This is a genomic window from Spirosoma lituiforme (assembly GCF_054776635.1).
Window position 1 is genome coordinate 1 of sequence record NZ_BAAHBO010000009.1, and the last position, 57,671, is coordinate 57,671.

At 47.6% G+C, this 57,671-nt stretch carries 47 protein-coding genes (1 of these 47 running past the window's edge); 20 read left to right on the forward strand and 27 right to left on the reverse strand.

Annotated features, from left to right (window positions below):
• The 6 genes from ACYU87_RS23430 to ACYU87_RS23455 form a co-directional block, all read right to left on the reverse strand.
• Positions 1 to 1,425, reverse strand: a 1,425-nt coding sequence (locus ACYU87_RS23430; protein WP_461136543.1) for a type IA DNA topoisomerase, incomplete at its 3' end; no start/stop codon positions are given.
• Between the two features lie 322 nt (positions 1,426 to 1,747).
• Entirely contained in the window at positions 1,748 to 2,158 is a 411-nt protein-coding gene (locus ACYU87_RS23435) for a hypothetical protein (protein WP_297369770.1), read from the reverse strand.
• Positions 2,159 to 2,552: 394 nt separating this feature from the next.
• Entirely contained in the window at positions 2,553 to 5,696 is a 3,144-nt protein-coding gene (locus ACYU87_RS23440; RefSeq protein WP_461136544.1) for a lantibiotic dehydratase, read from the reverse strand.
• Between the two features lie 65 nt (positions 5,697 to 5,761).
• Positions 5,762 to 5,896 (reverse strand): hypothetical protein, encoded by a 135-nt coding sequence (locus ACYU87_RS23445; protein ID WP_297369764.1) that lies wholly within the window; start codon positions 5,894 to 5,896, stop codon positions 5,762 to 5,764.
• Between the two features lie 327 nt (positions 5,897 to 6,223).
• On the reverse strand, positions 6,224 to 6,967 hold the full coding sequence (locus ACYU87_RS23450; protein WP_297369761.1) for a LytR/AlgR family response regulator transcription factor: 744 nt from the start codon (positions 6,965 to 6,967) through the stop codon (positions 6,224 to 6,226).
• Positions 6,948 to 8,201 carry a sensor histidine kinase gene (locus ACYU87_RS23455; RefSeq protein ID WP_297369757.1) on the reverse strand — a complete coding sequence of 418 codons (1,254 nt, stop codon included), beginning with the start codon at positions 8,199 to 8,201 and terminating at the stop codon, positions 6,948 to 6,950. Before ACYU87_RS23455 ends, ACYU87_RS23450 begins: the two co-directional genes overlap by 20 nt.
• Before the next feature lie 101 nt (positions 8,202 to 8,302).
• Between ACYU87_RS23455 and ACYU87_RS23460 the strand changes: the two genes are divergently transcribed.
• Together ACYU87_RS23460 and ACYU87_RS23465 are read left to right on the forward strand one after the other, a co-directional pair.
• The gene (locus ACYU87_RS23460) at positions 8,303 to 10,699 is read left to right on the forward strand and encodes an outer membrane beta-barrel protein (protein WP_461136545.1); all 2,397 of its coding nucleotides are present in this window, start codon (positions 8,303 to 8,305) and stop codon (positions 10,697 to 10,699) included.
• A gap of 10 nt (positions 10,700 to 10,709) precedes the next feature.
• Positions 10,710 to 12,302, forward strand: a complete 1,593-nt coding sequence (locus tag ACYU87_RS23465) for a serine hydrolase domain-containing protein (RefSeq protein ID WP_297369752.1) — start codon at positions 10,710 to 10,712, stop codon at positions 12,300 to 12,302.
• Between the two features lie 75 nt (positions 12,303 to 12,377).
• Here ACYU87_RS23465 and ACYU87_RS23470 read toward each other — a convergent pair whose 3' ends face one another.
• The 5 genes from ACYU87_RS23470 to ACYU87_RS23490 all read right to left on the reverse strand — a co-directional run bounded on the left by ACYU87_RS23470 (position 12,378) and on the right by ACYU87_RS23490 (position 20,428).
• A complete protein-coding gene (locus ACYU87_RS23470; RefSeq protein ID WP_297369749.1) occupies positions 12,378 to 12,797 on the reverse strand; it encodes a hypothetical protein in 420 nt (139 codons plus the stop codon).
• 139 nt (positions 12,798 to 12,936) lie between these two features.
• Positions 12,937 to 14,646, reverse strand: coding sequence for a toprim domain-containing protein (locus tag ACYU87_RS23475; protein WP_461116914.1), 1,710 nt, complete (start codon positions 14,644 to 14,646; stop codon positions 12,937 to 12,939).
• A 44-nt stretch (positions 14,647 to 14,690) separates the two neighbouring features.
• Positions 14,691 to 15,875: a DUF3945 domain-containing protein gene (locus ACYU87_RS23480; RefSeq protein WP_297369745.1), complete on the reverse strand. Its 1,185-nt coding sequence runs from the start codon at positions 15,873 to 15,875 to the stop codon at positions 14,691 to 14,693.
• 133 nt (positions 15,876 to 16,008) lie between these two features.
• Positions 16,009 to 17,211 (reverse strand): DUF3945 domain-containing protein, encoded by a 1,203-nt coding sequence (locus ACYU87_RS23485; RefSeq protein ID WP_297369743.1) that lies wholly within the window; start codon positions 17,209 to 17,211, stop codon positions 16,009 to 16,011.
• 22 nt (positions 17,212 to 17,233) lie between these two features.
• Positions 17,234 to 20,428 carry a DUF3945 domain-containing protein gene (locus ACYU87_RS23490; protein WP_461073742.1) on the reverse strand — a complete coding sequence of 1,065 codons (3,195 nt, stop codon included), beginning with the start codon at positions 20,426 to 20,428 and terminating at the stop codon, positions 17,234 to 17,236.
• Between the two features lie 255 nt (positions 20,429 to 20,683).
• Here ACYU87_RS23490 and ACYU87_RS23495 point away from each other — a divergent pair, with 255 nt between their 5' ends.
• On the forward strand, positions 20,684 to 21,616 hold the full coding sequence (locus ACYU87_RS23495; RefSeq protein ID WP_461116915.1) for a M23 family metallopeptidase: 933 nt from the start codon (positions 20,684 to 20,686) through the stop codon (positions 21,614 to 21,616).
• A gap of 168 nt (positions 21,617 to 21,784) precedes the next feature.
• On the opposite strand, the gene ACYU87_RS23500 is transcribed toward ACYU87_RS23495, so the two are convergent.
• The 4 genes from ACYU87_RS23500 to ACYU87_RS23515 all read right to left on the reverse strand — a co-directional run bounded on the left by ACYU87_RS23500 (position 21,785) and on the right by ACYU87_RS23515 (position 29,939).
• Positions 21,785 to 23,977 (reverse strand): YWFCY domain-containing protein, encoded by a 2,193-nt coding sequence (locus tag ACYU87_RS23500; protein WP_461116916.1) that lies wholly within the window; start codon positions 23,975 to 23,977, stop codon positions 21,785 to 21,787.
• 74 nt (positions 23,978 to 24,051) lie between these two features.
• Positions 24,052 to 25,647, reverse strand: coding sequence for a type IV secretion system DNA-binding domain-containing protein (locus ACYU87_RS23505; protein WP_461073743.1), 1,596 nt, complete (start codon positions 25,645 to 25,647; stop codon positions 24,052 to 24,054).
• A 386-nt stretch (positions 25,648 to 26,033) separates the two neighbouring features.
• Positions 26,034 to 29,417, reverse strand: a complete 3,384-nt coding sequence (locus ACYU87_RS23510; RefSeq protein ID WP_297369722.1) for a relaxase/mobilization nuclease domain-containing protein — start codon at positions 29,415 to 29,417, stop codon at positions 26,034 to 26,036.
• A gap of 3 nt (positions 29,418 to 29,420) precedes the next feature.
• Positions 29,421 to 29,939 (reverse strand): plasmid mobilization protein, encoded by a 519-nt coding sequence (locus ACYU87_RS23515; protein WP_461116917.1) that lies wholly within the window; start codon positions 29,937 to 29,939, stop codon positions 29,421 to 29,423.
• An 863-nt stretch (positions 29,940 to 30,802) separates the two neighbouring features.
• Between ACYU87_RS23515 and ACYU87_RS23520 the strand changes: the two genes are divergently transcribed.
• The 16 genes from ACYU87_RS23520 (at position 30,803) to ACYU87_RS23595 (ending at position 45,588) form a co-directional block, all read left to right on the forward strand.
• The gene (locus ACYU87_RS23520) at positions 30,803 to 31,513 is read left to right on the forward strand and encodes a ParA family protein (protein WP_297369716.1); all 711 of its coding nucleotides are present in this window, start codon (positions 30,803 to 30,805) and stop codon (positions 31,511 to 31,513) included.
• Between the two features lie 5 nt (positions 31,514 to 31,518).
• Positions 31,519 to 32,274 carry a hypothetical protein gene (locus ACYU87_RS23525; RefSeq protein ID WP_461073746.1) on the forward strand — a complete coding sequence of 252 codons (756 nt, stop codon included), beginning with the start codon at positions 31,519 to 31,521 and terminating at the stop codon, positions 32,272 to 32,274.
• 127 nt (positions 32,275 to 32,401) lie between these two features.
• Positions 32,402 to 33,604, forward strand: coding sequence for a hypothetical protein (locus ACYU87_RS23530; RefSeq protein WP_461136546.1), 1,203 nt, complete (start codon positions 32,402 to 32,404; stop codon positions 33,602 to 33,604).
• A gap of 142 nt (positions 33,605 to 33,746) precedes the next feature.
• Positions 33,747 to 34,082 carry a DUF4134 family protein gene (locus ACYU87_RS23535; protein WP_297369708.1) on the forward strand — a complete coding sequence of 112 codons (336 nt, stop codon included), beginning with the start codon at positions 33,747 to 33,749 and terminating at the stop codon, positions 34,080 to 34,082.
• A 146-nt stretch (positions 34,083 to 34,228) separates the two neighbouring features.
• A complete protein-coding gene (locus ACYU87_RS23540) occupies positions 34,229 to 34,504 on the forward strand; it encodes a DUF4134 family protein (RefSeq protein ID WP_297369706.1) in 276 nt (91 codons plus the stop codon).
• 8 nt (positions 34,505 to 34,512) lie between these two features.
• Positions 34,513 to 34,875: a DUF4133 domain-containing protein gene (locus ACYU87_RS23545; RefSeq protein ID WP_297369703.1), complete on the forward strand. Its 363-nt coding sequence runs from the start codon at positions 34,513 to 34,515 to the stop codon at positions 34,873 to 34,875.
• A gap of 3 nt (positions 34,876 to 34,878) precedes the next feature.
• Positions 34,879 to 37,386, forward strand: coding sequence for a TraG family conjugative transposon ATPase (locus ACYU87_RS23550; RefSeq protein WP_461136547.1), 2,508 nt, complete (start codon positions 34,879 to 34,881; stop codon positions 37,384 to 37,386).
• A gap of 52 nt (positions 37,387 to 37,438) precedes the next feature.
• Positions 37,439 to 38,437: a hypothetical protein gene (locus ACYU87_RS23555; protein WP_297369697.1), complete on the forward strand. Its 999-nt coding sequence runs from the start codon at positions 37,439 to 37,441 to the stop codon at positions 38,435 to 38,437.
• A 30-nt stretch (positions 38,438 to 38,467) separates the two neighbouring features.
• The gene (locus tag ACYU87_RS23560) at positions 38,468 to 39,484 is read left to right on the forward strand and encodes a hypothetical protein (RefSeq protein ID WP_461116919.1); all 1,017 of its coding nucleotides are present in this window, start codon (positions 38,468 to 38,470) and stop codon (positions 39,482 to 39,484) included.
• A 49-nt stretch (positions 39,485 to 39,533) separates the two neighbouring features.
• Entirely contained in the window at positions 39,534 to 40,580 is a 1,047-nt protein-coding gene (locus tag ACYU87_RS23565; protein ID WP_461116920.1) for a hypothetical protein, read from the forward strand.
• 28 nt (positions 40,581 to 40,608) lie between these two features.
• Entirely contained in the window at positions 40,609 to 41,253 is a 645-nt protein-coding gene (traK, locus tag ACYU87_RS23570) for a conjugative transposon protein TraK (protein ID WP_100990270.1), read from the forward strand.
• Entirely contained in the window at positions 41,250 to 41,702 is a 453-nt protein-coding gene (locus tag ACYU87_RS23575; RefSeq protein ID WP_297369684.1) for a hypothetical protein, read from the forward strand. The genes traK and ACYU87_RS23575 overlap by 4 nt, the downstream gene beginning before the upstream one ends.
• A gap of 19 nt (positions 41,703 to 41,721) precedes the next feature.
• Positions 41,722 to 43,140, forward strand: a complete 1,419-nt coding sequence (traM, locus tag ACYU87_RS23580) for a conjugative transposon protein TraM (RefSeq protein ID WP_461136548.1) — start codon at positions 41,722 to 41,724, stop codon at positions 43,138 to 43,140.
• 62 nt (positions 43,141 to 43,202) lie between these two features.
• Complete coding sequence (traN, locus tag ACYU87_RS23585) at positions 43,203 to 44,555, forward strand: conjugative transposon protein TraN (protein ID WP_461073583.1); 1,353 nt, start codon at positions 43,203 to 43,205, stop codon at positions 44,553 to 44,555.
• 5 nt (positions 44,556 to 44,560) lie between these two features.
• On the forward strand, positions 44,561 to 45,160 hold the full coding sequence (locus tag ACYU87_RS23590) for a conjugal transfer protein TraO (RefSeq protein WP_297369675.1): 600 nt from the start codon (positions 44,561 to 44,563) through the stop codon (positions 45,158 to 45,160).
• An 11-nt stretch (positions 45,161 to 45,171) separates the two neighbouring features.
• Positions 45,172 to 45,588, forward strand: a complete 417-nt coding sequence (locus ACYU87_RS23595; protein ID WP_297369672.1) for a TraQ conjugal transfer family protein — start codon at positions 45,172 to 45,174, stop codon at positions 45,586 to 45,588.
• 59 nt (positions 45,589 to 45,647) lie between these two features.
• On the opposite strand, the gene ACYU87_RS23600 is transcribed toward ACYU87_RS23595, so the two are convergent.
• From ACYU87_RS23600 to ACYU87_RS23635, 8 genes are all read right to left on the reverse strand, one after another.
• Positions 45,648 to 46,121 carry a hypothetical protein gene (locus ACYU87_RS23600; protein WP_461136549.1) on the reverse strand — a complete coding sequence of 158 codons (474 nt, stop codon included), beginning with the start codon at positions 46,119 to 46,121 and terminating at the stop codon, positions 45,648 to 45,650.
• A 118-nt stretch (positions 46,122 to 46,239) separates the two neighbouring features.
• Positions 46,240 to 46,524, reverse strand: a complete 285-nt coding sequence (locus ACYU87_RS23605) for a hypothetical protein (RefSeq protein WP_461116922.1) — start codon at positions 46,522 to 46,524, stop codon at positions 46,240 to 46,242.
• A gap of 229 nt (positions 46,525 to 46,753) precedes the next feature.
• Positions 46,754 to 47,113: a hypothetical protein gene (locus ACYU87_RS23610; RefSeq protein WP_461073588.1), complete on the reverse strand. Its 360-nt coding sequence runs from the start codon at positions 47,111 to 47,113 to the stop codon at positions 46,754 to 46,756.
• A 56-nt stretch (positions 47,114 to 47,169) separates the two neighbouring features.
• Positions 47,170 to 47,589: a hypothetical protein gene (locus ACYU87_RS23615; protein ID WP_297369662.1), complete on the reverse strand. Its 420-nt coding sequence runs from the start codon at positions 47,587 to 47,589 to the stop codon at positions 47,170 to 47,172.
• Positions 47,590 to 47,872: 283 nt separating this feature from the next.
• A complete protein-coding gene (locus ACYU87_RS23620; protein ID WP_461136550.1) occupies positions 47,873 to 48,934 on the reverse strand; it encodes a hypothetical protein in 1,062 nt (353 codons plus the stop codon).
• 305 nt (positions 48,935 to 49,239) lie between these two features.
• The gene (locus ACYU87_RS23625) at positions 49,240 to 49,737 is read right to left on the reverse strand and encodes a hypothetical protein (RefSeq protein WP_461073592.1); all 498 of its coding nucleotides are present in this window, start codon (positions 49,735 to 49,737) and stop codon (positions 49,240 to 49,242) included.
• A gap of 306 nt (positions 49,738 to 50,043) precedes the next feature.
• On the reverse strand, positions 50,044 to 50,745 hold the full coding sequence (locus tag ACYU87_RS23630) for a hypothetical protein (protein ID WP_461073594.1): 702 nt from the start codon (positions 50,743 to 50,745) through the stop codon (positions 50,044 to 50,046).
• Positions 50,746 to 51,089: 344 nt separating this feature from the next.
• Positions 51,090 to 51,467: a single-stranded DNA-binding protein gene (locus ACYU87_RS23635; protein WP_297369651.1), complete on the reverse strand. Its 378-nt coding sequence runs from the start codon at positions 51,465 to 51,467 to the stop codon at positions 51,090 to 51,092.
• A gap of 383 nt (positions 51,468 to 51,850) precedes the next feature.
• On the opposite strand from ACYU87_RS23635, the gene ACYU87_RS23640 reads away from it, so the two are divergent.
• Positions 51,851 to 52,843 carry a pentapeptide repeat-containing protein gene (locus ACYU87_RS23640; protein ID WP_461073596.1) on the forward strand — a complete coding sequence of 331 codons (993 nt, stop codon included), beginning with the start codon at positions 51,851 to 51,853 and terminating at the stop codon, positions 52,841 to 52,843.
• A 663-nt stretch (positions 52,844 to 53,506) separates the two neighbouring features.
• On the opposite strand, the gene ACYU87_RS23645 is transcribed toward ACYU87_RS23640, so the two are convergent.
• The 4 genes from ACYU87_RS23645 to ACYU87_RS23660 form a co-directional block, all read right to left on the reverse strand.
• On the reverse strand, positions 53,507 to 54,007 hold the full coding sequence (locus tag ACYU87_RS23645) for a hypothetical protein (RefSeq protein WP_297369641.1): 501 nt from the start codon (positions 54,005 to 54,007) through the stop codon (positions 53,507 to 53,509).
• Between the two features lie 193 nt (positions 54,008 to 54,200).
• Positions 54,201 to 55,088, reverse strand: a complete 888-nt coding sequence (locus ACYU87_RS23650) for a hypothetical protein (protein ID WP_461116927.1) — start codon at positions 55,086 to 55,088, stop codon at positions 54,201 to 54,203.
• Between the two features lie 205 nt (positions 55,089 to 55,293).
• Positions 55,294 to 56,328: an ArdC family protein gene (locus tag ACYU87_RS23655; RefSeq protein WP_461116928.1), complete on the reverse strand. Its 1,035-nt coding sequence runs from the start codon at positions 56,326 to 56,328 to the stop codon at positions 55,294 to 55,296.
• Positions 56,329 to 56,581: 253 nt separating this feature from the next.
• Positions 56,582 to 57,671: the 3' portion of a hypothetical protein gene (locus ACYU87_RS23660; RefSeq protein ID WP_461116929.1), read on the reverse strand. It continues 197 nt past the right edge of the window; only the last 1,090 of its 1,287 coding nucleotides appear in the window; its start codon lies off the right edge, out of view; the stop codon is at positions 56,582 to 56,584.

The window sequence follows — 57,671 nt, forward strand, 5'->3', positions numbered from 1 at the left end:
GATCCCTTTCTGTTCCATATTTTTAATCAGGGTTGCTTCATCAAATCGCTTTGGGGGCTGTCGGTAGGTTTGTTTACCCTGCATTTGATCGACGCGCAGCGTTGTACCAACCGCTACGGGCGAAATAACGGACGCTGCGTCACTTACCTCCTCCTCATCGGCCTCTGTATAGATAGCGCGGTAACCCTCAAAAATTAAGGTACTGGCTTTTGCCTGAAACGTATCAATGGGTTGCCCGGTGCCGATCGTTAGCATGGTCTCCTCGTACTGGGCTGGTTTCATTTGTGAGGCCATGGCCCGCGTATAGATGAGCCGGTATAAGGATTGTTCATCCACGTTATTTCCCGCCGTTTTAACATCCATATGAGTCGGTCGGATCGCTTCATGGGCTTCCTGCGCATCGGCTTTGACGGGAAAGCGCCGGGGCTGAAAATAGGATTCACCGAATTGGCTAATAACCTGCTGTTGAATGGCCTCAACCGCTTCAAGCGAGAGGTTGGGTGAGTCAGTACGCATATACGTAATATGACCCGCTGCGAATAACGCCTGAGCAACCTCCATAACCCGTTTTGCGCCCCATCGGTCATTTCCTTTGGATAGCTTGCGAATGGCTTCCTGTTGCAGTAAGGAGGTAGTGAAAGCCGGACCAGGCTGCCGCAGTACGGGCTTGCTTTGTTTATCCAGCAAGCGCCACAACTTGCCGGTGGCGGTATTTAGATAAGCCTGTAAAACAGGCAATGCGTTCATTTTTTGGATGTCCGCTTCCCCCGACCCTACGTAATTGGCTTTGATTAACTCATGTTTAGGGCTCGTAAAGACAGCCGTGAGCTTGAAGGTGAACTGATCTGTAAACGAAGAGATCGTTTTTTCCCGTTCTACGATTAGCTTTAAAGCAACACTCTGCACGCGGCCTGCTGTTAGATTTTTACCTGTTTTGCGCCGGGCGATATCCGATACTTCATAGCCGGCGATCCTGTCGATGGCACGCCGGGCTTCCTGGGCTTTGACCAGGCTCATGTTGATTGGCCGCCGGCTGTCCAGCGCTGATTTGATAGCTGCTTTAGTAATCTCCTGAAAGGTGGCCCGTTGTGCCTTGTCTGGTGATAGGTTGAGCAATCGGCTCAAATGCCAGGAAATGGCTTCGCCCTCCCGATCAGGATCAGTGGCTAAAATTACATGATCAGCACCCACCTCCCGAACCAGATTCTTTAGGCCACTAACGACTTTTTCCTTATCCCGGCTTACCTGATAGGACATGCTGTAGTTGCGCTCCCGGTTGATGCCTAACTCCTTTTCCGGCAGATCCTGAACGTGACCTACACTGGCGGCTACGTGCCACTGGCCGCTACCATATAATTCATCAAGGTATTGACCTATTTTTTGTTTTTTATTTGGTGACTCAACAATGAGTAGATGCTTAGCCATGAATTAAGAAAAGTAACGGGTTAGAAAATTAGATAGGTAAGCTGTCAACCCGACAAAAAGTACACGGCCATAAAACCCCCATTCATAGGGCCTACCCTGACCATTGGTACCCACGCAAAAGCGAACCGCTATCCAGCTTAGGCCGGTTGCCCAGAGCACACATTGTATCAACCGCCACAACCGTTCGAAAGACCCACCGGCTGTTCTGGTTGCCAGCACGGAGCTGCTCAGGCGTCCAAACCAAAAATGAATGACTAACCCCAGGACTACCAGTAGCAGGAGCTGACTCCATAACGGCCAGTTTCCTATTTCTTGAGTAAACTTATTCATCCTTATGCATCAGTTGATGAGCGGCTTGAAAACAAGGCAGAAACAAGCCTTCTTGTTGATCTGCAATCAGCGTTTGACAGCTTGAAAATTCATAGTCGAATGGGACAATTCCCAAGCTTATAAAGCTGTTGTGGACGGCTAAGGCGTCAATCAAATTCAAATCATCACCGGATTCCATTAGAATGCCAACGTAAGGCATGTCAGGATCTTCGGTATCAATGACATATACGACGCCAACGCTGCCACAGGGATTATGAGGCCCATAATGCGGTTCAGCAAGGGTTACCAGCTGTCCGACTTGCCAAAGCTCAGGCAGCGCATCGGCTTTTTGAGATAAATTAGGAAATTGATCCATCAGTGAGGCAAGAGGTTGAGCAAGGGAGAAACCTTCAAAATGTTTCATAAAGGTATATATTTAAATACTTTTTGACCAAATTTTACGGTCTCTTTTTTATGAAATTTTTGATCAGATTTAGAGCAGTAAACACAAAGGCCAACCCATCTTGATGCCCTTTTAAGAAAGTTGACTTATCTAATTTGCTTTATTAAGCGGTATGCTTCGGCAGAAATGTGGCGAACTGACTGAACAAGTAGGTAAGAGGGGCGAATGATTAAGTTAAGTAGTACTATCTGAACAGATACTTAAATGATCAGCAGGGATCTGCTTTATTCAAGCATAAATACCGGTATACGGTGATGCGTTCGCTCAATGGCTTAATGAGCCGTTTTACAAGGAAGAATGACCTGAGCTGTCCGGGTAAACGGCCCTTGTTATGTCTACAACTAACTAGGCATGATCAATGGGGGGACGCGGTATCTGTTTTCAGCCTAGCCAGGAGCGACTCATATCGACGCACTAAGAAGTGATAAATAACCAGCTCATGCCGCCGTTGTTCCGTGGGGAATAGACGGTTGATGTGCATGTGAATAAGGCTGGTTAGCAGCTCATCTTTAACGACCGTCTGGGGCTTTTGCTGATAGAATAAATTGATTTGATCAAGTGCCGCTTGAAACGCCTGCGAGCGGTGCAGGAAGTCGTCAGTAAGTTGTTGCGCCTGATCGAAGATTGAATCGGCATACTGACGAAATAAAGAATTTAAGCCTTTTTTGACAGATTTCAAACTGCCCTCCTCATGCCAGTAACTGGTTTGATTTCGTTGACAGAATGCAATTTTAGCTTCCAGTGAATAGCGAAAATCGTCTACTAAGTTACTGACCTGTCCTATGGCAAAAGCATAACGCTCGATATCAGATTTGGACGAGTTCTCCTGGGAGGACAAGTAAGTCAAAATCATCAGACTATCCTGGCTGAATACAGTCTCGCAGGCCGCCATCAATTCTGGCGTGTACCGTTCTATCTCACGCTGGTAGGTCTCGATTGAAAAGCGATAAACAAGTGAATCAGGTGTTGAGGGCGTGAAAAATGAATTACAGGCCTCAATAAGTTTACTAATAACACTTGTATCGGATTGAAAACGTATACGAATATGGAAGTCGGGATCGGCAAAGCGAATAAAGAAGAATTGTTGACATAACCCACTTGACAGGAGTTGATTAGTGAAGTCGAACAAGCAGTGCGTCAGAAAATAATCCGCCGCTAATTCACTGAGATAGATTTTGTAATATAACCATGGCCCACCTGGATACACGGTGCGGGCTTCCTGAGTAGTCTGATCGAAGACAACACGCTGCGTAGGATTGCCGGGCGTAGTCGAAAGCCCTTTCAGCGGTATGATCAGTTCAGACACAAAATATCTGTCTTTCTCGACAAGCCAGGGCTGGTAAGAAGCAGGTAACCATTCTGTCAATCGAATGAGCTCGTTTTTATTTAGTTCATCAAGGAGAATCGTTTGACAAGGTGCTGCATCCAGATCCAGAAACAGGGTAAGATCCCGCTCTATGAGCTGCAGGTACTTTGGTAGATTGTATAACCGGCGTATGTGTTGCAGGGTGACTGGGCCGTTCTGTTGAACAGTGGAACGGCGGATTGTCCAGCGTGCGGGTTGAAGAATTAAATTTTTGTAGGTTATTCGGGGCAGTACTGGCTGATCTTTGAAATAGCCCCATCGAACCCCATAGCGATTCGTTTCCAGCTGCTCGATGTATCCCAGGAATTGATAGATATCATCGCCTAACGTAAATTTATGCGCTGTACTAAGCCTAGGCCGTATTCGCTGGCCAGTTGATTTGTTGATGAGGTAGATTTGTTCCGTATGCGTAACGTAAACGCCTAAGTCGTTGAGGCTAATAACTCGATCAGCGGCGACCCCTGCCGGTGTCAGATAAGGTATTTCGTACGATCGTAAGACAGGCCTGGAAACTACATTTCGAGCCCGATTAGGGCTTGGCGGAGCATGTACAACTTCAGCCAGTATTTCATTTGGATACTGGGACTGCTCCCAAGCACACATCTCCTGAACCTGCCGGGTTAACAGGGGATCATTAAGACAAAACCTGCCGAGTAAAAAAGTGGGCGATGAGGTGGTTCCCGCATTAATCGAGAAATGCCAATGACTGGTCGGTAGAGGGTTGACCAAATCCTCTACGCTTTCTTTTGCTACGGGTGGTTGCTGATACAACTCGCCAAACAAATAAAAACTTGGCGGTAATGGCCGCTTGGGCTGATCTTCTAAAAGCGGGATGATATCCTCTTCGGTTAACGAAATTTCCATGTGCCCCGTTAACGAAAAGCGCTCGTAGATCAATTTAACAAGGTTTGAGGGGGTTTCGGAGGCTTCGTTGGCCGGTGATGCAAACGGAATTTGTTTTAACAGACTCGTACTTGCTTCCGACTGGACATGAAAGCCTAAACCGTATTCGGGATCGAGGGCCGTGAGCAAATCGACCGTTGCATCCTGATAACGTTCCCTAAATTTGCGAATAAAGTTGGCTATTGGAAACTCCCTCTTATTTTGAATTAATGGGAGAATCAGGGAAAACTGCTCGGCCAGCTGATGAACGAGTTGCTGGTTAAGCGATAACTGATCGGGAGTGAATACCAGATCCGTCTGGATCATTGACCCCGCGTATTCGGCAGGACTGCTTTGTGGATGGCCATTGATTTTTTTAAGCTTCTTTTGAGTGGCCTCTAAGCCCTCCAGTGTTTGATCCTGACTCATCAGATCGTTACTGATGGTCACTAATTCCCGAAGCAGCGGAGAAACTACCTGTTTTGTCTGATCCAGATGGGTCAATCTACTAATCCAACTTGGACCAGTTACCGGCATCATTAATGAGTTCGATAGAAATTGACTGTCAATTAATTGATTTACAAATACTTCAGCCTCCTGCTGGTCTTCCAAGTCGAATAGGGCCAGTAATGACTGGAAACTAAGGTAAGTTTCTTGGGTTAGTTTCTCAACGATTAGGCTTAATTCCGCTGTTACCGCGTAGGAGGTTAGTATAATCCTGAAGCCCGTTGATTCTGGAACGGATTGTGAAAATCGAAACTCTTCCTCTACCTGATAGAGGCTGTTATTGAGCGAATAAAGTAGCTGTTTGCGTACAAATGGTTCCTGCAGGATAATCTCACTAGCACTGGTGAGTAACGTGGCATCTGGTCGACTGACTACCCGCCACGGATGGCTACCCAATGTAAAAGCGTTTTGCTTGTCAACGCGGCCTAGCCCGGCCCCAGCGAATAAGCCGAAAGGAGTCGCTCGTGAATACGAGCGAAGGATGTACCGCCAAAGCGCTTTTAGGGTAGGTGAAGAAAGCTGTTGCTGATGAGCCTGCGAAAGCCAGGCTTCGTACAGGTCCGGACTTGCTAGAAACAACCCTTTTTGATTCCAGGGCTCCTTTAGCCAGTCGGTGATAAGGGGCAAGTAGTCTTGCGACTGATTCGCTTGTATTTGATCAAGACGATTAATTAAATCGCTTAGTGAATGGGTAGCCGCTCTAACGACAAAAAAAGAATGGTCACCAACTTCATTTTTTACCATAACCCTAAAAAAAATAAACCCAGCCCGTTATCAGGTGGGTTCATTAAAAAGGAGAACAAATCTCGTTAGTCACCACCGGTAGTGGTGGTAATGCTGCCTCCTGTGTTACCACCACCGGTCGAGCTTTTACCTGCGGATTTCACAACAGCCGGAGTCATCCGTGAGGAAACCTTAATTTCTTTGAGCTGGAAGCGTTTCATAAGGATTGAGTTTATATTAAGATTTTATCATCCAAATTTAAACGCAAATTCACCTTAATTCAAAAGTTTTCGACCACAGTTATCGTTATTGTCGTCATTCGCTTTGAGGAGTCTGCCGGGAGAGCGAGCTGACGCGTTGAAACTTGGCGGGGATTGAGTGAAAATCTGGGGGGTAATGATTTCTGTGCCATGGTTGCTACGAGATAAAGTGATGAGTTTAAAAGTACTTATTTCCTTTTTCAATCCTTAGAATAGGTGGCGAGTGGCAAAGAAATGAGGGTTAAGGGGGTCAGTGGCTCAGTGGTTCAACATCTTTCAGTTGACTTTTCACGACAGAGCGAGTTTGACTTGCTCCATACAGGATTTGCTGACCGGCAGTTCTTTTCCATTAGATAACAAGACTGAATTGGCGTTTAGCTTTTGCACATGATCCGTATTTACCATGAACTGACGATGGATACGTAAAAATGGCGATGGTAGATTATTCCCAATCGAGGTGAGTGTAGTCCGGGGGGTTAGTGGTTTAGTTGGTGCCGAACGGCGATTAACCTTCACATAGTTGTCCCAGGATTCTATGTAAAAAATATCTTCAAAGGGTACTCGGAACAGTTCATAATTTGTCCGGATCAAAACAAGCTTTTTGTCGTTCTCTGCCCACAATACCTTTTCCGTAGCCTCCTGACCCGCCAGCGCATGCATTAAGCGCATGCGGTTTTCTACTTTGCTGATGGCTCCCTCGAACTTATCGAAGAAAATAGGTTTTTGCAGGAAATCAATCACTTCCAGTTCGTAGCCTTTCAAGGCAAACTCAACATGGGCTGAAGTAACGACCACCAGTGGCCGGGGCGTGGGTAAGGTTTTGAGAAAATCATAGCCGTTTTTACCTGGCAGATTAATGTCTAGAAAGATAAAATCAGGCTTTGTTTTGTCAATTAAGCTCCGAGCCTCAACGGCATTGAAAGCTGTACCGACTAATTCAAGCGTAGCAATCATTTCAATGTGTTCGCTTAGAATCTTCTGAGCCAGAGGCTCATCTTCGACAATCAGACACTTAATTCGTTTCGAATTCATAGTTAACTACGCTTGATTGATGAAGTGGAATTTCTAATTGAACATGATAGATATCGGCTTGCTCGTCAATGGTGCACTTGTATTGGTCGGGTTGAAATAACAGGTTAAGCCGTTGTCTGGCGTTGTAAAGTCCCAATCCACCCGCGTCTTTGCGGGTGGATGCGTTCTCGCTACTAACCGAATTTTTAATGTCCAAGCGCAGCAGAGCGGGGTTTTCCAGTATCTCAATCTTTATATCGATCCATCCGTCGTGGTAGCTTTTATGGATACCATGTTTAAAAGCGTTTTCAATGAAGGTCAAGAGCAGTAAAGGCGGTACCAACTGACCATCGGCGTTACCATGTCGGACAAAACTGATCACGCTTGGATCACGGAGTCGGCTTTGTTCAATCTCCACGTAATTCTGAAGAAACAGCAATTCTTCTTTCAGCTCGACGAAATTATTGTGGGTTCGGTATAGCGTATACCGTAAATAATCAATCAATCGACGCAACAGTAAGGCGGCTTCGCTGTTGGTTCGGTGAATGAGGGCATACAGGTTATTGAGTACATTGAACAGAAAATGAGGGTTAATCTGATCCTGCAGATATTTAAGCTGATTTCGGGCTAGCTTCTGATTCTGATCGTATTTCTTTATGTTATCAACTCCCCAGGTGGTTAGCCAGCGTATAAGTCGCAATTGACAGGGAAGCAGTAGATAGGATAGATTAAACGCCCAGATAAAGCCCTGGGCACCCTGAGAACGAAGAAAAGCGAAAGGCCCCAGATCCAAGACATACTTCGCATTTCGTTCGATAAAGCCGGGAACTGGCTTAAAATGGGTGACAGCATACCCGAATATATAATAGTCATACACATTGAAGAGCAGAAAGACCAGGAAAAAAGAGCTGATCAGAAAAGCAATTCTTCGCCAGAGCACTTTCCGGGTGGCATAGTAATAGATCAGCACTTTTAAAAGTGATGGTAAGACGAGATACCCTACTATATAATAGGTAACTATAGTGGTCACGAGGTGGCTCATGAACATGAACCGATGTAAGCCCGGGTCCACCGGAAGCTCAGGCCGAAGCTTAAGCATCCGGTAAAAATCATTGTAATTCTCATAACAGTTCCAAAGCCAGTACAGCACGTGAATAGCAATGCGCTGAGGGGTTATCTTCCGGCCGATGGTCAGTTGCTGAATGAATTCCGGGTTAAGATTTTCTGGGTTATCTTTAGATGAAAAAAGGGACATACCTATATGTAGCTAATGACCGACCGATGAATAAACCAAAAACTCTTTACTCAGTTTTATTTCTTCATGCCTTCCTGACTATCTTTTTCACAAATTGCACTATGATGCGTGCGGTTGGTCAGTCTACTCCAGCACTTCCGGTTTCTCTAACAATAGCTGGCCAGCTTACCTCCGAGACCAAACAACCCGTTATCCAAGCGACGGTTTCTCTGCTACAGGTCGATTCTTCCCTTATCCTGACGGCGCAAAGCGATTCAAGTGGTTACTTTCGAATCAATGTCGTTCATAATGGTGCCTATCTGGTACGAATAACGCACGTTGGACTTCAATCTATATTCCAACCTGTTGTTTCAAGCGATTCGACCAGTAGCGCCCCTCTGGCCTTCACCATGCAGCCTAAGGCATTAAACTTAGCTGAAGTATCAGTAAAACAAAAGCGGCCATTCATTGAATTACTAGGTGACCGAACGCTGCTGAATGTCGAAGACAATCCACTGTACTCGGGCGGAACGACTCTTGATCTACTGAGCCTGGCACCCCGGCTGTCTATCGACGTTATCAATCGAAAAGTGGCCATTGACGATAAACCGGGGGTTGTGCTTTATCAGGATAACCGGCAAGTCTATATACCTTCCGAACGGATTGTAGCTTACTTACAAAGCCTGCCGGCCAACTCCATCTCACGGATCGAGATATTAACAAATCCATCCGCTCGCTATGATGCAAACTCGGGTGGAGTCATCTTATTATTTACCAAAAACTTTTATCAACAGGGAACAAGTCTGGACCTTGACCTTACAGGTGGATTTGGCCGGTATATTAAAGCGAATGCATCCGTTGGCGTGTCAGTCCAGAAAACAAAATTGTCTGGTAAATTCCTTTACAATCCATCTTATCGACCAACGTATTTTAGTTGGAATACGTACCAGACGGTACCTGCTGGCCAGTATGCAGAGTCCGGCTATTCATCGGGTAATCAACTAAACAAGGAAGACATCAGTGCTCATTTGTTTCGCACGAATTGGGATCTCAAGCTGACCAAGCAGCAAACCATTGGGGCTGTGCTTATGCTTAACCAGATTAGTGATACGCAGAATCCATCGTCTTCTCTGGAGTACCAGCTGGCCTCGCCTTCGGCCAGACTGACCAAGATCAATTCAATCTCTCAACTGCGCTCTCGGCAACTCAATCTATCCGCTAATGTGAATTACCAGTTTACTTTTTCGAAACCCCAAACGTTTCTGACAATTGATATTGATGCAGCCCAGTATACTGACAATTCCCGATCCCGGGCTGATTACACTCTTTTGCCGGATCAGCCAAGGCCTAGTGAATCACTGGTGATTGACTATCCGAATACCATCCGGTTTAAAACAGCTAAGGCAGATTTTACGACGGCAATATTTCAGAAGGGTACGCTGGAGACCGGCGTCAAATACAGTGCTATCACTTTACAAAATCAACCCGATCTTCTTAAAGCTACGCCAGGTTTTGATTCACTTAAAAGTTCTTTGATCCGGGCATTTCATTACGATGAATTTACTTCAGCGGCGTATAGTTCGGTGAGCTACCAGTGGTCGGGCATTTCCGTACGGGCTGGTTTACGTCTTGAGCATACCCACTATGAGGCTCAGGTTAATAACCGGTTGGAGGTGATACGGGATTACACAAATTTATTTCCTACAGTTAGTATCCAGTATACCAACAAACAAAATTTCAAATACACCCTCAACTTTAATCGCCGAATTGTTCGACCTGCTTTTGACGTCCTTAACCCATCTTATATATTTTATAACCCGTTGACGCTTTACACCGGCAATCCACTTCTTTTGCCTCAGTTATCCAGTAGTTTTCAGCTTGGCCTAATTACCCCGAAACGGTTGTCGCTCTCCCTTTCCTATAATCATAGTCGGAATCGTATTACTGAGATACTCTTCCGAAACGACACCACATCAGCTGCTATTTTGAACTATTATATAAATTTTGACTGGGAAAAGAGAATGTCGCTGGTGTTATCAATACCGGTGAAAATACGCCCATTCTGGCAGGTCCAAGCAACGATGACGGGTTTGATGAGCCGCTTTTATTCCACCTTTGAACGTGTGCCCATTACCACATCACAGCCCACGGTTGTGGTTAAACTCTTGAATACGTTCAGCATGGGCAAGTTGTCGGCAACTCTCGCTTTCACGGGTCGAAATACAGCTTTAATCGGGTATCTAAAATATAAACCGATCTGGTACCTTGATGCCGGCTTACAATACTCGATTAATAATAATTCCAGCCTCAAAATGTCAGCCACTGACATCTTCCATACGTTACTTTTACAGAACTATGGGAATTACTTGAATACATCCGTTGCTTTTTACCATAAATCCGAAACCCAGCAGCTCCTTGTTAGCTACGCGCTACGGTTTGGTCATACCAAAGCCAAACCGGTTAATGAACGCGAATTCGGATCTGAGTCTGAACAGCAGCGGTTGGGAGGAAAACGCTAACAGTCCGAACATGCCCTTTAACGCTTCATTGAAAGTATTAGCTTTTATGGCTTTATATCAACCGAAATTGCCAACACTCTTGGCTTTCTTGCTTCTTTGTTTTCCCTTCGTCAGCCACGCCCAAACGCCTTCCTTTATCTCTGACAGCTTGGATCGTTACGTTCAGAAAGGCATGCAGAATTGGCAAATACCTTCGATGGCCGTCGGCATCGTTCAAGATGGAAAAATCATTATTTCAAAGGGGTACGGGGTAAGAGAACTGGGAACAGCCAAGCAGGTTGACGAAAATACGCTGTTTCCCATTGCGTCTAATACTAAGCTCTTCGTAGCTACTGCTTTCGCTCACCTGGCTCATCAGAAAAAGCTTAACCTGGATGACCCCGTCGTTAACTACCTGCCATCCTTTAAAATGTATGATGCCCAGGTTACCCCACTCTTATCAATCCGGGACTTATTATCCCATCGGCTTGGGCTTGCCGGTCACAAAGCTGATTTTGTCGCTTGGAATACTAGTTATAGCCGGTCGCAGCTCACGCAAAAACTTGCCCAGCTAAAGCCGGACTTTCCCTTTCGCCAGCAGTTTGGTTATTCAAATTTAGGCTATGTGGCAGCCGGTGAAGTGATGGCATCCATTACAGGGAATACCTGGGAGCATGAGGTCGATAACTTGTTGCTAAAACCTCTCGGTATGCAACGAACCTATTTTGATCTGACAACGATCAGGGATTCCAATGTAGCTAAACCCTATTCCACCTGCTGTACTACATCCGATCAACCGATTACACTACCCTATGACTCGCTTGGCAGTATTGGTGCGGCAACGGGGATGGTGTCTTGTTTGAAGGATATGAACACGTGGATGCTGATGCAACTTGACAGTGGACGCTACCAGCAAAAGTCTGTTGTGCCATGGGAAACGATTGCCGCTACCCGACAGCCTAATACGATTGCCAGCACTTCACCTATTCCCGGTTTTCCAATTGAAAGTCAATTCTACGCTTTGGGAGTTAGCCTTCTTTACTACGCAGGCCATCAGGTTTTTCTGCATACTGGAACAAGCTTCGGCTACCGAAGTGCTTATTGCATTGTACCCGATAAAAAAGTAGCGTTCTTTATATTTTCCTCGAATGATCTTAATACTTTTTACGAGGCATTACTTTTTCAACTACTAGACAGCTATTTAGGACAACCTTACACCAACCGGGCTGACTACTTTTTTAAAGGCTACCAACGCCGGCAGCACAATGCGAAAGAGATACTTACCATGCTTGATAAACGTGTCTCGGCCGCTAAACAACCCCCTTTCTCCATCAATTCACTTAAAGGCACGTATCATAACCCATTATACGGTAATCTCACCATCACAACCCTGGGCACTGGGAAAGGAAAAACGAATATCTTGGTTCGCTTTGAACATCACCCGTCCTTAACGGCTCAACTGGACTATATGGATGGCAATGAGTTTAGGATGACTTTTTCAAATGTGCATTTTGGCATTACACCCGCCACTATTTCTGTATCGCTCTCCGGAGTGGTGAATGGAATAGCGTTCGCTCCTTCTGATTTCTTGGATGACGACGTGTATAAGTTCACAAAAAAATAAAGTCCAGAGCCCCTTAATGGCGGCTATGGACTTGTACGAGGATCATACCAGTAGAACGAACTTAAGTCACTTCTACTAATCATCCTGGCTTCCGATTTCATCCAGTAATTGATTCCAATCCTCATCATCGTCATCTGATAGATCAGAATTTACATCGGCTAATTCCCTGAATCCAATAAAGTTGAGTTGGCCTTCCAGCCAGCAACGGGTTGATTCAGGAGACATGAGTTGACCTTCCTGGTTCACATTGATCCAGATGGCCCGGCCATAATAAACCGCACCCGTTCCAAGCCATTGCCAGCCAGGTGGCAATGGGGGTTGAGTCAGGACATCCCCATTCATGATCGCCCGATCACCGCACGGATGATGAAGAAAAAAACCAATCTCTACGGTACCGATCCAACGGCTAATATCCGACAGGGAATCGGTTAGCTCGATTGGATATACCGACTCAAGGTAAGGATCGATTAGCCAGGCGGAAAATAAAGGCTGCATAGTCGCGGACGTTTTACAGGTTACTTGACGGGTATAAAAGTAACGATGAGCGGCAATTACCTGGTGAATAAAGGCCCTAAACGAACTTAACGCGCAGTCGAAAATGTAACTAGGTTTCGTAATTGTATCGGTACACCGATTACGAGCGTCGTATTCGATTTGTTGATACCGGCTTATCGGTAAGCACCGCTGGCTTCACATGTTCTTTAGGGTCGACGGGCTTACCCGGAGGAGGGGCGGTTTGTGAATTTGGCGGCACCGTCGCTGGTGTTTCTTTCCGAATTCGCTTGGCGCCATCTTTTGGTAATTCATTATTGACCGCTCCCTTCTCATATTGATGCAGCGGTAATCCTGTTGGTCCAACCTTCACCGTTGATTTTTGATTGGCGAGGGCAGCCGGGTCGTTTTTGAATTGAGACTGCAATTTTACTAGCCACTCGGGTTGAAGCGTGATGGGGTCATGTTGCCGGTTCTCAGGTCGGTTAGCCCTTATTTTATCAATTTCCTGCTGAATCTTATCGGCTTTTACTTTTAAGTCATCATTAAAATCTTTCTCCACCGAGCGGTTCACGTAAAAGTGATTGTCCGTTAGCCGGATTTCTTTGGTTAGGTTTTCCGCCCGGATCAACATAGGTCTGTTATTGGGAATATCAACAGTAATTTCCGTATCACCCAAATACGTTTTCCCCACTTTTACTTTAGCTTTCGTCTCGTCAACTAAATGGCCCTGATTCATAACCGAACCAATTCGCTGGGCAAGCTCCTCGGGCGATTTACCCGGCGGGGATTCCACGCCCTTAGGTAAGGTTAACCGTAACTGATTTGGATTGCCTGTCTTTTGATTGCCCTCCGTCATATACGCCTGCCAGGCCTGGTCCGGTTGACCAGGTAGTTTCAAGCTACCCATGTATTGAATATTAAAGCGTATCCCCGAGAAGTCATTATCGTTAGCTAAGATGAACCGTTCGGGTTTTATGGTATCAATGATTTTTTGTAACGTGGGCAGTTGCAGACCACCGGGCTGCCCCCCTGTCGATACATAAAGCCGGTCGCCAGCTTGACGGGGCGGGTGTAGCTGGTAGTGAGAGAGGGCGTCGATGGGGTTTTCGGTAATGACAATTTCCCGGGGTTTTACGCCTGGAATAACGTTGGATAACCAAACACTATCGTGTTTGGGAGAGACGAGCATATTATGACTGGCATTGCGCGTGTTGAGAGTCACGATGTGTTCCATATTACGCATCGGGAAGGCCGTGTTGGTGCCGGTATAGCCGTTTTTCGTCTCAAACGGGCGTTGCACAATCTGGCCTTTGAATTCTGGCGCATCGATGGTCTTGTCCTCAATATGACGACTATATAGCCAATTGCGTTGTTGCAAGGGCTCGATGTTAAGCAGTCGGGCCGTTGTGGTTTCATCCAGCTGACGAATGTCTTTCAAGCCAATGGGCCGGATCGACTCATGGGAGGTGTAAACATTACCTACCATGGGGCTAAGGTGAGCATGTAACTGTTTCCAACCATCCCGACTGCCCAGATCCAGGTTTAATTTATTGGATACCATGTTAATGATCGTTCCCCGGTCGCGGTTATCCTGAAACGATTTATAGGCATAATGTCCGGTTTCCTGTACCCGGTGCACGGTGATCTTTCGCCCGGTGGATTCCTCTTCCAGAGCCGCCCAGTTTTTACCGTGTTTCCCCTTAATCGGCTGCCAGCCCTGATCAATGAGATAAGTCACTAAATTGATATCCGATTTATACCGATTGGTGAGTGAACGCTCCTCGGCAACCCGACGATCGTAAGCATCTTGGCGGTTGGTACGTTTGGCTTCCTGCGGTTGAGTTGACATAGCGATTCAATTTATAACAGGGGAAAAAGGACGGGACGAAGGCCTTACGGACGAGGTCCTTTGGGAGGCTTCACGTCTGTTTTGGGTTTACTAACTTTAGCCTTGGCTGTTTTCGCCTCTACATCGGGCTTCACCTGGGCCGGTTTGGTCGTTTGCTCCCCTTGTTTAGTCACCGATGCCGTCTTCAGTTGCTGCTGGGCTGAGTGTGGGATGGGGCGGGCAGCTGTCTGGAGATCAGTGCCGCTGGGGGGTAGGTCATTTTTTTTGTTCAGCGTCTTCATTAAATCAAGGTGCAGTAGACGTTGAACGGATTCGGGTGTTTGCTGAAGGACAGGAAGGAGCGGTTGATTTTTTCCAATCGCTTTATCCAGTTGCTGACTGAGCTGAAGTAACGCTTCAGCCTCCGTTTTTGTGGCCATGATTGGCAGGGCAAACAACTTGCCGGTTTCGGGAGCCTGGGCAAGCTGGGGAAGTTTTATCGATAATACGTATTTGGCTTTTTCGGCCTGCGGGATGACCAACACTTCAACCCCATTCGGGTAAGCTTGCGTTGTTTGCCTTATTCCCTTTCCGGCGTAACTTAAACTATCCAGTAGTGGCGTAGCCGAAGTAGATCGTTCAGCAGCTTGTGAGGTAACCAACTGGCTAGTTTTCGGGGTTTGTTCCAGTTTGGGCGGCTTGATGCGTTCAAACTTAAACCCGCTCCTAGAGGCTGCCAGACGGACAAAGGCCGAAAACGTCTGGTCATCTTTTTTCATGTTATTGATGCGGATCGAGTATCCTTCCCGTAACCGCTCTTTGGCGGACGGATCAATGGGTACGCCCAACAACTTGTCCGGTATCGGAAATTTATCGGTGTTAATCACCGTCATTTTTTGCGTTTCCGGATTAATGCCAATGATGCCTCTAAAGGGTGTACCAGACGATGGGTCGATGAGTTGAACGGCGCGCCCCATATCGCCGTACCGCTGGAGATTTTCCTTATCTGTGGGACTAAATTGGTGGCCCAGGTAATTATCTCTCAGCTGCAGCCGCGCCTGCACATGCATTACGTTGATCGATAAACCCCGCGTTGGATGATTAATGACGCTGAGCTTGGCGGCATCGCCATCCTTCAATGGAATGATGTTGGTTTGTTTACCGTCCAGTAATTTCTTTATCTCAAGGCCGACCGGTGCGGAAACTAAATTAGACGATAAGTCCAGGTGAGCGGCTAGAACTGGACGCATCTGTTCTATCGTATAGCGTTTACCTATCAACGTAGATACATCAATTGGAGAGGTGTTCTCGACGGTGCTATCCATTCATTTAATATTTTGTATATAACGTGAAATTACAAGCTCACTCGTTTATAATAGCGTTTTATACCCGTTTCTTACCGTATCCCGCTTTAGCCGAGGCAATGGGCTCAGTCTGTTTCGTATTTTTATCCGTCTTTGCTACGGGCTCATTTTGGCGTGCGGGGCTTGGCGGGGTAGCCGTACGCGCGGGCGTTCTTCCCTCCGACAACGATGAAAATTTTTGATCAGCTCGCTTAATTTCCTCCGCTGTCGCGGTTTTTTTGGGTGGCAATACGACCCCACTCTGTTCCTTTCGATAATCCAGAATTTCCATTTTAGCCTGCGCCCTTGGACTTTTCAATTCCTGGCCATGGGGGATACGGTTTAAGGGCCTCCATTCAACCGGTGAGTCACTTACCTTATTGACCCGAATCATATCCTGATAGGTTAATGCGCCCGCAGGTTTGCGAACGATTTGGCCTTTTTCATCCTTGGCCGATACGATCGTTTTCTTCCATTGTTCGTCGGCCGCCTGACGAGCAACCTGTTTAGGCGTCAACTCAGCGGGTTGTGGCGCATTTCGTTGCGTATCTCGTTTTACTTGGAGGGCGTTGAGAGCCGCCTGGTTGACAGGCGTAAATTTCAACCCTCGTTTATGGGCGGCTACCTGCACGTCGGCGGTAAAGGGCTTGCCATCCAGACCCGTCATGTTTTTTACCCGGATGACTCCGTGGTTTTTCAGCGTCTGCTGCTGTTTGTCCGTAATGGGCACGTTGCGTAGAACGGTTGGTGGTACGAATCGTTCTTGCCGAAAGACGGTCAGCCGATTTGTCTGGGGATCATAGCCCACCAATCCCATAAACTGTTGATTGGTCTCTTTATCCGTCAACGGGACGGGACGGCCTAATTCACCAGTTCGTTGCAGCCGGATGTGATCTTCGTGCGTGAGCTGGTAGCCCAAAAAGCGGGGGGCCGGCGTTCGCTCTAGTTGCCGGGGAATCAGTTCAACGCGGGGACCTTTCCCCGGATCGTCATAGACAAATAAACGGCCCTGAACCGGGGTAGTGGTTCCGTTGCTATCCGTTTGATTCAGGGTTAGGCTGGACGTACGACGGGCATTTAATAGCTCGCGCATATCCTCGGGCGATAAGCTTTCCTTTTGAATACCCAGCGGTTTAAGCTGCATTTCCAGTTGCTCCCAGGTGAAGCGGTTGCCGGTTTCCAGCGGACGCGGATTAACGGGCTTTTCGACCCTGTTTAAGCTGTTATAATCTGTAGAAGCCATAGTGTCGGTATTGATTGAAATCTTAAGAGTGACGGCGAACCGTGGGTTGTTTAGGCCGGTCCGCCGGTGCGGCTGATTTAACGGCGTTGGTTGGCCCTTTTTTCTCGTTGGTCGAGTCCGAATTCTGCCGCGCGTTACCAGCCGGTTTTTGCTCAAGATTACCCGTCTGGTTTTGCGTTATTCGGGTCGCTCCATTTTTTGAAACAACGCTGGTATCCGTTTGGGTCTGGGGCTGGAAGCGGGCTTTGGCTTTCTCCAATTCATGAGGCTTGGCTTCCTGTAGGCGAATGCCACCGATAGGCGGATTTCTTTCCAGTTTCGTCAGTAATCGGGCCTGTTCCGACGGTGATAACAAGGTGTTGTCTTGCGGTTTCATCGTAAGGGGCAAGTATGCCTTTGAAACCCCATCCTTTTTGACCGCAATGGAATCCGAGTAAGTCAGTTCTTTAACTTTTTTACGCTGTTCAAGTCCATCCCCCGTTTTTACGTCGAGGGTTGTATTGAGCCACTTTTGATTGTTCTCTGGCGTCAGCGATTTGAGATAAATCACAAAACCCTGATTCGGCTTATCCCCACTTGCCGGCTGAGGTTGCAAAGGGCCTTGTTTGATGTTCTGCGGGATCGTTTCCCGCTGCTTTTTGCCGATACGATCCAGTCGAAACTGCCCCTCCACCGCCGAGAATTGTAGCGTTGCCGCATAGGGCTTTTTATTCTCATCTAGCAACCCCGTTAACTTGATTTGTTTACCGTCGCGCAGCAGCTCCTGTTGCTGGGTGGTCAATGGCTGACCCTTAACCTCAGCGGGCACTTTTATGGATTCTTTATCAATGGTCCGCAGTAGTTTAGCTACCGGATCATAGCCGACCAGAACTTCCCGTTTGGTAGCGGTTTGAGCATCCGTGTACTCAACGGGTCGGTTAGCCATGCCTGTCCTTTGCAACCGCATAATGTCCTCTGTATATAAGTTAAGCCCCTTCGGGACAGACAATGAGGTTTTGAGTTGGGGTGGCTCAATGTGAACCTGGGGCCCTTTACCTGGAATCTCAATGAGCAGCAGTTTTCCCTGGGCTGGGGCTACTATACCGTTTCTGTCCTTTATGGTGAAGGATACGTTCGGGTGCGTAGCATAGCCATCCAGTAATAATGCTTTGTTCAACGGATCAATTGATTTTTCTGAAATGCCCAGTTTATCCATCTGGGGCTTGATCTGTTCCCAGCTGTAGCGCTTTTCCTGGTTCACGTAGGCGGCCTGCTGCCGAAATGTTTCAGGTACAATGGGTTGGGTCGTGGCTTGTTTATCTGAGGCCTGGCTATGAGCCGTTGCCGCGGATACGGTTGGCTGATGAGCTGCCGTCGACTTGAGTCCATCCGTAGCTAATACCCGTGCCGGCGAATTGGTAACAGCAGTTGTAGTACTAGTTTCTGAAGGTCTGGTTTGCTGACGCGACTCCAACCGGTCGAGCAGTTTTATAGCCAGCTTGTCCAAAAAATGATCCATTATCCGGGACACCATCGATTTTGGCCCAGCTTCTGGTGCTGTGGTCTGGCCGTACTGACGGGTAGTAGTATCCACGCTTACTGGCGGTCCAGGCCGCTCTGAATCGACTTGTTGAGACCGGGAATTGGGGCTTGCCGTTGGTTTTGGGTCAATCGGTTGATTGGCCGTCACTTTCTGAACGTCGGCCTGGTTGATTCCCGCGGGACGCGTTCGCCGTTCGAGTTCCCGAATTAATTCCTCCAGTGACAGCTGATTGGCTTTCGATGAACCATCCGGCGTAGTTGGCTCGTCGGTTGGCTTCCGCTTGAAACCAAAGTTCTCTCCCTTAAACAGTTTGTCCATCAGGTCCTGAACAATTTTGTAATTATTCAGAAAATTGGACACCATACCCCCTTCAGTTAATTTCAATTGAAGGATTTTCGTTAATAAACCCCCTGATGATTCTCCTTCGTCAGCTACCCGTTTGGCCGGTGCCGGATTGGGCCCTTTTTCGCCGGGCATAGGCAATGATGCATCCCCTTCCGCTACTGAACGACCAGGTAGGGCGGGCGATTTTACCGAATCAAAAGCAACATTAGCGGGCTTTACGGTTGTTTCCTTAGCATCCTGATCCGTTGGAGTATTTATCGACCGTTTTTGATCCTGAACAGGTTCCGTTGAGTCGAACGCTTTTTTAAGGCGCTCTAACAAATCAATGTTCTTTACCGCTTCACCCGGTGGTGGTAAGGTTAGCGGCGTTTCGCCCGATTGATGATTTCGAACCACATTCATCAAACTAACCATGTCAATCGGCGTACTAGGTCCGTGGTGTACTACGGCTGGAAACTGTTGCGTTGTTTCTTTCAACTCCATCAAGTAATCCGTAACCCGCTGCTGCACCTCAGGCTGTCTGGTCGTATCTAACTTTTCGACCAATTGATGCATTTGCTGCCGAGTCGTATTTTCGTTGAAAATCGCTCGGGATATTTCCTCATTGCTTAAATAGTTATCGCCTTCTAGGTACTGTCGTAATTGACGAGCGTGGGCCGGCAATGCCAAACTCATTTCTGTTGTTTGAATACCCTCTGCGATCCCTAACTGCGTGGCATCGGACCGGCTCCGTTCACTGGCCATGTCAACGCGCCAGCTTTGTGCATCCATTGGCAGTAGTCCTTGATCCTTCAGCCCCTGACGAATCGGCTCGTCCACTAAACCCGGTAATTCAATACTCCGGGTGTACAGGAGTTCGAACTGGGGATACATCTCCCCCTTACGGGCTACAGTCGTATCAACGACTGCCTCACTAACCGGCTTTAGCGCATGGGCTGGTATTTCCCCTGCGTAATCGTTTAGGTAGCCAGTTATTGAGGCCGGAATCTGACCCCGTTGAAGGCCCTGCTGTTCAGCATCAGATAAGGGATTTTGCTGCTGCTGAATGCGTTGCTGGCGAAATGGCTCCAGCAATTCCTGCATGATCGGGTCCTGGGTGTAAAGCACGGTTCGTAGATCATCGGACGGCCGGGCATCCAGGGGCTTTCCCACGGCGGCGGCGCGTTCCTGGGCGGCCATATCATTGTTGATGATCGTAGCCAAGGGAACGTAGAGATTGGCCGGTAGTCGATTGTCATTTTCTTGCCGATAGGTTAAAATCGGCTGGGGCAATTGGCCCCGCTGGGCAAAAGCCGACAGCTCAGCAACCGTCAGGTCAAGGGCAGGTTCTGTAACGGGTTGAGGTTGCATCTTGGATCAGTACGTTAAGTGATTTATGCAAAAAAATGGTCAGTATCTAATCAAGATGTAATAATACAATACAGAAAGTTGGATAACTTTGGGAATGAAAATCATTTTTTTTTCGGTCACGTTTCGCCGCTTATGACTTACTCGCTCAGAACTTTCATTTTTTGCTTTTGTATCAGTTGCGGAGGGGTATTGGGCCCGGCTCAGGCTCAGGTCATTTTTAAAGTGGATTCACCCATTAAGCGCCATCAGCCCCTGATGCCTCAGCCTCAAGAAGCCCTCGAATTTGCGCTCCCTATGGTGGATGAGGTGGACTCATCGGCCAATCCAATACCTGAGCAAAACGCCATGGTTAACTCCCCAAAGCGGGATAGTCTTAGTGGATACGGGAAGCGATTATCCCCTCCCTTAAATCGTCCGGTTAACCCCAAACAATCATTTTTGGTAACCTACATGGGTAGCCCCCTGAAAAGCGATACCAGTTCTCAAAGTCGGTATCGATTAGCGCCTATTGAGTATACTGCTGCCGATTCAAGTAAACGGTATCGCTTGGACAATCGGACACTGGCCCCTCGACGGTTTGTCGATCAGGATTCGATTATGGTTGCGGTTTTGGAGGATTCCTTACGGCGTATCCGTCAACAACTGATACCTCTTGGTCAGACAGATAAAGCGTCGGCTCAATCAGCCTTTGATTTATACCGGTCCATTCCATCCATATTACCCGTTCGACTTCGCTCTTATGAAGACTTCCGGATTTCATCTGCGTACGGACTACGCGTTCATCCCATCAGTGGTCGCTTACAGAATCATGCCGGTATTGATTTACCTCAACCTCGCTTTACGGCGGTGTATGCGACGGCCGATGGCGTTGTTGACCGGGTTGTCTGGCAACCAGCCGGGATGGGGCTGGCTGTTTATATTGTTCACCCCTCCGGGTATCAAACCGGCTACGGTCACCTCGAAGACCATTCGGTACTCGTGGGAGAGGTTGTTCGCCGGGGACAAGTAATTGGCCGGGTTGGATCGACAGGCTTAGCCACGGGGCCACACCTTCATTACACCGTTTTAGCGGGTACCCAACCTGTTAATCCGGCTTCATACTGTTTTTTGTTACTCAATGCGTTAGACGAATCTAAATCCAGCGTTTCCCGTTCCGGCCGGTCATCCGTTTATCAACGGAGAAAGTAGTATAAAGGCTCTTTTTCGACAGACCGAAAAGGCATTCCTACCGGATAAATTAAGCCGTCGGTATGTTAAAGTGGCGACAAGTACCTTTCGGGCTACCCCGTTCCGAATGCTGAATAAAAAAGGCACTTGACTAGTCAAGTGCCTCTCTGAACAGGTTTAGCTTAGGGGTTAATTATCCACGGCGTATTCATCGTTTACTGCGTCATACTCCTCTGTATCCTCATAGGTGGCTTCTTCATTGGCAGCTTCTCCCGTTAAATAGTTGGGATCAGCAGTGCGCAGATCCCGTAGCAAATGACTGTTCGGTCCCTGACGAATAGCGTCTAATTCTGTTTTGATCAGATTCGTTACCTCGATCTTCACTTGTTTAAACTGCTCGTTCATCATGTCCTGCACCTGTTTGTCACTCAGGTTTTCGTAGGCTTTAAGGGCCGGTATCTCGGGGAGCTTACTTAGCTCTTCGATCATTTCTTTATCGACGACGATCTGCGCATGAAATATTTTTTGCTTGATGGTTGCGTCAAAGTTGTCCGCTATCGATCCGACAAACCACCCCTGGGACAGGTTGCTGATTTTACTTTCGGGAATGACCGAATCCATGGCCGTCGAAAAATTAGTTGTTGTTTCTTTCTCGGTCACGTTAAAGCTTTGACGCTGCTGTACGTTTTTACCGAAACGACTCGATAGATTTTTGGCCGTTTCTCCGACAACCTGTCCACTGAATATGTTGCCAATCGTGTTAAAAATTGCTTTTGCTTCTTTATCTCCGTAATCCCGTATAAGCTGAGTCAAATCCTGTAACCCTAATAAGGTAGACACTTTATTAGAACGAGCCGTGGCAATCAGGTTATCCAACCCTCGCATATAAATAGTGGGTAGCTCATCAACGATGATGGAGCTTTTCAGTCGGCCTTTGCGGTTTACAAGCTTAATAAGGCGGGCATTGTAGAGCCCCAGGGCTGCTCCGTAGACCGACTGGCGGTCAGGATTATTACCAACACAAAGAATTTTGGGAGCATCGGGATTATTAATGTCCAGGGAGAAATCATTGCCGGTCATCACCCAGTAGAGGCTGGGAGACGCCATGCGCGATAAGGGAATTCGCGCCGATGCAATTTGACCTTCTAACTGCTCTTTTGCCCCGTTTTTTAAGGCGCTGAAGAACGGCTGAATTAAATTCTCAAGTTCAGTCTCAGCCGCCATTAAGGGAAATATCTCTTCATAATCGTGATTGGCGAATTCAATAATGTGCGGAAACGTACAGTAATTGATATGATCCGCAACCCCTAGCTTTCCCCGCTCCGATTCAGGAAGTGTGTCTAAAAAAACCTCAACCTGACGGTCATTGAACCGTTTCATGTACCAGATGCAGGACATCAGAAATGTTATCGGTGACTCGACAAAGAAGTCGCCCTGCTTTTGTAACCAGCTTTTATTCAGATTCAGCAGGATAGTAGCACTAGCCTCCTGGGCATCAATGATGTCAGTCATAAGACGGGGTAAGAGTGGATTACACCGATGAGAGCGACGGGGGTCGTCAAAATTGATCGTGTAAAACCGGGGTACTTTGCCGTACATCTTCTTATATACATCCTGATGTTTGAGTAAGTAGAAATAAGCGATGCGCGATAAGTCGGGAAATTTGAAGTCGTAGATAAACATCGTAAATCCTTTTTGTATCTGCTGGCGAATGTAATTATTGACTACGGCAAAGGATTTCCCGGAACCAGGCGTTCCCAGGACCATCGCCGCCCGAAATACGTTGACAACATTAATCCACCCCTTGTAAAGCTTTTTTTTGTAGGTGAACAGGGTGGGGATGTTTACGGAATATTCATTGTCGACCAACTCTGTTTCTTGCATGAAGCTCTCGTTCTCTTCATTGAACGGGTCATCGCCCATTTTTAAATTGATGATACTGTCGGCAATGCCCGCCGCCTTGATCAGGGTTAAATAACCCGACACGGTTGATAGGACGTATAACAGGTTAATTGTATTGTAGCTTAGAGTCCGAAGAGTCAACAGCAGTGCGCTCCCAAAGTAGAGGAGAATACCAATCAGTCCGTACAGAAAGGCATCGTTCCAGGTTGCCGTAATATTCTTTTTGGACTTATTCCCCAGTACATAGACAAGTAATAAAAACAGCGCTGCCAGCTTGGAATACCACACTTGCTCAAATATGTGCGTCGAACTGTTCAAGGAGCGAATGAACCGATCCAGTAAGCCCAGGGGTATCCCTAACTGCTGAAAAACGTTGTTACAGAAAACATAAAAATGAAATAAGAGGACTGCATACCCCATAAACATGATGGTGTTCAGGATACCTCTGTACTCTTTGTCCTGTTCTTGTGAATTAGCCATGACGATAAGACTTGTTTTGATTTACAATTAAGAATAATCCCGCTGCTGACTAGCCCGATGGCTTTGCGCAAGGGTTAGCGCAGCTTGTGGCGCTGCCGTTCCTGCTGAAGTAAAACCGTGACTTCCTGTTGAATTGCCGCCATATGGTCATTCAATCGCTGGCCAAGCTGCTGATCTGTCAGCATAGCCAGTTCAGGATTTATAGGTAGTTCAGCGAGATTCTCCGCAAGCTTTGCTTTTCTGGCAGTCACCTGAGCGAAAAAAACGGGGTGCGTGGGAGGAGCATCAACCTGCGTAGCTACTTCCCCGGCAAAGCAGCCATAGGGTAAAGCGTTTAAAGTGGCGGATGATATACGGGGTGCTTGCGTTGCGTTCGGTTTAACGAAAAAGGACCAGCTTTTGGATGGTTTTACTGTTTCCAGTCGCTTTGTCAACCGATCAGCGATTTGTTGCGCTGAGGTGCCCCGCACTTGTCCGGCCAGTATCGTTCCACTCATGGTAAAGAGAGCCTGAGCTTTAACTTTGCCATATTTGTTTTCAAGTTGAGTAAGATCCTGAACCGATAAGCAGAGGGCAATTTTATTGAACCGGGCCGTGGCTAACAGACTGTCAAATTCGCTTAAATAAAGGGTAGGAAATTCGTCGAAGATTAACGCACTGGGTCGTTGATGGGGATGATTGACCTGTTTGGCCAGCAAGTGTGAAATCAACGCTAATGGGACAGAAAACAAGTGGCCCGAGGCTGGATCGTTTCCCAGACACAGTATTTTAGGATTACTCGGATTATTGATATCTACCAATGCTTCACTCCCTGTCATAATCCAGTAGAGCACCGGATTTTTTAAGGTGGACAGGCTTAGTTGCATCACCTTCAACAGCCCCTCCATGTGTTCACGCGTATCATTTGCATCAATGTTGGTTATGGCTTCCATCAAATGGGCCAGCTCGGGCTCGGCCTTGAGTAACGGAATGATCTCTTCGGTAGGCCTTGTTGCAAATTCAATGATGTGGGGTAGGGTGCAGTAGTTAAAGCGATTTGATTTAGTGGCCGCAGCTCGTTCTTCAGTCGGCAACCTATCTTCATAATTCGCTTCCTGCCGATCGTTGTAGCGCTTCATGTACCAGATACAGGCAGTTAAATAATTGATCGCCACCTCAACGAAAAAATCTCCCTCCCCCTTCAGACTCCAAGATCTATTTACATTGTACAGTAGGTTTTTCGCGGCTTCTAAGGCTTCGAAGCTATTGGTGAACCGCTCGGCCAAAAATGGATTACAACGCGACGAATAACGGGGATCAGTAAAATTGATGGCATGAAACGAAGGGCTTACTCCCGATTGGTTCGTCGTTTTTTTCAGATTGTCAATGTAATGCGTATAAGCCAGCCTGCTTAGCTCAGGCGATTTATAATCGTAAATGGCCATCGTGAATTCTTTCTCCAAAAGCTGATGTACAAAATTTTGGACAAAGGTTTCGGTTTTACCTGTTCCGGGTGCTCCTAAAATCATTGTACCCCGAAACAGATGTGTCAGGTTAATCCACCCTTTTCTGACCTGATTCTTATAGCGCCAATGGGTCGGAATATTAACCGAACACGCATTGGCAATTCGGCGGGTTTCCTGGTTGAAAGAATCAATCAGCTCGTCGGCTTGTGTTGCTGAATTCATCATGATACATTGGATTTAAACTGGAGAAGATAAAGTGATTTATCACGGCTCAGCACCAAATACATTGGTGAACTGGTATGAAGATTTAGTTGAAGAAAGTCGGTACATCCGTCCGTGAATAGCCCGCTTGATTACGTAATTCATGGACGCTCCCGTAAATGGGCAGGCCTGTAACCAGGTAAGCTATACACCGATTCGACAGAAGCTCTTCTCGATCCTTGCGGCCATACGGATGAAATCTTGACATAAAGTACCTGTTTGAAATACGCTATAACGCAGAGCATCCTACACTTTGGTTACTGGCTTTCTCAAAATTGACTCTTGTCAATCACATATCTCTAGAGGGTATTAAATTATTTTTTTTTCGGTCACAATCATCAAAAAAAAAGTTAATGACTACGGCCTCGACGTCTCACGGGCGTAGCCTCGCCAACTCGTTTTTTCTTGGGCCGAATGGCACTAGCCGACTCACCCAATATATCCAAGAGTCCTTTCTGGGGAGCCTGGTTTTCAAATCGGTCCAGCAGAGATTGTAAACTGTCACTGGATGAAGATTGCTTCAGCGAAGATGAACTAGTAGACAGCGCGTAAGGCTTTGAGCTGTCGAGTGCTGGTTGCGAGCCTGACGTTTGGCCCTTGGTCGGCTGACGATTGGCTCGTGGTTGACTCACTAGTTGATCCAATAAAAGTTGGGGCTCTCGAATTTGGGATAGATGAGGAAACCGGTCATGGACTCGTTCAATCAATTTATTGAGCCTACCGGGTTCAACGTCGCTATCAACGGCCCTGGCTAATGACCGCATCCGTTGGGCGGCAACTGAATCGGGCGCTGGCCAGGCCCCTTCGAGTACATAGACATTCTTTCCCGGTTGAGAAGGGAATTGGCGGCTAAAGGTCTGAGCAATTTCGGGCGGCACCGCTACGTAGCTGGCGGGGTCCGTTTTATAGTGCCCCATTCGGAATACCGGTCTGTTCGTAGAATCAACTTCCTGTTTGATTAAGAATCCCCGTTGATACAAGGCTGATAGATGCCGTCGGGCGTCACCAGGCCGAGTTGTACCGGGTTCGCCGAATTGTTGAGTGGTGTCGCTTAAAACTTGGCTCCCCCGTTGTTCATTGTACCATCGTTGAAAGGTTGGCAGCATCGGCTTGGGCAGAATAATTTCTACGGCTGGCAGCGTTAGACTGGCCACCTGCTGACGAGTTAGACGGGAGAAATCGTTGCCCTGACTGATGGCCCGTAGTAGGGCTTGATCGGCCGCGTTGAGACGGGGGCTTATAAGTTCATTAGAAACGGGACGGCTAAAGTTAGTTTGTTCGGAAGGGGTTAGAGTATAGAACCGGCCGGGATGGGTTGAGTGTTCACCTTCTTTTAGCCGCACTTGCCCGGATTCAGTTCGTTGCCAGATCAAGCCTAGTTGCGTGGTAATCTGGTAGCGTTGCTGAGCAGTTAAATCCGCTTGTTGTAAAAGTCTTACCAGGTCCTGGCTTACGGTGGATACTGGTTGAGGGATTACTGGTTTGGTTGGTAAGCTGATCGCTTTGTTTGCTTCCGGCGTTGCATTATTTCCTGCAGTTGATTCCAGTTGAGCCTGTAGCTGAATTTGTACCCTCATGGCTTGCTCCATCACCGAACCCGAACCCGGTGAATAATTGGCCTGACGATGCCACCGGCCAAGCTCTCCCTGCATCAGTGCCGTATTGTTGAGGTCTATTGCCTGGCTCATGGAAACCAGACTGCGCCCCGCCGACGATTTTAACGTTTGGGTTTGATCCGCTAGTGTGGGTATGGACTCTTTCTGTAATCGACGAGCCAATGCATCTGGCACGGGAGTAAATCCGTCTGAGCGGGTTAAATAGTGTCCCATTCGATAGGCACCACTGGCTAACGCGTCGATGACAAAACCTCTGGCCTGAAGTTGAGGAAGTAGGGGTTTTTGGTCGTTCAGGTGAGTACTTACCTGATTGGCATAAGATTTATTTAGCCCTATTGAGACATGGTCAAATCGCGGGCCGATGGCCGCTTTGAGGTGAGCAGCCGATACCTGGTAAAAGCTGATCGGGTCGGGGGGCATTTGTCCACTGGCCAACGCCCCATACAGCAATCGTTCCGGTTTAGTTAGACGACTTCGGAACGCGAGTGAGGGCCCCTGATCCTGTTGTAGCTGTTTTTGAACAGACAAGGGTATAACATAACGTAGCTGTGCGTCTTCCCGGTGCGTCAGTGTTCCCTGATCAACCGTAAGTACGAAATCAGCGGCCGACAGAAACGCCCGTTTACTGGCAGCCGATAGTGGAAGCTCGCTGGCCAGCGAAACGAATTGATTGGCGGTCTGGCTAAAATAGGCCTCTTCTTTTGACCGGATCTCGGGTAATTGACTTTGTTTATAGGCTTCAAATTGAGTGACTGCCTGCCGGGCGGATTGGGGATTAACCCCCTCCTCTATTAACAAGTCGGTCAGTAGCTCATGGGGAAACTGGCGGATGAGTTGGCTCTCAAAAAAGTAAGGCTTTTTACCATCAACACCTTGCTGCCGTACCTGCTGATAAAAGTGACTAACACGTCGACGCAGGGCGAGTTCCTGGGAAGTTGGCTCCGTCTTTTGGCTTTGCCCTTTTATCGGCTCGCCGGACCCAGCTGAGCGCTTAGTTCGTGGTGGTTGATCGGTGGTGCTTGGGGAGGATGCCCGAACTCGGTTTTGAAGCGTGTCAAGCCGAACACTCCGGTCAGTAAATGCGGCTCGTTGAACCAAGCGGGTATAGGCTGGTCCAAGTTCATTTTCACCGTATACATTGCGACTTTTATGATCGACGTACATGTACTGCTGTCCCGTATCGATCACCTGAATGCCGGCGCTTCGTAACTGAGTTCTAAAATCCGCTTCACTCAGTTGGCTGTACGATCCCAGACTGCTGTGAATCCGTTGGCGCGTAGCTTCTTTGCCACTACGGATGCGGGTAGCATTCTGTTTGAATTTGCGCTCCAGCCGCTCGTAAGTCGGTGCAAACGCAAAACGACTGGCTTTAATGGCCGGGCCAATCGCTTCCCCCCGTTGATCGTTCGGCCCATTGTATAATTGAAACGTAATGCCCTTATAGGGCTTTCCGTCAGCTGCCACGCCACTTAACTGATTCATTTGTACCCGGTGCTGGTGGAGAAACTCAGAAAAGGTCAGCACATTGGAAAAATTATAATCTGTCAGGGCCGTACGCACCACGTTACCGATCGCTTTTTTAGCTTCGGGTTCTTTATAGCCAAGGATTTGTTCGGGTAACAACCCATTCATCAGTAGCTCTTTTCCTTGCTTCTCGGCTTCAACTAAGCCATATTCTTTTTCCAGAGCCTGACGGACGGCATTGCTACGTCGCTGTTGATGGGAATCAGAAATTTTTTTTCCTTGGAAATCGACCGATACAGAAACAATGTGAATGTGGGGATGATGAGTATCCTCGTGTCGATAGATCAAGTAGGGCTGTTCGCCATAGCCCAATCGGTCCATGTAATTTTGTCCGATTTCACTTAATTGATGATCACTAAATTTCTCCGAAGGATGAAACGCTAATGATACGTGAAATGTGGGTTTGCTTATGTTTTCATTGCCCCGCGCATAACGTTCCAGCTCGTTAATTTTTTGCTTGACTGGTAGTTTAGCTTGATCATAGGCAACCGCATTAAAACCTCCTAAAAAACGGGCTTCTCCGTGAGCTACTTTATACTCATTGTACAACACGGCACCAGCCGGATTGGCTCCTGTGTTTATTCGGGCCACCATGAGTTAGGGGTTTAATTTTTCGCTGAATAAATCCGCCTGTCTATACTGTTGATCGCTCCAGTGAATCAGCTTTGCTATGTCAATTAACAGCTCACGCTGCTGTGTTATTTCGCCTCGCACCTCGTTGGATAGATAGATATTATTCAGGCGTTTGACGGATTGATTATAATTTAACCCAATGGCCCGTAATTGAATGACAAATTGGTTTAGCAATTTGATACATTGATCCAGCCGCTCAATTATAGCTTTTGGCTCTTCTTCTACGCTAAGCTTTCGTGAGGATTCCTCATTAATAGTCCAAGCAAAAAGTCTATGTTTGGCAAACTCATTTCGGGATATTTTCTTAGTCAATCGCTGATGTTGCCAGGCCTCGTGAAATGACCGGGCTTCCCCGTCAGTCAGATGGAGGTAAATTCGATTCGTCTTTTTAAGAGCTACTTCTTTGGTTGGTCTCCCGCCTTTATTACTCTTTTTCCGACCGGGATTCTCGGTTACGATTGACCCTTTGTTGGCTGACTTCATAGGACTGAATTGGTTGCTAAGACAAAATCGATTCTCGATTACGGGGCGGTTTTGGTGAGCGGTCAGGGCTGAATGTGTTAACGAAGCCCTATTAAACCGCTTTTTTTAGCCTCGCAGAGCAAGATTCGTTTGAAGCGGTAAAAACGCCCGTAGGAAGAGTTTTTTGCCGCGAAAAACACATCTTGCTTTCGCCGTGGCGAACGGGTTTTCCGGCGAGAAAAGCCCCCGATGGGCGAAAAAGCCATCAAACCCTTTTTTTATTAAAATTGCGTATGACTGAACCACAAAATGCTACCAGTCGATCCGCATCTCAAAGGTAATGTGTCTTCATTTATCTTAAAATATATCCGCTTAAAAAGTAGTGACCGAAAAAAAAATAATTTTACAGCTTTGTATAAGAGTGGTATGACTAGGTTTACTTTTGACTAAAACAGGCAATAATCGTCTATTCCAGCATTCTGGTAGGATAGCTAGGAGGCTAGGAGGCCAGGATAGCTAGGGAGCTAGAATAGCTAGGAGGTTAGGGGGTTAGGGGGCTAGGGAGCTAGGGAGCTAGGATAGCAAGGAGGTTAGGGAGCTAGGGAGCTAGGGAGCTAGGATAGCAAGGAGGTTAGGGGGCTAGGGAGCTAGGAGGTTAGGAGGTTAGGGGGCTAGTAGGCTAGGATAGCTAGGGAGCTAGGATAGCTAGGAGGCTAGGATAGCTAGGAGGCTAGGGCGTTAGGAGGCTAGGGTAGCTAGGACGTGAACTTGTATGTTTTCTGCTGGAATTAATAATTCATAGTTAACGGTATAACTAGCATCTAAAGACTTAATTTCTAGTCAAATGTTTTTAAAATTAATTTAATCAATAAATACAATAAGTCATGACTAAAGTAATCAGTTTTATGTCCCAGAAAGGGGGTACAGGTAAAACCACCTTATCTATTTTGACAGCTACCTTTTTGCATTCTATTGGCGCTGGAGTTGCCGTAATTGATGCAGACTTTCCTCAACACTCTTTTACAAGAACACGAACAAAAGACATCTTAGACTTAAAAGAAAAACAGGGCAAAAAACAAGGTGAAAACTTAACGCTGGTTGATTCCCAGATAAAACCTTACCCTGTCGTTGATGCAACTGTCAAAGAAGCAACAGTAGCCTTGAAAAGCATGAAAACTAGTCAACAACTTGACTTTATTTTAATTGATATTCCAGGTACGTTTAATGTTGAAGGCATTGATTATTTGATCGATTCATTAGATCTAATAATAGTTCCAGTTGAACTTGAGTATAAATCTATTACGGCGGCTATGGAAACCATGTCTATGATTCGATCCCTAAATCCCAAAGTGAGCATCAGCGTAGTATGGACTAAAATTAAAAGGAACCATAAAGTTGCAGAACGCCAAGCTTATGAAGACTACTTTAAATCCAAGTTTAACCCTTATATTTTTAAGTACATGCTACTGGAAACGGTTAGAGTAAGCCAGCTGCTTAATACCATAACTCCGCAGCCTGAATCTATAAGTGAATTTGTAGATGAAGCTGGTACAATGCTCTTAAGCATAGAAGGTAAAACTGCTTTAATGAATTAGTTAGTATGGGAAAAGTAACATTACCGCCTCTGCCTGGAGTAGAACCCAAGGGTAGTATTGCCACCTATTTATCACAAGTGCGTCAGAAACGCACTTATGATGCATCATCTTCAAACGATCATGGAGGTGAAGCGACTTCCATGGTAGAAGATCAATCGTTCACCGAACTGCTTGACTCCCCTATAAATTCTCCCGATAAAGCTGGCTCGACAACGCCTGTTGAACTCCAAGGTCAAAGCTTCGGTCCGATTGCCGTTAATAATTCGGCAGACAGACGTAATGAGGAATTGTCCAAAATTTTGGACAATTCCCCTAGTGAGCCTAAGCGAGTTAACAATGCTGGCAAAAAGGATACGGCATCTCCGATGTCTGTCGATAATGAAGCTGTTGAGCAGCGCCAGATGACGCCTAAACGTTCCCGCATTAGGACTGATGTGGTTTCAAGTACTCCCCTGCCCATTGTCAAACTCATAAATTCGTTGCCCAATAGGTTTGCAGCGGGCTACTTTACAAAAGGAGAATCGAAAGTGCGTCTTACAGCAGAAATGGCTGATTTAATTCAAATTATTGTTGACTCTAACGGAAGGATTGAGCAGCCCAAATATTTTGCGGATAATTTAGTAAACTATCTCTTAAAAGAGTTTTTCATAAAGTACGCATCCGACATTGAGCAACTCAGCATAGAACAACAAGAACGACAACGTATTCAACATCAGAAAAATTTGACTTTGATTAAACAGACTGAAAACAACTTGACCTGAAAATAATGTATGCTCCCTTACTAATTAAATTTAGTGCGATGTGAGTTTTGTCAAACCACTATTTATAGTCAAGTGATGATTAACCGCTGATCGGTTAAACGGTATCGACATTTTAAACTTTTTGCTAATGAATTTACTAGGGTTTTTAGCTATCATCATTTCCGTTACCGGCCTGATCTGGCTACTACAAATAATTTTTAAAGGAAAAGAACGGATCGATATTAATCTATCCGTTGGTCGTAGAGCTACCTCTTCATCCGAGATGCCCACGAACTTAGCTGATTCGAAAAAAACCCATCCGGGCATCCCCCAAACAGAACCAAATTCCATATTGGGTGAGGTTGTCAGCATAGGTAGTAAGATACCCTCATCAGCTACGTCAACTGCTGATTCTTCAGCATCCACAAATCCAATCAATGCTACTCCTAGGTCGCATCCTACCGAGTCAAATGGAACAGACCCGGATGCATACCTGCATAAAGCATTTGAGGACGAATCATTTGAGGAACATACTAACGAATCGCTTTTGCAAGAGGTTGCCGGTGGCCAGCTCACGCCGCCAATGGGTCAGCTGACTTTATCTGGTTTCGGCAGCATTGCCTCACAACTTTTCTCAGATAGCTTTGACAAGCCTCAAAGTTCGGAGCAGATAGAAGCGATGTTTGCTGTGTTAAAAGAAAGCACCCGGCGTATAGAGCAGCAAATGATCGCCCTGTATGAGGTTCATCGCTCCATGCAAGCCAATCAAGACACACCTTCCAACTTGGCTCAGTCCACTCTAGAAGACCAAACAGCTAATGATGCTGGTGACTATGATTTTGGCGCGGATGATGACGATAATGACAATGAGCACTCATTTGGGGGCGGATTAAATACGCAGCTGACAACGAGTACTCCAGATGAGGAATCACAAAGTGCTCCGGCCACTGAGTTTATTATGACGATGGACGAATTATCCATTCTGGTACCGGCTGGAACAATCCAAACGTTCGATGCATCGGATGTCTTGGAACCAGCACCTGAGATACGGCATGAAGCGCTGCCTTATTTCGCTAACTTAAATAAAACCGGGGAATTAGGTTATGAAGTGGTGGAAGCGATCAAACGCAAAGCTCCCACACGTGAGGTCAGGCATCGCGTTCGTCAGGTCATACGAGCCATTGACCACTTCAATCTAAATAGCGATGCAAATGCTGCTCTACGGTTGACGGCTGTATTCCGGCACTTGCCTGAACACTTAGGAGAATATGATGATGATGTTGCTGCTATCGGGCGAAAGTTTGGACTAATTGAACCCGCTAGTGAACCGGCTTCAGTAGAAGCTGATTAAGAGTACACACAATTTTTTTTCTAAAAGTGTGACCGAAAAAAAAATAATTAAAGGCTTTTGTTTTAGGGTACTTCCGAATCAATACTTTTGAATCAAGATAGACGGGGGTCTATCTCCATTGAATCAAACCTTTCATAGTCTTATGAAAAAACTTCTTGTAAGAGGGTGGAATACCCGAACTCTGGTAATCACCTGCGCGCTCCTGAGCATTGGCGTGTATGCCATGGCGGGTGGAACAGCGACGGCTGCAGCTGGTTTGGAACAAGCCAATACGGGCATTCGGGCCATGTGGCCAACGGTACAAAAGTTAATGTTCACCGTCATGGCGATCATCGGTCTGGTCGGTGCTGCGTCGGTATACGGAAAATGGTCCAATGGTGATCCTGATACCCGAAAAGCCGCTGCTTCCTGGTTCGGTGCCTTGATTTTTGCCGGACTGGTCGTCGTTATACTGGGTGCGGTTTTTACTCCAGGTTGATATGGCTCACCGATTACCTAGGTCACAATCGCCGAACCCTGCCTGACGGTGGGGTTCGGCGTTTAAAGCTGACTCCAACAAGCATCCTTTCACTTCTTAATGGTATCCTCATGTTGACTAGGCCTTGGATTTTACCGCTGGTTCTTTTGTCCCTGCTCTTACTGACTTGTTCGGATGTCTGGGCGGGTGGCGCGCCTCCCACAGCCGTAGCCAAAGCTACGTATCAGATATCAAGTGCTTATAAGGCCATGAAGATTCTAGGCAGAACAGTGGCTATGATCTGCGCGATGATCGGCTCGGTAAAGGTTTATAACAAATTTCAGATGGCTGATCCGGACATGTACCGATCCATATTCGCCTGGATATTTGCCTGTCTGTTCTGCCTGTACTTCCCTTACTTCTTTGATCTGCTTTTCCGCTAAGACGCACTATGTATCAAATCAATAAAGGTGTCGATCGCCCGCCCGAGGTACTCGGAATCAGGGGCATGAATTATTTGATCTACCTGGCGGGTGGCACGGTTGGCGGCATGGTGGTGGCCACCATCGCTATGCTCATCGGCGTACCCGCCGTGTATGCCTATGGCGTCATGTTCGTCATGGTTTTTTTAGGCTACAATACGCTGGCCTCCTACAGTAAAAAGCATGGTGAACGGGGACTATCCAAATTCAATGCGCGGAATCGGTATCCAACCGTCATTCAGGTGCGCAGCACCCGGCCTTACCGGGATATGCTTATCAAGCGAGAGGTGAAAACGTCAACCTGGGATCGATTTAAACTAAAACGCAACTAAATCATGGCCCAACGCACAGAAGACTTAATGAAGTATTGGCCTCTGCGGTCAATTGAGAATGACTGCATCATTTCTAAGATGGGCGATATTACCGTCTGTTATGAAATGACCTTACCGGAGATCTACACGCTTTCCGCGCACGTCACGGAAGGTGAATTCCGGGTTGAAACGGGTGACTTCCGGGAATTAAATGAAATGTGGTGTAAGGCGCTCTCGGTTTTGCCAGAACACTCTATTTTTCATAAACAGGACTTTTTCACGGTTGACACCTATGACCCGACGCGGGTAGAGGAAGGAGGGTTTCGGAATACATTTCTGGATAAAGCATCGTCCCGGCATTTTCACGAGAGACCCTACCTCAACCACCGCTGCTATTTATACCTAACGAAAACATCCAAGCGGGCCGTGTCCACCATGCAGACCAGCCTGGTGTCCGGTCGGTTTCTGTCTAAGGAGATTTCAGACCCCATCAAGCTGTCAGAGTTCTATTCAGCCATCGAACAGTTCGTCTCGATCATCAATTCAACGCGCAACGTGAGCATGCGCCGGCTGGCGGGTGAAGAAATCTATCAGAAAGGTGATAAGCCGGGTATTCTCGAACGCTACATGAGTCTGGAGGCTGAAGCGGATGTGGTACCGCTGTGTGATATACGTCGCGGAGAGGATCTGATGATCGGCGATAAGATTGTTAAATATTTCTCCCTTTCAGATATTGAAGACTTACCGGATACCGTGTATACCCACAACGCGGTGAGTGCGCTGTCCACGGAGAATTCAACGGTATCGGTGGGCTTTGCTGCTCCCGTCAGTTTAATGCTGGGGGTCAACCACGTGTATAACCAATATATTTTTAAAGAAGATCGTAACGAAATCTTTCCGCAACTGGAAGCGCGGGCTACCCAAATGACCGCCCTGGCGTCCTTCACAAAAGCCAATGCCAGTAATGCGGCCAAAATAAACGATTACCTGCATTACGCGGCCGACACCGGTTACCCGCCCGTTAGGGCACACTACAACCTGCTGGTGTGGACAAATGATAAAGCGGATCTGCCACAACTGCGCAACAAAACCAACGCGGCAATCGCCAAGATGGGGGTTCGGCCCCGGGAAAATTCGACTACTGACAGCTTATCCATGTTCTGGGCCGGGATTCCAGGCAATGCGGCCGACTTACCTGACGAAGATAAGTTCTGGACATTTACCCCCCAGGCACTGTGCTTGTTAAACGAAGAGTCCGTCTCGCCAAACTCGTATTCAAGCATGGGCATCCGGGTAACCGATCGGCTATCAGGCAAACCGCTGTATGTTGATTTTTCGGACGCACCCATGAAGCGAGGCTGGATCACTAACCGGAATAAATTTATTCTGGGTCCTTCCGGATCGGGCAAAAGCTTTTTGACCAACCACTTCCTGCGGTCTTATTTCATTCAGGGAGCCCATATGGTGATTGTCGACGTTGGCGACTCCTACGAAGGACTATGCTCGATGTTAGGCGGAAAGTATCTAACGTATAAACCGGAAGCGCCCATTACATTCAATCCCTTTTTCATAGAAGGGCGTGCCAGACCGGACATTGAAAAATTGGAGTCGATCAAGGCATTGCTGCTTTCACTGTGGAAAAAAGAGGAAGAAAACCTGAGCCGGCTGGAGGAGACCGCCCTGTCACTAGCCGTCAATGGATACTTTTCCCATCTGGAACTCAACCCGGAGATTTTCCCCTCGTTCAACTCCTTCTTTGAGTTCCTTAAAGATGACTTTAAAAAGGCGCTTGATAGCCGGGGGATTACCGCTAAAATGTTTGATTATGACGCCTTCATTGTCGTTATGGAACCCTTCTACCGGGGTGGGGAATATGATTACCTGCTGAACTCAGCGGATAATCTTGACCTGACCAATGAACGCTTTATTGTCTTTGAGCTCGATAATATCAAAGATAACGCCATTCTGTTTCCGGTGGTCACCATCATCATCATGGATACATTTATTACGAAAATGCGCACGCTCAAAGGCATTCGTAAAATTATTCTTATTGAGGAAGCCTGGAAAGCCATTATGAAAGAGAAGATGGCTGAATACATCAAGTACTTGTACAAGACGGTTCGTAAGCATTTTGGTGAGGCCTGGATTGTGACCCAGGACATCGACGATATCCTGGGGAATAAGATCGTTAAGGACTCGATTATCAACAATGCGGACACCCGTATTTTGATGGATCAGAAGAAGTACAAAAACCGGTTTGAGGAAGTAAAGAAGTTCCTGGCACTGACCGATCAGGAAAAGAACCTGGCCCTCTCGGTTAATCGCGATCTGAATGCAACCCGGAAATACAAAGAGTTCTTTGTGAGCTTCGCGGGTCAAATCAGCCTGGTTTATGGACTGGAAGTGTCCGTCGAAGAATACCTGGCGTTCACCACCGAACAGAGTGAAAAAGAGGCCGTCAAAAAGCTGGTAGCGGAGAACGGGGGCAATTACGATTTAGGTATCCGCTCCTATCGGGAACAGCATGGGTAAGCTGGCCGACTGCATCGATTATGTCCAATCAGTTTACAACATCCAATCGTCTATGAAACACTTACTCATGCACGGGCTTCTGGGGCTCCTGCTAGTCTTGATGGGCCCGGTTTCGGGTTACGGGCCTGCGTTTGGCCAAACGACGGACCCCGTTTCAACAACAGGATCATGGAATCCTTCGACCGACCCATTGTTCAACCCCAATGATCCCTCAACCTGGCCCCCCTCCTATGACCCAAGCAAACCAGGTTCGCTAAGTATGGCCCCGGGAAATGTTCCCAGTGTTGATCCCATCGGCGAGCATCTTGGCGATGATGGTACAAGTGGCTCAAGCAGCTTTGGTTCGTTCGTTGGTCAAAAGGTCACCACGTATGCCGATAAGGTAAAATCGGAGGTCGAAAATTTGATTGGTGAGTACGAAGACCAGATTCTTCAGGGATTAACCGATGCGCTGGAAGGCTGGCTGATGAGCCAACTGCAGAGTTTGCTCGGAGCCTCCCCGATCCGAAGCGTCGAGGCCCTCAAAAAGTTAATGAAAGATGCTTACACAAAACAACAGAAGATAGACTACCAACAGTTGAAAGTCGATTTCGCCGAGCAGAAGGGTAATACCGAGCTAAGTGCCGGCTTCGGCGATTACTATAAAACGCTGCATTTAAAAGAACACGCGCAGGCGGTTGAGTATACGATCAAACAGATCAATTCCATGGCCAGCAATAAGGTGTTTACGGCCGGAGAGCAATCCCAGTTACAAGCCCTCATCGGTGGACTATCGGATATGAGTGATATCGTCAATGAAGTCAAGTTTGCCACGAATCACTCGTCCTCCACGGCTTACATGGCCGAAGCAGACCGAATCCGGACGTTGGATGAAGCGTATAAGCGTATTCTCGACCGCGAAAAACGGGCTCAATCGGTGAAGGCCAAAGTCAAGGCAGTCTTCGTCTATCGAATGAAAGATGCTCAGCGGGATACGACGCTGGATGATCTGATTGGCACCGCAGACACGGGTGGTAACGATGGTAGTCCGCGGGTGCGTCGAATTAAATAAATCAGTCCTCATCGCTAACTCTCTACGATCATGCGTATTCCAAAACTACACGGTTCCGGCCCAAACAGCAGACGGGGTTACTTCTGGCTTGGCTTCTTTCTCCTAACCTTATGGGTATCCCCGGTTCACGCTCAGGTGTATGATCCTAGTAATCCAACGCCGGGGACGGGCTACACGATCAACGATCTGCCCGATCCGATGTACGTTCATACAGACTGGGGCTCCTCACTCGACGTCCAAACGAAGGTCGATAACATCCTGCGCGTACGAGGCGGTGAGATCATGAGTGGCTTACAGGATTACCAGGTTGAGCTGACCGATATTTTAATTGATAAGCTCAAGGACGAACTCGTCAAGATGTTTGCCGATATGATGCCCATTGGCTCCATGGCAGAGAAGATCATCTCTGCGTATCAAAAGAAAAAGGACGAAAATCTGGCGAAAGCAATCGATCGGGTGAAGGTCCTGTCGAGGAATTCCCTCAATAAGCAATTGAAAACCAAGTATCAGGATTTTAAGGTCAATTACGCCCGGATGAACGCTAAATGGAAAAGCTTACCTGAACTCAAAAATTCGGTGGCCGATCACTTGTCGGAAAGTGAACACGATAAACTATGGGGCGAACACGTGGTGGTCATGGATGGATTCAAAGATGATGATACCCACAGTAAACTGAAGTGGCTTTATCCGGAAATCGATCCAAACGCGCCGGGAAATAAGGTAGAGCATGGTTGGCACGCGTTTGTCTCCGATGCCATCGTGATGGATGATGCAAAAAAATTTAAGGAACTACTCATGGCCATTTCTAACAAGGAATATGACAATGATGCCATGGAAGAAAAGGAAATGGTGGCTTATTCTCACTATGACCGGATGGTGATGAAGCGGGCGATACTCGACCGTATGCGAGAACGGGTGCGTAACCTACAGGGCATCAACAAAAAAGTCAATCAACACATACAAGGCAGTATGCGAAAAGATCAGCGTAAGCAATTGACGGATGCATTGGGCGGTAAGGATACCTACATGCCACTACCCAAAAAATAAGTACCCCAAGCGGGCCATAAGCCCAACTGATCACCTTTTTTCAATTCCCATGCAAGATTCAGTTGTTCAACAACTCGACACTTTAGTTAGCCAATTGCTTACGCAATACAGCTGGTTTATTGGTCTGGCCCAAGCCATTGGCGGTTTAGGCGCGCTTTGTTACGTGTTCACGCGGGTATGGGGTCATTTAGCCCGCAATGAAGAAATCGACATTGTGCCGCTGTTTCGCCCGGTAGCGCTGGCTATCTGTTTGATGAGTTATGGTGGTATTGTGAACGGCGTTACCTCCTTAAGCGGAGCGCTTAATGAAATGACCCAACCCTTTATCGACAGCCAAAAAACGCTGGTCGATAATCTAACCAAGCAGAAAAAGACAGCCGTAGCGGCCAAACGACAAAAAACGCTTGGCCTGATCGATTCAGATCATGACGGGGAAGAAAGCTGGATGGAGATATTGAAGGCAATGTTCGATGCGGATAGCGCCACCCAATTTGGAGCCGATATGATGAGTTACTCGGTCCAGAATGTTGTCGATCAGCTCATGACGACACTTGGAGAAGTACTCTACCTATTTGCCTTTTTATGCCTTAAATTTTTAGTCAGCTTCTTCATCGTGGTTTTGCTCATCACCGGTCCCATTACGTTTGGGCTGGCCACGTTCGAATGGTTTTATTCCGGTCTGGCGGCCTGGTGTACCCGGGTAATCAACATGCTGATGTGGATTCCTATTACCAATATTTTATCGGGTATGCTGGAAAGCATTCACGTGATGATGCTGCGTAAAGATCTGCAACAATTAGCGGCTTCTACCGACAGCACCTTTACCCTCGATGATTTTACCATGGTTATCTTTTACCTCATTGGCACCGTGGCGTACCTGACAGTGCCGATGGCCGCCAGTTGGGTCGTTGAATCCAGCGGAGCCGACCAAGCCATCAGCAAGACGCTGGGCGGGGCCAAGGCGGGCGGGGGCGTACTGGGTGGCGTCGGTGGCGTTGGCGGTGGCGTTGCCCGAAGTGCAGGTCGCAGTGTTTCGGGTGGGTTCGAGCGAATCCGCGAATGGAACAGCAAACTGCCTACGCTCAATAAGATTTAAATATTCACTTATTCCTTACTAAAAGTTTATGGAAGCTCCTCATTTCAGATCATTACACAACATTGAAACCTCGTTCAAGATGATCCGCACCGTCATGTTTGCGGTCATTTTGGGTACGCTCCTGCTGGCCAGCGGCATTGCCTGGTGGGCGTTCGATATCACCGAGAAGTCGCGTTCCCGGGTGTACGTTATGGAAAACGGCAAAAGCATCATGCTGGCGCTGGCTCAGGATCACAATGTAAACCGGAGTGCAGAGGCCAAAGACCACGTCCGTACTTTCTTACGGTTATTTTTTGACCTGGAGCCCGACAATCAGCAGATCCGTAAGACCATTGAAGAAGCTTCCTACCTGGGCGATGAATCTGTCGTCAGGCTTCACAAGGATTTTACCGAAAAAGGCTACTATTCAGACTTGGTACAGGGCAACGTCCACCAAAAGATTGAGATTGACCCGGAATCAATTCAGGTTAATATGACGCAAAGCCCCTATTATTTCCGAGCGAAAGGCAAACAACTACTCGTTCGGGAATCGACCGTCACCTACCGTAATCTGGATGTAGAAGGGTTTCTAATCGACGTTCAGCGGACCGATCGCAATCCGCATGGCTTTATGATTGAGCGGTTTCACCCGCTGGATAATTCCGATATCCAGACCATCACCCGTAACCAATGAGACAGCCGATACGTCGCCGTAACGGGCATCCGTTAGAACCCGGTACCGCTCTAGCCCCTCAGCCCCGGTGGCTGTCAAGTCCATGGGTTGGAAAACTAAACAACTCCTACCACCTGGCGACCAGTTGGGTAACCAGGTGGATCACGCTTCGAATCCGAAGCTGGGAAGGCCAAACGTCAGTTAGCCAGCGTCGCCGGCAAGTGCTGCTATTCTTTGGCCTGATTGGACTTTTCTGGCTCATTCGGTTGCTCTACCTGTTTTATCAACTGCCCCCGCTCTCCGCTTTGGTACCAGCCCTTGGCCAATTGGCCAAGGAAGCCAATGTAAGTCAATCTACTACCCGACGGGAATTGTCCAGTGATTCGACTCACAAAGCCGACTACTTGAAAGCCCGGTCAGGCGTGACCCGCCGTAGTCCGGACCAGCTCCCTCAACAGAATAAGAACTAGTCTTTATTTCTAACCAACAATGGAAACGCAAAAACGATCACTAAAAGATTTATTCGGGGACAAACGATTCCTGTGGAGTATCCCAGTGTTTTTAGTCCTGGTTGGGGCTTTTCTGTGGGTTGTTTCCTCTTCTCCCGAGAAAGAAGCGCCCCAGCAGACACCTTCGGTAATCAACACCCGGGTCCCCTCGGCCAAAACCGATACGTCCTTAAGCAAAGCCAACAAGCTGGATTTGCAGACGGAAGCTGCCGTGGGTGAAAATCCACAGGCATCGAACATGCAGGGAATTCCGGACGCACAAGAATACGTATACGGAAGCCGTTACAAAACCCCATCGAGCCGGTCAATGAGTCACTTAGATTCAACTGTCTACGAAACCAATCGACCTTCCCGGCGAAGTCAGTCCAGCGCGGGCGCATTTCCCGAGGTTGTCAATCACCGGTCATCAGGTAGCCGCGGCTCCTCTTCACTTCCGCTAACGGAATCCGATAGCCGTCTCGACGATGACGATGCTCCCATCACCTCGCCCCAGCAGGCTAAAGAACAAGCCGATAAAAAAGCGAAGTTGCAGATGGCACTCGACAAGCAGGCGAAGCTGGAACGGCTGTTAACCGAATATAAACAGGATAAGGCGACGCGCGAAGCCCGGGAACAGGACAAAACTAAAGCACTTAAAGTCGTTACCGACGAGGAGGGGCGTATGGCTGTTCCGATCACTTCGTTAACTGGCCGTGATTATACCGGGCGCAATTCTTTTTTTGGTTTGTACACGGAAGATGCCCGTAAAGCCCAGCAGCGGTTGTTGGACGCTGAAGTAGGCACCATTCGGGCGATGGTTTATGGCGATCAGGAAATCAGTAGTATGGGCTCGCGCATCAAAATCCGTCTGCTCGAACCGCTTTATATTCGGGGTATCGTTATACCCGCCAATACCCTTTTATATGGTATGGGACAGTTCGCTGGTCAACGCATCAATTTATTGATTCGATCCATTCAGTATCAGAATCGTTTATTTCCAACCAATATCCAGGTGTACGATATGGATGGCATGGCTGGCCTTTACGTGCCAAACATGACGAATCTGGATCTGGCCAAACAGACGGCCGCGCAGGTTGCGCAAAGTGGTGGTGGAGGTGGCCTGGGGGGTGGGCTTTATGTCAATTCGTCGCCGAGTGCCGTTCTGGCATCAGCCGGACTACAGGCGGGTCAGCAAATTACCCAGGGGGTAAAGCAAGGTCTCGCGCGGAAAGCGCAAATGCAGCGGGCCTATCTTAAGAACAATTACTTCGTACTGCTGCGTACCGTCGACCGCACCGAACAAGGGGGTACTGGTTCCGTCGGTACACCAGGCAATCCACCCATTATGCCGGTCTCCAGTCCGATAACCGAAAAGCAAATGCAGTTACAGATGCTTCAAAATATTATTAATGAACAGTAAACCCTGCCGGATGCTGGTCCCTGAAGGCCAGCCTTGTTTAACCTTTATTCGCCAAACTTTTTATGAACGCTTATTTTTTTCGACCTATTGGCCTGATTTACTTCACCAGTATCAGCCTGTTGGTAACCAACGGAGCTTCCGCTCAATCAGCAGGAACTAACCGGCCTGTCTCGGCTCCCGGTCAACCTGCTACCGTAGCCTACGCTACTGGACGCCCGTTTCGCCATACGTTCACGGCTGCTCTGCCCAGCCGGGGTCTATTGACAAGCCCTTCAGCCTCGACGGCCACAGCACCGGTCAAAAAGCCAACAACTCTGGCCGGGGCAACGCCTTCCGTTAAGCTGGTGAAGCCGGATACGTTACCCTCGCTTGGCACGCCTAAAGTGGTGACAAGCTCGAGCGAAAAACGATTCATAGCCGCCCCTTCCAGATCGGATACAAAATCCGTGTCGGCGCGCTCTCCCGTTCCGGAAGCCGATGATCAGGCCGTTCCGGCCAGCCAGATTGATGATACACCCCTCGCCGAGATGACCATTGTCAATAATAATGCGCACGCCCTGCGGGTACCCGCCATACCGATCCGAGACTATAATGTTGTCAAATCGTATTATACAGAGTTGCCCTATAACAAGACGATATCCATTATTTTCCCAACGCCGATTAAATCCGTCGATCTGGGATCGCGCGATATTATTGCCGACAAAGCGTCCGACGTGGAGAACGTATTGAAGGTGAAAGCCAGTAAAGTGGGTTTTAACGAAACGAATTTTAGCGTTATTACCACCGATGGAAAATTCTATTCATTCGTGGCCAACTATAACGAGCAACCCGCCTTGTTAGCGCTCAACCTGGCCATGAACACAATGGGATCGGAGGGCCCCGCCCGCGTGGGTGGATCGCGGGAAGATTCGGAAGAATTCATTAATGGCCTCAATGCCAAAGATGGCGTTATTCAGTTCTCGGGGATTCGGGCCTCCGCTTCGGAAGTGGTGTACAACTGCGATCAGGTGAATCACAAACGGCGGACGATTCGTCACCTAGGCGTATCAGAAAATCTGATGGAGGCTACCATTCGTGGCTTTTACGTGAAAGACAACGTCATGTACGTCAAATTACAATTGAAAAATAAGTCAAACATCAATTACGATATTGACTACATGCGCTTTTTTATCGTCGATAAGACCATCGCGAAACGAACGACGTTTCAGGAAACCGAGATTGTTCCTTTCTACGTGCACAATGATGGCATTCGGGTCATACCGGGACACCAGAAAATGGAACAGGTCCTCGCTTTCCAGAAATTCACCATTCCCGATAACAAACGGATTCTAGTGCAGATCAATGAAGCGGGTGGCGGAAGAGCCCTCACCTTTTTGATGAATAACGAGGACATCATGAACTCCGGAAAACTTTAATTCACATGAGACTACTTCGTTTTCTTCCATTCGCCCTGCTACTGGTTTTCGAATTACTGAGCCACAGCAGTTTCGGCCAGCGCCATCGCAAAGGTCAGTACGCCTTTTCCCTGCAGGGAGGGATCATGGACCGCTTCCCAAGGGGAATTAACCTGCGGGCTAATCAGCAGGGAAGTCTGGTGCGAACTGATTTCGTTCGCTACACCCGCGGGGAACATTATTGGAAAATTGGCTATCAATACGACCGAAAATTTTACCAACCACTGGGAGTCCAGGTGATCAGCGAGCGGCATACCCTGGGCATCGACTACGCGCCAATATCGCTTCACGATTACCGAAGGACCTTTTACATCTCCCCCGTGCTTGGCATTTTCACTGGCCTGGAGATTGTCAATCAGGACCAGCACGACCTACCCATTGGTTTCATCGGTGCCCAGGGTCATTTTACGTTTGGAGGAAATGTTGGCTTGGAAGCCGAAGTATTTTTGACCGATCGAATCTCGTTGATCGGTGGGATTACCGAACGATGGTATGCCGTGAGTGATCTTAACCGCCTGCATACCCAGGCTCAACTGGGACTTCGTTTCACCTTTGACTCGTTTTAACCGGCCAAATCATGAAAAACAAATTTGTTTACCTTATCGTCATGGCGACTGGCCTTCTGCTGGGAAGCTGCATGAGTGATGATCTTGGCTTGCAGACCCAGACTCCATTCAGCGTGTCGACTACCAACACGCCCGCGCTGGTGCAAGCCAAAGATACCGTTGAATTTCGCTTACTCATCAATCCCAGCCCTTATCTCTCGGCAACTTCCTACCGGGTCAGTTTTCAGAACACCGACTCAAGCCTCCCCGTAGCGGTTAAAATAGGCAGGCAGTTGGCTGCTCAGGGCGAGTGGCTTTCAATTAATGATCTGTCTCCCTGGATCGCGGTTCGTTGTGATTCGGTTGGCCAGCCCAAGCTTTTATTTTACGTTAAAAATCAGTCGGGTGATTTACAAACTGTCGAAGTTAGTTATACCTCTGCCAAGTAAACCTTTTACAATAAAAAAGCCGCAGGACCGATCCTGCGGCTTTTTTGTGGACTCAGGCCTTACATAGACGCTTTACTTTGGTGCTTGATCAGATTAGATGGCAGATCCAGCAAATATTGAACCTGGCTCTGCAGCTGGGTAAGTACCAGCAGTAGAAACTGCAGATCGGCCAGTTCCCAGCTGGTTTCTTCCCGAACACGAACCAACAACAACTGGGTGATGAGCGGCTCATCGAGGGGTAAGCTTTTAATCATACCGGGAGGCATCGCCTGGAGCTGCTTCCATAGATATGCCCGGCAGTCCGCCAGTAGTAAAACCACGGCGAGCTCATCCTCCATGTTTAAGCCCCGCAAGAGATCAATAACATTGTCGAAGGTAAAAGGTCGCCGCCCGCCCCGCTTATTGTAAAAGGAAGCCTGGGAGTCAGCCCAAAAAGGCTGTACATGGGAAAACCGTTTTCCTTGCAGCTTCACCAGTAACAGTTGCTGGATTGCCTGATATTGTTCGAGAAGGGCTTCGAGAGAAAGTTGCATGGTAAAAAAAAGCCGGGCCATTCCTGGCCTGGCCGTGTAAAAAAACTTTATACCCGACGAGCGGGCTATTCGATTACGTTGTCAATAGGGCAGCGGTTTGTCCGGTCTGCCGGCGCGGTTATCCGGCTAGGCTTGAGGCAACCACCTTAGGCCTGGGTTTTGCCTGAGACGCAGGTTGAGTATATGAAGTTGGCAGTACGTTCTGATCCCGTGAACCGTCCCCGGCCCCTACCTGAATCGTACGGCGACGAACGACAACTTTACGCACAGGGGCCTCCAGCGAAGGCAGAGTAGGCTTTAAGGCTCCCCCAATAAACTTCGCAATAAGGGCGATTACATACGTGCCAACCAGAAATCCAACCAAAAAAATGACAAACATGGCCATTGTAATAACAACGGGCACATCTTCCGTTATTAATAAGCGAAAGGTACTGTCTATTAAAGAATTCTCAAAATTTAAACGCGTTATTTTGCCCCTAGCGCTACGCAAGTCTTCCCAGTAGTCTCTCTAGTATTTTGCGAGCGATCGTATCGCTCATCCCCACTAAATAGCGTTGGCAACAAGATTACAGAGGTCCTAATCCATTGATTACCGATGGCAGTTAATCGACGTCCGATAGTGAAAAGTTTGGTTATAGTTGATTCCAGAAGTCAAATCTCATTTCTGGTGAATGTGCTTTTACAGGCTGCACAGACAAATAGTAACTATCACCAATGGAGCCCCCAGGCTCTTTTGGCTGCATGGTCCAACTTATTGTAAATTCGTCTTTATATTTGAGAACATCACCTTTCAATCGTTGTGTCTCAAAGTTTCCTTCTTCTGGTAGTAGGCCACATTCATAAAAATCTGTTGCAATATTTCTGGCGAAATCCTCAGCCATTGTCCGAGTTGAGAATAACAGATAGTGAGTCCCCTCTGACCGATCATTGCGATCAAAGCGCTCAAGAATTAATAAATGGGTCGCATCCATGATAAATAAGTCAGTCATCATTTAAATTCCTCGCTTAGCGTCGTCACCTCTCCGGCTGATCAGCCAAGTAACCGCCCTTATTCGTCGGGATTGGCAGGTAACGTGTTAAGCGCTTTAAGCCATGGTTTCAAGTCCGTCGCTTGCAACAACTGATGAAGATACCGGGTCTGTCCTGGTGGGACAGTTTGGAGCAGGGCCGCAAGCAGGTTTTCCGCTAACTGAATCAGGACCGACTCGGCTTGGGGCAACCAGCCTTGCCGTTGCTCATACGCCTGGAACACCGCGATTAGATACGCCACTTCATTTGCCGCATGATGCTGACCGTCCGAATGATGCGCCACGGCGGTCCGCCGAAGCGGTGCCAGGCTGATATAACCAAGTGGGCCTAAGGCTACGAGCTGGCCAGCTATTACGGGTAAATGCGTATAGATACACCGCAAAGGCCAATTCCCAACGGGGGCTGTTACAAGGGGGAAGGTTGGCGGTGTCGTATTCATAACTTGCGATTACTTCTTGATAAATATACCAAATTCTTTCAATAGAGCTGTCAGTACCTGTAGAAAGCTTCGGCGTAAAACTTGAGAAGAGTGTCCGTGACGGTTTTAACTGGAAGTTGTCCGATCCAGACAAGTGTTACACGTATATAGGTATGCATCAGCGACTTTTTATGATTCCAGTGGCCATTTTTTATGAGGGATAAAGGGTTAGTTATGAGGAAAGGGAAAAGGTTGATAAACCCTCTTCCCTTTCCGGTAAGAATTATTTTTCAGCCACTATTCTTTAGATAACTGCCTGGGTCAAATGGTGAAAAAGGCTTCCATCCAGGTCGTAGCGTTGATTTATGGTTAAGGATGTTGGCTGATGAAATAACGCGTGATTCAAGCCATTATACAATAGCCACAAATTGGGCTTGGCGGCTAATCGACCAGCCTCCTCGTCCATTCGTTCAAGGGCAAGTTGCACCAGTTTCTTTGGCACCTTCACTCCTTTCAGGTAGCTCTCCGCCCGCTGCCGCTTGATCGTATGTTCAGCCAGCCGGGTATACATCTGAGCCGTCAGGGAATCCTGAGCGGAAACGAATTCATTAAACATTCCGCTGAGCGTCTTTTCGAAATCGACTTCAGTAAATCCGGTATGACGGATTCGGCTGTAAGCCAGTGTTGTTTCTTGACCCACCTCGACGTGTTCGGTCGTTTCGATACGCGCCGGTTCAAAGAATGTTTTCGTTTCCCGAACATGGGTATGACGAGTTGGCTGCCCCTCGGCAAGCCATTGTACGTACTCGTCTAAGCTCATAAACTCGTCGGCCCATCCCATCAAGCCATTGCCACAGACCAGTCGGTAATAACTAATCCGCATGCGCGGAGCAATTTCGGTTGTGTCTATACTACGTTGCGTGGAGAGAACTTTCCCCTGAATGGTAAATGGGCTCTTTCCCGAATACGAATTGGTGATAATAATCGCTTTTTGCAGTGTATCGGGCGTTGTCGAGGGCTGACTGCCCGGCCGCTTGGGTGAAATTACCTCGAACCGTTCTTCAGGCAAGGTTAAGGTCAGCGAAAATTCACCCTGGTCCGAATAGGATGCTTGCAGGGTATGCCGTCCCATAACCCGACCGGCTACCTCGCGAATTAACTGATTTGGGAAGAGGGAATAATTTTTACCCTGTAAGCCAAAAATTACTGGCTTGGTGGCCTGGGGCGGCCTGCCAACGATAAATTTTTGCCGATCCCGAGCGACGGACTCGTAACCCGGCATGAGGGCTGAAAACTCCTGCAACTGAACGGGAAATGCGATCTGATTCCAATCGTCGGTTTGGGAAAGTCCCTTTGCTTTTGCCATGATCGTCAGTAATAAGGGGTTTGTAATTGAGAATTTTAACTAGCTAAAGATAACCAAGGGCGTCTTGCCAACCCCTATAATTAATAGTTAACTAATTGACTATCTGTGACTTTCTTCCCTGTTATGCCTCTTTTTGGGCGTATACAAAGGCAAGCCTTGCGTTCGTTTCAGCCAATGCTTTTGTCCAAAATTTTGTACAAACGCTGCTGGCAAGTCAAACTTTTCGTAGCTGCCTTATGCAGGTGTGGCCTAGTAATACAACCTGAAAAAGTGAAGTAAAACGTTCAGGGCCTTCGCCCTGTAGCTTACTCAGCGAGTATTAGTCCCTGCTGTAATGCCCATTGTTGGACCCAATGCTGCAGCTTGGTTTGATCTTCGTCCAGAAGTGGTTCAAAATCCCGGCTGACTTCCTCAACCAGACGGTCCATAGCAAGCGGTCTGCTTGCCGTTCCGCCAAACAGCTCATCCATGACGGGACGTAATTCCTCCAGGATCTGTTCGACTGACGAGGGCGAAAATGGAAGCGGTACAGGAAACAATTCAGCCCACTGCAGCGGGGGGATTCCTGAAATCAAAAACTCACGATCTGGGGGTGTCAGGAACGGAAAAGCATCCTGCATTAAATCACCCTGACGGGCTTTCCTTCGCCCTTCTTCAAACTGTTCTAGTGTACAGGGCAGAATGTGCTTACCGACTTGCTGAGTAAGCATGTTGATGCGCTGAACCGTAATTCCTTCCGGACAGGGCCAATACGTTCCTTCGGGCAAAAAACCGGGTCGAATACCAATTGATGTCGTCTCCATAATTGACTAATGGGTTGTCGTGCTGACTTCATTTATCGGGTCAAACTTTAAGGCCAATACGCTTAGTAAGCCAGTGAGAACGATGACTATTTGTCGGATTCATTCGACTTAGAATACTAATAACTAATTGATTATTAACCCTGTACTAAGATACCCATTCCACTTTTCAATTAAGAAATAGGCCCGTATAGTTGCCGTATGTCCCGGTGACCTTCTCCCCGGTTATGGCCCCTGCGGGATGAAGTAGTAAAGTGAGGTGAAACCCAAATACCCAGACCGGCCTTTAGAGCGGGTTTGGGTATTGACTCAAAAAAAGTAGGTTGCTCCTATCCCCATCCCGCTCCCGCTCAATAGATTCACGGATACCCATACGTGCCGTAATTCGGCTGAGACCTGAACACCATACAGCAATACGGGTTTAAGTTTGCCCGCTTGTAAAAGCTGCGCGTAGCGGGTGGGCTGGTTATCCGCAACGGTCACTTCCTGATAGAAGAAAGCTCCGGCTAGTCCACCGATTAAAATATGGGGTCGGGCGACAAATCCGATCCCAGCTAAGAGAGAGGGGTTAGCTTTGTACTGGCCCTGCGCCCCAACGTACAGTTCGTTCTTTCGACGTCCAGCGAGCAGTGTTACATAGCCGCCCCATTTGGTTTTAGCGGTCGCATTAACGAACAGGGTACCATTCGTTTGCACAGCCAGTCCAAGACCCACGTTTCCAACTGCCTTTTTAGGGAGGCAGCTATCCGGTTTATTAATGCGCTCGACGGCATCAAAGAATGCTTTTAAACCCATCGACTGCTTATTCATCCCCAGCGCGTACGGATTCAAATAAGAACTCTTAAGGGGTGATGGTTTAACCGGAGTGATAGCCGCTGTGTCCTGCCCATGACAAGTAGGGCAAAACAGCAGGGTAGCAATCCAGTACAATAAGAATGTGGCGAATACCAGACCCATTCCTTTCAAAAAATTTACGACCTGCGAGCGTTTGGGTTCTACAAGTTTAATCATGGTTTTTGGGGCGGTACCGCGCCGGCGGACCGGCCGCCGCGTTTGTGCCTACCGGCGATGGATGATTTATTTTACTTAATTAAAGATACCACCCCCACCCCTTAAATTGCTGTTTAACAGACAGTTACACCATAAGCTATCCGTCGTCCTTTTCCCTGTTATGATCCCCCCGTAGGGGGTTAGGGGGGCCACACTATCGAATCCAATACCACCGTAGGTGATGCGATGGTGAAGTGCTATGCAGTGGTCGTTAACCTTGTCTCCTACAACCTCCAGAATGTATATCCCAAAAAAAACGGTTCGTGTGTGGGACACGAACCGTTCAAACTTCATCAGCTTTTTGCTCAAGACGAATACTCGTCGTCAACAAATTCTTCTTCAGACTCCTGGCTAACCGATTTTTTATCCAGCACCTTTACGCGTGCATTCTTAATTTTAATGCTGGCGGCTGGCTTACCGTCTTTATCGGTGTAGGCTTCCGCCGTTACTTTACCTTCCACCAGCATCAATCGCCCCTTGCTATAGGTTTCCGTGCGATCACCTTTGACTACGCATTCAACCCAGATGGTTTTAGATACTAGTTCCTGCGTATCTTTTGTCTTGTAGCTGTCATCCAACCCAATAGATATTGCCGTTAATGGCTGACTCAACGAGTCATTAAAAACCCTCGTTGATCCAACGTGACCAATTCCTACAAATTTGTTCAACCCGAACATAGACATGGCTTTACCGGTTTGTGCCTGATTAGGCGATGATTAATTGATTTAACACTATAAAGATAACCTCTATTTATTTTAGTCATTAACCTGAATGTCAGCAACTTAACTACAAACTAAACACTTTCTTCCCTGTTATGTGCCGCCCTTTACGGGGGTTCTAATTTTATTTATTGGTAAGCTGACGCGTTAATCTTTTTCCAGTAGCCCAGCCCTCAACGCTATAGGCTATATCACTGCGATATCCCCTTCATTTTCCGTCAGTTATTCTCTGACAAAAAGTTAAATAATTCATCAGAAGATGCTTGAAAAGTTCTTTTTGTTTTTTTTTCGGTCAACTCAATTGATAGGATGTTATCTTGTCACTACTGCTACCAATCCTAGTTCAAATGACGCTTGTTAGCCAATTAGACTTGTTTGCACAACAGCCACAACTCATTCGATATGACTTGTCAGGCACGAATTATAGTCGGTTTACCGTCGATGGTGCTGACCAGCCCGATCAAGAATCGGGTCAGATAGACTTACGAAATGACCGGGGTGAGGTATTGGTTTCTTTGCAAAGCCGGCGTAATCGATCCGTATCGGAACAGGCACGTCGTCGCTTACTACTGGAGACGGCTTTTTCTCAAGGCCGGGTGCTGGCAGGCCTGCAGCTGCCTGGGCTCAAACTTGTCCAAGTTCACCTGGTTGGCACCAGGCGTATGGATTTAACGGGTGCCAGCTTGACGAAGGCACTTGTCACGGCTGGTCGAATGTGGGCTGATCTACGGGGATCGACGCTGACGGATCTGGCAGCATCGGGGGTAGATTGGCACGGCAGCCAGCTGGCTGACTGTCAGTTAACGGGGGCCAGGGTTACGGGGTCTAATTTCCAATCCGTCAGCTTTTGTAGATCGAACCTGGAGAAAGCCCATTTTCTGGATTGTCAACTACAGATGAGCGACTTATCCTGGTGCCATTTACATCAGGCCAGTTTAAAAGGGTCTGATCTTTCGGGCTGTGACCTGCGGTATACTGATCTTACCGGTTGCGATGTCCGGGGGACATACCTGCGGGGAATTTCTATTTCGGTTGCTGCACTGGAAAAGGCAAATTTAAAACCGATACGTCAGCGGATACAGCACCTGGTTTTGGCTTATCCGCTGCTAAAACCCGTATGGGTTGCGGCTCTTGAGGCGGGTCACTGGCAGGCAGGATCGGCCGAAAGCTTAAGCGATTTCCTATCCCGGTGCCTTGGCTACCGGGTTGGTGCCGGCTGGCAAAATGTACCCGGAAGTACCGAATGGATTATCTGGCAATTTCTGCGCTCAATTCAAACCGGTGAGCGGCCCACTTCTCATTCCCTGGCTAACCTGCTCTATAAATGGGTCTCGCTTTAGTGATCGGCAGGTATGACCGAGGGACTTGGCTGTAAGGAGGTGAAGTAGTAAAGACCAACAAAACAGGGCAAACGCACTGCGATTGCCCTGATCTACCCCTTTACAACCATTCCTCTACAACCGAAGGTAAAACCCGGTTTCCCGTTCAATTACCCCTATTACATCCTCCCCATAAACCCGGTCCATCCGAACAGTTCTTGCCGAATCGCTATGTGATTTAATAAAGTCAAGCGTATAGAGATCCAATCCGGGTCGGTAAAACATATTTATGGCTACACACTTAGCCCCTGACCCCATTGACCAGGCTAATAGATACTGCTGATTACTGAATCGGATGTGGGTTGCCCCCATCATAATAAATCCCATTTTTGTAATCAGTGAATGCATCTCCATAATTTCAGGACTTGCTACTCTCAGATTTGCCGTTACATCAGTGGCTTGCGCAGTATGCATCGTTTTAAGCTCGTTTGCCGAATTAATCTTATATAAAAATACACCTTTGCGGCCACGTCTTTCCAGGTAATAACGAATTGATGAACGGCTGACGGCTGACTTTTCCCCTGTTATACTGAGCCAGCTTACGGCTCTGATTAAGTGAAGTGTTTAATCTGCCCATTGGGCGCATGTTGGCCCAATAGGGCGGTTTTAGTCTTCTGGCATTCGTTACGAAACCAGGTAAAAAATAGCCGTCATGGGGTTAATTATTAACCAGACATTTCCATTACAGGTACCCGGCCAGTACTGATGGACCCATCCCTTATAAAAGCCCTCCTGTTGCTTCAGGGTAATGGTATAGTCGTATTCTTTGGTTGACCAATCAATCGAGTGTTCAGCCTGAAGCTTGATAGCCCGTTTTAAGGTATCCAGATGAAAACTCCGCAGTTCAGGGGGCAATATGGATTCCAGTTCTAAAGTCTTAAAGTTTAATTCTGTCAGCAGATTTGGTTGACTAGCCAGTACGTCATAAACACCCCCAAACTGATGGCTTTTTTGCTCGAAACCCGCTTTAAGCATGGGTAAATTTGCTTCCTTATAGCCACGGTATAAGTTTACCCATAAATGAGGATGCCGTTGCTCAACGAAAGCCTGACGGTATAATAGAAATTGAAGAAAGTTATGATGCGCCTGGGTTGCGTTCGCAACGGGGGGGTGACCTGAATTCATAGTCGAGGGTGATTTATTGACGCACAAAAAGTAGTTAACTATCTGATTTACTGATAGTAATATAACTATTTTTTGCCGATTTGCCAATAGGGCTGGTTGGTGTCTCGCCTCTTTTTCTCCCCCGTTATTTATGTACACAAACAAAAAAGAGGGCAATGGCCCCCTTTTAGTGTTTATCCATATGATTACATTGTTAGGTATGACTGGGTTCAGCCTGCGTGGTGGAAGTCGCTGACAAGTCCTCAGCAGATGATTCAACCGAATGGGGATGGGTGTAGGAATCATTGAGCAGGTCGTCCCTGCCATCGGGTTCGGTGCCTACTGGGTTGGGGTTGCGAGTTACCTCAGTCGATTCCAAAGTTGATTCCTGCTCATAAAATACGCTGGTGAGCTTGGTTGTTTTTTTCGATTGGGGCCGTATAACTAGCCAGTAGTACCCGCCAGCTCCAGCAAAAACTAACAGAATAAGTGAAGGTAACCAGGAGGAGCTGCTGGTAGGAGCGGGTTGTTCTTTTATAGAAGCAACCTTTGGCGTCTTGTCCGTGCTTTGCTGGATTTTCGAGCGTTGGTTGGCCAGCGCGGATTCAATCGTTAAGCTATCTTCTATGGCTTTGCGGGGAAAGATCTCATCCGTCAGAATATAAAGCTTACTGGCGTACAGACGAGCCTCCTGGGGCCTACCGTTTATCTGGAGAAGGCCGAAGCGAACAAAACGAACCTGGGTATAAAAGTCCATTTTTGACACTACTTCGCTGAGTGAGGCGATGGGAAGATCCATGAGTCCCCGCATGGTTATCGAATCTTGTCGGGTGAGCTGAATCTGATCCGAAAACCGTAATACAGACGGTGAACTGATCATGGTCCGCCGGGCCGAGTCCGATAAATCAAAAGAGGCCGATGAGGCACCGATGGGCATCCGTAACTTGAGCTTTTGGGCATCCAGTTCACGCTGAACCAGATCGGGCGTCGTTGCTTGGACAGCGGGGGTGAGGCTTGGAATCGAGGGTGCGGCCGGGTGTGCTGGCTGCCAGGCCATCAGTGGGCTAGCCAACCCAATAAACAGGAATAAGTTTCTGGTCATGAGTTAAACGCAAGCTTTTAGTTGTTTTTTTTCGGTCATTACGCTTCACACAAAGTTAAACGAATATAGCAGACGGCCTAAGGAGCTCTTGGGTAGCGGTTTGGGATTTAGCAAACTATTTTTTTTTCGGTCACTCATTTTTTTAATCATATTACCAATGAAAAGGTGAAGTAAAAACCAGCCCGCTGACCGGCGGGCAGTCTCTTTACTCGTCGTCATCGGGCAACGAGTGTTGATTAAGAATGTAGTCGGCTGCGGCCTGCGCTTTAGAAGCGGCCTTCACGATGATCGTTCGATCACTGGACAACAGCTTGCTGTAATAGTCAATGTAAGCCGCAGCATTTTCCAGCAAATCGTCGCGCTGACTAAAATCAACGCCCAAAGCATTCAATAAAAATGACGTACCCAACTCAGCAATCAGTTCTTCAAATGCGTAAGCCAATGGATTCGGCTCGCGGTTTGCCACATAAGCGGCAATAGACTCCCGGTTTAACCGCTTGGGGTGACCCGAAGCGTGAACAAGCTCATGGAACATCGTTTTGTAATAATTTTCGGGTGTCCTGAACTCGCTGATGGTTGGTATGATAATGGAATCTTTGCGGGGTAGATAACAAGGAGTACCGGGGCACGTATGTGAAATCTGAATACCGTCCTGGCTCATCCGGTCGACAATCTCCTGCAATTCATTGATTTGCAGTTGTCGGTTGGTTTCAACCAGCGCGTCCAAATCTGGCAGTTTGACATCAATCCCGTCTGTCTGGTCAATATTCCAGACGTAGTAAAATCGAAATAACGGCGCTACGCTTCTTCCCGCTGCTAATAAGGCTGCTTTCTTGTCTTCGCTAGGGAATTTCCAGAACGTAACAATATGCCCTTTTTCGCCCTTTCTGACTCGTCCGCCCAGTTGGTTAATTTGCTTTAGGGTTAAGTAATAGGGTTTCTCGTACGGAAGCAGAGCCAGCAGCAACATATTGATGGATGTATAAGGCCGTTTCGAGCAGTAATTTTGCGGAAAACCATACCCATTCTTCTTGTACTGAGCTTTCCAAGGGATGACTCCTTTTTCTAATTGAGTAATTATTGTTTGGGTAATTTTATCATACAAAAAAGCCATTCCAGGCCGGGCCATCTTACCGCCCATTGTATCGTCCGTGGCGGTGGGTGAAGTAGGTGGGACATAATTTTGAGTACGTTTTCCTACGTTGGATTTTTTGGCAGTTTTTTTTGATAGCGTTGTCATGAAATAAGGGGTTTTTTGCTGTTTGTTTGTAGCCTAAATTTACCCCCTAAAGCCCTATAATAGTCTGATAATGAACGGCTGATGGACATTCTGTGTGTTACCTTTTTCCCTGTTATAAAAAATGAATTGGGTGAGGTTTTTCTTAGTCTTGCCCGTATAATTTTCGTGTTGCTCACTTGGTAGCGCACGGGTGGATATAAAAAAAGCAGACACCGTAAGATGTCTGCCAGGATAATCGGTATGTTCCGACTTATTACCTTTTCGCCCCGATCAAGTCCCAGAATTCCTGAATCGTCAGGGTGTCGGAATACTGCTCATCAATCGCCCGATCATCCCCCCGAAGCGTTTGCCAGCTTTCGGATAGACCTTCACGAATAAGAAAAGAACCCCGTAGGGTAATCATAATTTCACCAGGTAAGGCCTGAACGATTTTTTCACTCAACGCTTCACTAAGAGCCTGGCGCGAACCCACTGGTGCGACATCCATCACCGCATCGCCCGTTTTCTCCTCGCCCACCTCAACTGATTCTTCCTCTCCTAAATCGCTGCCCGTTGCCGTTTTGGTTTCCTCTGCTATCCAAGTTGGATTGTTCATCGCCTGACGCGTATGCTCCAGGGCCGCATCGGAAAAATCGTCGTTGGCATCAGGATTATTTCCAACCGCATTTTTAGCGGGTGCCCGGTCCTTAGGGGCCTTTTTGTTAAGTGGAACCCCTCCTTTCTCGGCCGTTTTTTTAATGCGGCTGGCCGTAATCGGCTTGCCGTCTTGCTGGCTCTCGGCTACGGTCTTCTTCCAAATAGTAGTTCGTTGATCTTCCGGCAGCTGAGCCAGCGCAGCCGCGTGAGATTCGGTATTGGGCAAGGGAATGGACGTGTTTTTCCCGTTTGATAGTTCACCTTCTCCTTGTTCACCCGTTTCTTTACCCTCTTCGGGTGCTGACCACACGTAGCTTGTGGGGCCCGAAGCTTGCCCAGCCGTTTCCGCGTCTGCTGGTTCGGCTAAATTTGTACCATCACCGGACTCTTCCGTATAGTCGACGTCCTCGGGTTGTTTCGCCGTTGAGGGTGAGGGCTTTGACCGACGTACTTTCCCGGTAGGAACGGCTTGGTAGCCTTCCGTCGACGAAGCATCCGTTGCTTCAACCGGATCGGATTTAATTTCTTCCGCAATCTGATTAACAACTTTAGCCGCTTCAATAAGTTGATAGCCTCGATTTCGGTTAAGACTGAACCGTTCCAGCATGTACTGTTCGATGGTCAGGTGAGTAGCCCGGTACAGTTTATTTTCCTGAATTTCAATCAATGCCCGGCCGACATCCAGAAAGGTATTCATGCCCCGGTCA

Coding starts and splice junctions, on each gene's coding strand:
- ACYU87_RS23555 (WP_297369697.1), top strand. CDS start 37,439: ATGAAACACTTACTCATGCACGGGCTTCTGGGGCTCCTGCTAGTCTTG.
- ACYU87_RS23500 (WP_461116916.1), bottom strand. CDS start 23,977: ATGGCTAATTCACAAGAACAGGACAAAGAGTACAGAGGTATCCTGAAC.
- ACYU87_RS23575 (WP_297369684.1), top strand. CDS start 41,250: ATGAGACAGCCGATACGTCGCCGTAACGGGCATCCGTTAGAACCCGGT.
- ACYU87_RS23590 (WP_297369675.1), top strand. CDS start 44,561: ATGAGACTACTTCGTTTTCTTCCATTCGCCCTGCTACTGGTTTTCGAA.
- ACYU87_RS23455 (WP_297369757.1), bottom strand. CDS start 8,201: ATGTCCCTTTTTTCATCTAAAGATAACCCAGAAAATCTTAACCCGGAA.
- ACYU87_RS23475 (WP_461116914.1), bottom strand. CDS start 14,646: ATGTCAACTCAACCGCAGGAAGCCAAACGTACCAACCGCCAAGATGCT.
- ACYU87_RS23480 (WP_297369745.1), bottom strand. CDS start 15,875: ATGCGTCCAGTTCTAGCCGCTCACCTGGACTTATCGTCTAATTTAGTT.
- ACYU87_RS23645 (WP_297369641.1), bottom strand. CDS start 54,007: ATGAATTCAGGTCACCCCCCCGTTGCGAACGCAACCCAGGCGCATCAT.
- ACYU87_RS23530 (WP_461136546.1), top strand. CDS start 32,402: ATGAATTTACTAGGGTTTTTAGCTATCATCATTTCCGTTACCGGCCTG.
- ACYU87_RS23565 (WP_461116920.1), top strand. CDS start 39,534: ATGCAAGATTCAGTTGTTCAACAACTCGACACTTTAGTTAGCCAATTG.
- ACYU87_RS23650 (WP_461116927.1), bottom strand. CDS start 55,088: ATGACCAGAAACTTATTCCTGTTTATTGGGTTGGCTAGCCCACTGATG.
- traK (WP_100990270.1), top strand. CDS start 40,609: ATGGAAGCTCCTCATTTCAGATCATTACACAACATTGAAACCTCGTTC.
- ACYU87_RS23490 (WP_461073742.1), bottom strand. CDS start 20,428: ATGCAACCTCAACCCGTTACAGAACCTGCCCTTGACCTGACGGTTGCT.
- ACYU87_RS23470 (WP_297369749.1), bottom strand. CDS start 12,797: ATGCAGCCTTTATTTTCCGCCTGGCTAATCGATCCTTACCTTGAGTCG.
- ACYU87_RS23450 (WP_297369761.1), bottom strand. CDS start 6,967: ATGAATTCGAAACGAATTAAGTGTCTGATTGTCGAAGATGAGCCTCTG.
- ACYU87_RS23460 (WP_461136545.1), top strand. CDS start 8,303: ATGATGCGTGCGGTTGGTCAGTCTACTCCAGCACTTCCGGTTTCTCTA.
- ACYU87_RS23640 (WP_461073596.1), top strand. CDS start 51,851: ATGACGCTTGTTAGCCAATTAGACTTGTTTGCACAACAGCCACAACTC.
- ACYU87_RS23625 (WP_461073592.1), bottom strand. CDS start 49,737: ATGGAGACGACATCAATTGGTATTCGACCCGGTTTTTTGCCCGAAGGA.
- ACYU87_RS23510 (WP_297369722.1), bottom strand. CDS start 29,417: ATGGTGGCCCGAATAAACACAGGAGCCAATCCGGCTGGTGCCGTGTTG.
- ACYU87_RS23655 (WP_461116928.1), bottom strand. CDS start 56,328: ATGACAACGCTATCAAAAAAAACTGCCAAAAAATCCAACGTAGGAAAA.
- traM (WP_461136548.1), top strand. CDS start 41,722: ATGGAAACGCAAAAACGATCACTAAAAGATTTATTCGGGGACAAACGA.
- ACYU87_RS23525 (WP_461073746.1), top strand. CDS start 31,519: ATGGGAAAAGTAACATTACCGCCTCTGCCTGGAGTAGAACCCAAGGGT.
- traN (WP_461073583.1), top strand. CDS start 43,203: ATGAACGCTTATTTTTTTCGACCTATTGGCCTGATTTACTTCACCAGT.
- ACYU87_RS23550 (WP_461136547.1), top strand. CDS start 34,879: ATGGCCCAACGCACAGAAGACTTAATGAAGTATTGGCCTCTGCGGTCA.
- ACYU87_RS23610 (WP_461073588.1), bottom strand. CDS start 47,113: ATGATGACTGACTTATTTATCATGGATGCGACCCATTTATTAATTCTT.
- ACYU87_RS23520 (WP_297369716.1), top strand. CDS start 30,803: ATGACTAAAGTAATCAGTTTTATGTCCCAGAAAGGGGGTACAGGTAAA.
- ACYU87_RS23515 (WP_461116917.1), bottom strand. CDS start 29,939: ATGAAGTCAGCCAACAAAGGGTCAATCGTAACCGAGAATCCCGGTCGG.
- ACYU87_RS23485 (WP_297369743.1), bottom strand. CDS start 17,211: ATGGCTTCTACAGATTATAACAGCTTAAACAGGGTCGAAAAGCCCGTT.
- ACYU87_RS23435 (WP_297369770.1), bottom strand. CDS start 2,158: ATGAAACATTTTGAAGGTTTCTCCCTTGCTCAACCTCTTGCCTCACTG.
- ACYU87_RS23445 (WP_297369764.1), bottom strand. CDS start 5,896: ATGAAACGCTTCCAGCTCAAAGAAATTAAGGTTTCCTCACGGATGACT.
- ACYU87_RS23465 (WP_297369752.1), top strand. CDS start 10,710: ATGCCCTTTAACGCTTCATTGAAAGTATTAGCTTTTATGGCTTTATAT.
- ACYU87_RS23505 (WP_461073743.1), bottom strand. CDS start 25,647: ATGATGAATTCAGCAACACAAGCCGACGAGCTGATTGATTCTTTCAAC.
- ACYU87_RS23600 (WP_461136549.1), bottom strand. CDS start 46,121: ATGCAACTTTCTCTCGAAGCCCTTCTCGAACAATATCAGGCAATCCAG.
- ACYU87_RS23560 (WP_461116919.1), top strand. CDS start 38,468: ATGCGTATTCCAAAACTACACGGTTCCGGCCCAAACAGCAGACGGGGT.
- ACYU87_RS23545 (WP_297369703.1), top strand. CDS start 34,513: ATGTATCAAATCAATAAAGGTGTCGATCGCCCGCCCGAGGTACTCGGA.
- ACYU87_RS23615 (WP_297369662.1), bottom strand. CDS start 47,589: ATGAATACGACACCGCCAACCTTCCCCCTTGTAACAGCCCCCGTTGGG.
- ACYU87_RS23635 (WP_297369651.1), bottom strand. CDS start 51,467: ATGTCTATGTTCGGGTTGAACAAATTTGTAGGAATTGGTCACGTTGGA.
- ACYU87_RS23495 (WP_461116915.1), top strand. CDS start 20,684: ATGCCTCAGCCTCAAGAAGCCCTCGAATTTGCGCTCCCTATGGTGGAT.
- ACYU87_RS23595 (WP_297369672.1), top strand. CDS start 45,172: ATGAAAAACAAATTTGTTTACCTTATCGTCATGGCGACTGGCCTTCTG.
- ACYU87_RS23535 (WP_297369708.1), top strand. CDS start 33,747: ATGAAAAAACTTCTTGTAAGAGGGTGGAATACCCGAACTCTGGTAATC.
- ACYU87_RS23630 (WP_461073594.1), bottom strand. CDS start 50,745: ATGATTAAACTTGTAGAACCCAAACGCTCGCAGGTCGTAAATTTTTTG.
- ACYU87_RS23440 (WP_461136544.1), bottom strand. CDS start 5,696: ATGGTAAAAAATGAAGTTGGTGACCATTCTTTTTTTGTCGTTAGAGCG.
- ACYU87_RS23620 (WP_461136550.1), bottom strand. CDS start 48,934: ATGGCAAAAGCAAAGGGACTTTCCCAAACCGACGATTGGAATCAGATC.